47 protein-coding genes (2 of these 47 running past the window's edge) are annotated in these 57,671 nt (G+C 63.4%); 20 read left to right on the forward strand and 27 right to left on the reverse strand.

Going from position 1 to position 57,671, the window contains the following annotated elements:
• On the forward strand, positions 1-396 hold the 3' portion of the coding sequence (gene dacB / locus NTD88_RS15085) for a D-alanyl-D-alanine carboxypeptidase/D-alanyl-D-alanine-endopeptidase (RefSeq protein ID WP_095155711.1). The gene continues 1,053 nt to the left of window position 1, outside the view; 396 of the gene's 1,449 nt are visible here — the last part of the coding sequence; the start codon falls outside the window, past its left edge; its stop codon occupies positions 394-396.
• An 11-nt stretch (positions 397-407) separates the two neighbouring features.
• Here dacB and NTD88_RS15090 read toward each other — a convergent pair whose 3' ends face one another.
• Together NTD88_RS15090 and rlmKL are read right to left on the reverse strand one after the other, a co-directional pair.
• The gene (locus NTD88_RS15090) at positions 408-2,798 is read right to left on the reverse strand and encodes a diguanylate cyclase (RefSeq protein WP_262154772.1); all 2,391 of its coding nucleotides are present in this window, start codon (positions 2,796-2,798) and stop codon (positions 408-410) included.
• A gap of 98 nt (positions 2,799-2,896) precedes the next feature.
• On the reverse strand, positions 2,897-5,089 hold the full coding sequence (rlmKL, locus tag NTD88_RS15095; RefSeq protein ID WP_095155710.1) for a bifunctional 23S rRNA (guanine(2069)-N(7))-methyltransferase RlmK/23S rRNA (guanine(2445)-N(2))-methyltransferase RlmL: 2,193 nt from the start codon (positions 5,087-5,089) through the stop codon (positions 2,897-2,899).
• A gap of 537 nt (positions 5,090-5,626) precedes the next feature.
• On the opposite strand from rlmKL, the gene rmf reads away from it, so the two are divergent.
• Entirely contained in the window at positions 5,627-5,842 is a 216-nt protein-coding gene (gene rmf / locus NTD88_RS15100) for a ribosome modulation factor (RefSeq protein WP_010223328.1), read from the forward strand.
• 93 nt (positions 5,843-5,935) lie between these two features.
• Here rmf and NTD88_RS15105 read toward each other — a convergent pair whose 3' ends face one another.
• Entirely contained in the window at positions 5,936-6,961 is a 1,026-nt protein-coding gene (locus tag NTD88_RS15105) for a quinone-dependent dihydroorotate dehydrogenase (protein ID WP_095155709.1), read from the reverse strand.
• Between the two features lie 156 nt (positions 6,962-7,117).
• On the opposite strand from NTD88_RS15105, the gene NTD88_RS15110 reads away from it, so the two are divergent.
• The 5 genes from NTD88_RS15110 to cobA all read left to right on the forward strand — a co-directional run bounded on the left by NTD88_RS15110 (position 7,118) and on the right by cobA (position 12,766).
• Entirely contained in the window at positions 7,118-8,329 is a 1,212-nt protein-coding gene (locus NTD88_RS15110) for a CmpA/NrtA family ABC transporter substrate-binding protein (protein WP_095155708.1), read from the forward strand.
• Between the two features lie 13 nt (positions 8,330-8,342).
• Positions 8,343-8,918, forward strand: coding sequence for an ANTAR domain-containing response regulator (locus tag NTD88_RS15115; protein WP_095155707.1), 576 nt, complete (start codon positions 8,343-8,345; stop codon positions 8,916-8,918).
• Positions 8,919-9,102: 184 nt separating this feature from the next.
• On the forward strand, positions 9,103-10,314 hold the full coding sequence (locus tag NTD88_RS15120; RefSeq protein ID WP_095155706.1) for a nitrate/nitrite transporter: 1,212 nt from the start codon (positions 9,103-9,105) through the stop codon (positions 10,312-10,314).
• 9 nt (positions 10,315-10,323) lie between these two features.
• Positions 10,324-11,994 carry a bifunctional protein-serine/threonine kinase/phosphatase gene (locus tag NTD88_RS15125; protein ID WP_262130937.1) on the forward strand — a complete coding sequence of 557 codons (1,671 nt, stop codon included), beginning with the start codon at positions 10,324-10,326 and terminating at the stop codon, positions 11,992-11,994.
• A 28-nt stretch (positions 11,995-12,022) separates the two neighbouring features.
• Complete coding sequence (gene cobA / locus NTD88_RS15130; protein WP_262154773.1) at positions 12,023-12,766, forward strand: uroporphyrinogen-III C-methyltransferase; 744 nt, start codon at positions 12,023-12,025, stop codon at positions 12,764-12,766.
• Positions 12,767-12,831: 65 nt separating this feature from the next.
• Here cobA and NTD88_RS15135 read toward each other — a convergent pair whose 3' ends face one another.
• The 9 genes from NTD88_RS15135 to ppsA all read right to left on the reverse strand — a co-directional run bounded on the left by NTD88_RS15135 (position 12,832) and on the right by ppsA (position 21,411).
• Positions 12,832-13,869 (reverse strand): OmpA family protein, encoded by a 1,038-nt coding sequence (locus NTD88_RS15135; RefSeq protein WP_262130939.1) that lies wholly within the window; start codon positions 13,867-13,869, stop codon positions 12,832-12,834.
• A gap of 108 nt (positions 13,870-13,977) precedes the next feature.
• Positions 13,978-14,568 (reverse strand): RNA polymerase sigma factor SigX, encoded by a 591-nt coding sequence (gene sigX, locus NTD88_RS15140; RefSeq protein ID WP_175653824.1) that lies wholly within the window; start codon positions 14,566-14,568, stop codon positions 13,978-13,980.
• Between the two features lie 88 nt (positions 14,569-14,656).
• On the reverse strand, positions 14,657-15,481 hold the full coding sequence (locus NTD88_RS15145; protein WP_095155701.1) for a mechanosensitive ion channel family protein: 825 nt from the start codon (positions 15,479-15,481) through the stop codon (positions 14,657-14,659).
• Positions 15,482-15,483: 2 nt separating this feature from the next.
• The gene (locus tag NTD88_RS15150) at positions 15,484-15,732 is read right to left on the reverse strand and encodes a CrfX protein (protein WP_095155700.1); all 249 of its coding nucleotides are present in this window, start codon (positions 15,730-15,732) and stop codon (positions 15,484-15,486) included.
• A 101-nt stretch (positions 15,733-15,833) separates the two neighbouring features.
• Positions 15,834-16,829, reverse strand: coding sequence for a zinc transporter ZntB (locus NTD88_RS15155; RefSeq protein WP_095155699.1), 996 nt, complete (start codon positions 16,827-16,829; stop codon positions 15,834-15,836).
• Between the two features lie 28 nt (positions 16,830-16,857).
• Entirely contained in the window at positions 16,858-17,346 is a 489-nt protein-coding gene (rraA, locus tag NTD88_RS15160; protein ID WP_262154774.1) for a ribonuclease E activity regulator RraA, read from the reverse strand.
• A 235-nt stretch (positions 17,347-17,581) separates the two neighbouring features.
• Positions 17,582-17,881 (reverse strand): Rieske (2Fe-2S) protein, encoded by a 300-nt coding sequence (locus tag NTD88_RS15165; protein ID WP_262154775.1) that lies wholly within the window; start codon positions 17,879-17,881, stop codon positions 17,582-17,584.
• A 52-nt stretch (positions 17,882-17,933) separates the two neighbouring features.
• Positions 17,934-18,926 (reverse strand): alpha/beta fold hydrolase, encoded by a 993-nt coding sequence (locus NTD88_RS15170; RefSeq protein WP_262154776.1) that lies wholly within the window; start codon positions 18,924-18,926, stop codon positions 17,934-17,936.
• A 109-nt stretch (positions 18,927-19,035) separates the two neighbouring features.
• On the reverse strand, positions 19,036-21,411 hold the full coding sequence (gene ppsA, locus NTD88_RS15175; protein ID WP_262154777.1) for a phosphoenolpyruvate synthase: 2,376 nt from the start codon (positions 21,409-21,411) through the stop codon (positions 19,036-19,038).
• A gap of 176 nt (positions 21,412-21,587) precedes the next feature.
• On the opposite strand from ppsA, the gene NTD88_RS15180 reads away from it, so the two are divergent.
• Positions 21,588-22,406: a pyruvate, water dikinase regulatory protein gene (locus NTD88_RS15180; protein ID WP_095155729.1), complete on the forward strand. Its 819-nt coding sequence runs from the start codon at positions 21,588-21,590 to the stop codon at positions 22,404-22,406.
• A gap of 9 nt (positions 22,407-22,415) precedes the next feature.
• Here the strand turns inward: NTD88_RS15180 and NTD88_RS15185 are convergent, their stop codons facing one another.
• On the reverse strand, positions 22,416-22,655 hold the full coding sequence (locus tag NTD88_RS15185) for a hypothetical protein (RefSeq protein WP_262154778.1): 240 nt from the start codon (positions 22,653-22,655) through the stop codon (positions 22,416-22,418).
• Between the two features lie 17 nt (positions 22,656-22,672).
• On the opposite strand from NTD88_RS15185, the gene NTD88_RS15190 reads away from it, so the two are divergent.
• Positions 22,673-23,596 carry an HNH endonuclease gene (locus NTD88_RS15190; RefSeq protein ID WP_262154779.1) on the forward strand — a complete coding sequence of 308 codons (924 nt, stop codon included), beginning with the start codon at positions 22,673-22,675 and terminating at the stop codon, positions 23,594-23,596.
• A 153-nt stretch (positions 23,597-23,749) separates the two neighbouring features.
• Here the strand turns inward: NTD88_RS15190 and NTD88_RS15195 are convergent, their stop codons facing one another.
• From NTD88_RS15195 to NTD88_RS15205, 3 genes are all read right to left on the reverse strand, one after another.
• The gene (locus tag NTD88_RS15195; RefSeq protein ID WP_262154780.1) at positions 23,750-24,655 is read right to left on the reverse strand and encodes an Eco29kI family restriction endonuclease; all 906 of its coding nucleotides are present in this window, start codon (positions 24,653-24,655) and stop codon (positions 23,750-23,752) included.
• A gap of 9 nt (positions 24,656-24,664) precedes the next feature.
• Positions 24,665-25,879, reverse strand: a complete 1,215-nt coding sequence (locus NTD88_RS15200; RefSeq protein ID WP_262154781.1) for a DNA cytosine methyltransferase — start codon at positions 25,877-25,879, stop codon at positions 24,665-24,667.
• Between the two features lie 518 nt (positions 25,880-26,397).
• The gene (locus tag NTD88_RS15205; protein WP_262154782.1) at positions 26,398-31,263 is read right to left on the reverse strand and encodes an NAD-glutamate dehydrogenase; all 4,866 of its coding nucleotides are present in this window, start codon (positions 31,261-31,263) and stop codon (positions 26,398-26,400) included.
• A gap of 341 nt (positions 31,264-31,604) precedes the next feature.
• Here NTD88_RS15205 and NTD88_RS15210 point away from each other — a divergent pair, with 341 nt between their 5' ends.
• The 10 genes from NTD88_RS15210 to NTD88_RS15255 all read left to right on the forward strand — a co-directional run bounded on the left by NTD88_RS15210 (position 31,605) and on the right by NTD88_RS15255 (position 44,553).
• Positions 31,605-31,955: a hypothetical protein gene (locus NTD88_RS15210; protein ID WP_095155693.1), complete on the forward strand. Its 351-nt coding sequence runs from the start codon at positions 31,605-31,607 to the stop codon at positions 31,953-31,955.
• A gap of 161 nt (positions 31,956-32,116) precedes the next feature.
• Positions 32,117-33,076 carry an AAA family ATPase gene (locus NTD88_RS15215; RefSeq protein ID WP_095155692.1) on the forward strand — a complete coding sequence of 320 codons (960 nt, stop codon included), beginning with the start codon at positions 32,117-32,119 and terminating at the stop codon, positions 33,074-33,076.
• A gap of 4 nt (positions 33,077-33,080) precedes the next feature.
• Complete coding sequence (locus NTD88_RS15220) at positions 33,081-34,025, forward strand: DUF58 domain-containing protein (RefSeq protein ID WP_262154784.1); 945 nt, start codon at positions 33,081-33,083, stop codon at positions 34,023-34,025.
• Positions 34,022-34,516 (forward strand): DUF4381 domain-containing protein, encoded by a 495-nt coding sequence (locus tag NTD88_RS15225; RefSeq protein WP_095155690.1) that lies wholly within the window; start codon positions 34,022-34,024, stop codon positions 34,514-34,516. Before NTD88_RS15220 ends, NTD88_RS15225 begins: the two co-directional genes overlap by 4 nt.
• On the forward strand, positions 34,509-35,597 hold the full coding sequence (locus NTD88_RS15230; RefSeq protein ID WP_175653837.1) for a vWA domain-containing protein: 1,089 nt from the start codon (positions 34,509-34,511) through the stop codon (positions 35,595-35,597). Before NTD88_RS15225 ends, NTD88_RS15230 begins: the two co-directional genes overlap by 8 nt.
• Positions 35,594-37,318: a VWA domain-containing protein gene (locus NTD88_RS15235; RefSeq protein ID WP_262154785.1), complete on the forward strand. Its 1,725-nt coding sequence runs from the start codon at positions 35,594-35,596 to the stop codon at positions 37,316-37,318. Before NTD88_RS15230 ends, NTD88_RS15235 begins: the two co-directional genes overlap by 4 nt.
• Positions 37,315-38,934: a BatD family protein gene (locus NTD88_RS15240; RefSeq protein WP_095155687.1), complete on the forward strand. Its 1,620-nt coding sequence runs from the start codon at positions 37,315-37,317 to the stop codon at positions 38,932-38,934. The genes NTD88_RS15235 and NTD88_RS15240 overlap by 4 nt, the downstream gene beginning before the upstream one ends.
• A gap of 149 nt (positions 38,935-39,083) precedes the next feature.
• Entirely contained in the window at positions 39,084-40,325 is a 1,242-nt protein-coding gene (locus NTD88_RS15245) for an exonuclease SbcCD subunit D C-terminal domain-containing protein (RefSeq protein WP_262154786.1), read from the forward strand.
• A complete protein-coding gene (locus tag NTD88_RS15250) occupies positions 40,322-43,969 on the forward strand; it encodes an AAA family ATPase (RefSeq protein WP_262154787.1) in 3,648 nt (1,215 codons plus the stop codon). The genes NTD88_RS15245 and NTD88_RS15250 overlap by 4 nt, the downstream gene beginning before the upstream one ends.
• A complete protein-coding gene (locus NTD88_RS15255; RefSeq protein ID WP_262154788.1) occupies positions 43,966-44,553 on the forward strand; it encodes a glutathione S-transferase in 588 nt (195 codons plus the stop codon). The genes NTD88_RS15250 and NTD88_RS15255 overlap by 4 nt, the downstream gene beginning before the upstream one ends.
• Before the next feature lie 149 nt (positions 44,554-44,702).
• On the opposite strand, the gene NTD88_RS15260 is transcribed toward NTD88_RS15255, so the two are convergent.
• From NTD88_RS15260 to NTD88_RS15310, 11 genes are all read right to left on the reverse strand, one after another.
• Positions 44,703-44,882: a hypothetical protein gene (locus tag NTD88_RS15260; protein WP_262130950.1), complete on the reverse strand. Its 180-nt coding sequence runs from the start codon at positions 44,880-44,882 to the stop codon at positions 44,703-44,705.
• A 121-nt stretch (positions 44,883-45,003) separates the two neighbouring features.
• Positions 45,004-46,122 (reverse strand): lactonase family protein, encoded by a 1,119-nt coding sequence (locus NTD88_RS15265; protein ID WP_262154789.1) that lies wholly within the window; start codon positions 46,120-46,122, stop codon positions 45,004-45,006.
• Positions 46,091-46,402: a DUF5629 family protein gene (locus NTD88_RS15270; RefSeq protein ID WP_262130952.1), complete on the reverse strand. Its 312-nt coding sequence runs from the start codon at positions 46,400-46,402 to the stop codon at positions 46,091-46,093. Before NTD88_RS15270 ends, NTD88_RS15265 begins: the two co-directional genes overlap by 32 nt.
• Positions 46,403-46,501: 99 nt before the next feature.
• The gene (locus tag NTD88_RS15275; RefSeq protein ID WP_095155727.1) at positions 46,502-48,877 is read right to left on the reverse strand and encodes an efflux RND transporter permease subunit; all 2,376 of its coding nucleotides are present in this window, start codon (positions 48,875-48,877) and stop codon (positions 46,502-46,504) included.
• A 20-nt stretch (positions 48,878-48,897) separates the two neighbouring features.
• Complete coding sequence (locus NTD88_RS15280; protein WP_262154790.1) at positions 48,898-49,944, reverse strand: WD40/YVTN/BNR-like repeat-containing protein; 1,047 nt, start codon at positions 49,942-49,944, stop codon at positions 48,898-48,900.
• 241 nt (positions 49,945-50,185) lie between these two features.
• Entirely contained in the window at positions 50,186-52,843 is a 2,658-nt protein-coding gene (gene pepN / locus NTD88_RS15285; RefSeq protein WP_262154791.1) for an aminopeptidase N, read from the reverse strand.
• A 13-nt stretch (positions 52,844-52,856) separates the two neighbouring features.
• The gene (locus NTD88_RS15290; RefSeq protein ID WP_262154792.1) at positions 52,857-53,687 is read right to left on the reverse strand and encodes a DUF2797 domain-containing protein; all 831 of its coding nucleotides are present in this window, start codon (positions 53,685-53,687) and stop codon (positions 52,857-52,859) included.
• A complete protein-coding gene (locus NTD88_RS15295; RefSeq protein WP_095155678.1) occupies positions 53,684-53,944 on the reverse strand; it encodes a YeaC family protein in 261 nt (86 codons plus the stop codon). Before NTD88_RS15295 ends, NTD88_RS15290 begins: the two co-directional genes overlap by 4 nt.
• A gap of 13 nt (positions 53,945-53,957) precedes the next feature.
• A complete protein-coding gene (locus tag NTD88_RS15300) occupies positions 53,958-54,842 on the reverse strand; it encodes a rhomboid family intramembrane serine protease (protein WP_262154793.1) in 885 nt (294 codons plus the stop codon).
• Positions 54,839-55,810: a metallophosphoesterase gene (locus NTD88_RS15305; protein ID WP_262154794.1), complete on the reverse strand. Its 972-nt coding sequence runs from the start codon at positions 55,808-55,810 to the stop codon at positions 54,839-54,841. The genes NTD88_RS15300 and NTD88_RS15305 overlap by 4 nt, the downstream gene beginning before the upstream one ends.
• Positions 55,810-56,700 (reverse strand): NAD(+) kinase, encoded by an 891-nt coding sequence (locus NTD88_RS15310; RefSeq protein ID WP_095155675.1) that lies wholly within the window; start codon positions 56,698-56,700, stop codon positions 55,810-55,812. The genes NTD88_RS15305 and NTD88_RS15310 overlap by 1 nt, the downstream gene beginning before the upstream one ends.
• 102 nt (positions 56,701-56,802) lie before the next feature.
• Between NTD88_RS15310 and NTD88_RS15315 the strand changes: the two genes are divergently transcribed.
• Positions 56,803-57,671: the 5' portion of a DUF1853 family protein gene (locus NTD88_RS15315; protein ID WP_262154795.1), read on the forward strand. The gene runs 94 nt beyond the window's last position; the window shows 869 of its 963 coding nt (coding positions 1-869); it begins with the start codon at positions 56,803-56,805; its stop codon lies off the right edge, out of view.

The following is a 57,671-nucleotide window of genomic DNA, read 5'->3' on the forward strand; positions in this document are numbered from 1 at the left end:
GCGAAGAAAGGCATCACCGCTTCGCACCTGGTAATGGAGAACGGCTCCGGCCTGTCCCGTGCCGAACGGGTCAGCGCGCGGGAAATGGCCACGCTGCTGCAAGCCGCCTGGAAAAGTCCGTACGCCGCCGAGTTCATCAGCTCGTTGCCGCTGACCGGCATGGACGGCACCATGCGCAAGCGCCTCAAGCGCACCGCCATGGCTGGCGAAGCACACATCAAGACCGGCACCCTGAACACCGTGCGTGCCATCTCCGGCTTCAGCCGCGACAGCAACGGCACCACCTGGGCAGTCACGGCGATCCTCAACGATCCACGTCCGTGGGGCGCTTCAGCGGTGCTCGACCAGATCCTGCTGGACCTTTACAAGCAGCCGAAAGTGGCCGGCACCGAGTAAATACGCCGGGGTCAGAACTGTTCGGCTTCGACCCTGTCGCGGCCGCCCTGCTTGGCCAGGTAGACCCCGGAATCGGCACGCAGCAACAAGGCATCGGCGCCCTCACCGGGGCGCCAGCCCGCCACACCGAAGCTGGCGGTGACCCGGCCGACGCCGTCCACCGGCACGCTGCGCAGCCCCTGCCACAACTCCAGCGCCAGTGAGTGCGCCTGGGCGGCATTGCTACCCGGGCAAAGCACCATGAACTCCTCCCCTCCCAGCCGACAGAACACGTCGGTACGCCGCAAACGGTGGCTGATGCGCTGACACAGGTTTTGCAGCACGTGATCGCCGATGGCATGGCCGTACTGGTCGTTGATGTGCTTGAAGTGGTCGATATCCAGCATGATCACCGCCAGGTCCTGGCCACCGCGCTGGGCCCGCTCCAGCTCGGTCTTCAGGCGTTCCTGGAAGTAGCGGCGGTTGTGGATGCCGGTCAGCGAGTCGGTGACCGACAACGCGCGCAGCTCTTCCTCGACCCGCTTCAGGTCGGAGATATCCGTGAGGTAGCCGTGCCACAAGGTGCCACCATCCGGCAGCGACTCCGGCGTCGCCTCACCGCGAACCCAGCGCAGTCCGGCCTTGGGCAACTGCACCCGGTACTCCTCGCGCCAAGGCGTCAGTTGCTCGGCGGATTCGCGAATGGAATCACGGACCCTGCCCAGGTCATCCGGGTGGACGCGCTCGAACACCGCAGTGGCGTCCTGACGCAGCAGCATCAGGTCGACTTCATAGATATCGCGCAAGCCTTCGCTGGCGTAACTGAAGCAGGAGCTGCCATCAGGATCGAGACGGAACTGGTAGATCCCGCCGGGAACCTGCGCGGTGAGGTTTTCCAGCAACTTGTCCCGGGCCTCGAGGGCTTCGTGCACGCGCTTGCGCTCGGTGATATCGATGCAGATCGCAAGATGGCCAACCCACAACCCGTATTCGTCCAGCACTGCGGTCACCAGCATGTTCGCCGACAAGTGCGTGCCGTCCTTGCGTCGCAACGTCCACTCGCCGGGTTCTTCGTCGATGTCCGGGACACTGTCCACCAGCATCGCCTGGCTGCTGCTGATCTCGCGTCCGAAGCGCAGGCTCATCAACCGCGCGCGCTCCTGCACCTCCTGCGGCAACAGCAGGTGTTCCAGGGTCAGTTTGCCCACCGCCTCTTCGCTGCTGTAGCCAAGCATGCGCTCGGCGCCGGCATTGAAGGTGCTGATCTGTCCATGCAGGTCAGTGGCGATGATCGCCACCTGGGTCGCGGCCTCCAGCACGCTGCGCAACTGGTTGTGGGTATTGCGCAGGCTCTCTTCGCTGATACGCAGTTCTGCGGTGCGCTGCTCCACCAGGGTGAGGGCGCGCTGGCGCTGACTGAACAGGCTGAACAACAGGGCGCTGAGCAACAGGCTCAACAACCCGCCGAGAAACGCCACCGCCGTGGCCGACGAGCGATCGCCGTCGAGGAACACCTTGCTGGGGAACATGTTGAGTTGGTAGGAACGGTCGCCAAGGTGGAGCACCTGACGCATCTCCAGCGGCGAGTCGCCCACGGTATTGCCCGACTGGAACAGCGCCTCGGGCTCACCCTCGGCGGAGAGGTCGAGGATCCGCACCACCAGGTTGTCGTCCTCGGCGCTGGGCAAGCCGTCGGCCATCAACTGGCGCATGCTCAGCACCGCCATTACATAACCCTTTGGCGCGGGGTCGGGCTGTTGCGGTGCGAACACCGGCGCCACCATGAGCATGCCGCGGGCGTAGGCCGGATCGACGCCAATCAGGTCGTACGGCGCCGACACCGCGATCGATCCGGGCGTCGAGGCGCGGATCAAGGCGTCGCGACGCACCGACTGCGACAGCAGGTCGAAACCCAAGGGCGGCGGCAGTTGGCTGAGGGTCTGACTGAACAGCACCGGGTAATACACCGGACGCACCTGAGAGGGTTGCAGCACGCCGCCCTCACCGAGTTCGCGGATGCTGAAATCGCGGCCGAGCAACTCCCGGGTCTGCCGCTCGAAATCGGCGCGCTGCGCCTGGCTGACCCGCGGTGCCCAGGAATAGGCCTGGGAGCGGTGCAGCAAAGGCCTCACGTAACCGTCGAATTCGTCGCGGGTGATTTCCTGGGCGTAGACGAAGAAACGCCGCAGGCTGTCGAGGCGTTGCGTCTGGTCTTGCAGGCGCTCTTCGATGCGGCTGAAGCGTTCATTGGCGAGGAGTTCGAAGCGTTGCGCCAGTTGCTGCTGGTAGAGCTGCCAGGCGGCCAGTGCGAGCATGGCGGTCAACAGGCCGCCGACCACCAGCGCCACCACGGCGACCAGCCACGCGGACACCTCTTCGCTGATGAAGCCGAGCATCTTCGGGCGCAGGGTTGGGATCGACATGGTCATGACTCACAACATCGGCCCACGACGGCACTCAGGGCTCTCTTCAATAATAGCCAGTAGCCACGATCTTGAGAGTCCCGAATGCGTCATTTACTTCACCGTGCCTGGATGCGCCAGGCGCGGTGGATCTTGGTGTTGCGGGCGAAGTCTGGATCGATGGTCTGGGCGCTGATTTCCTCGATCGCGTAGCGCTCCTGCAGGTGCTCATCGAGCTGGAACTTGCGGAAGTTGTTCGAGAAGTACAGCACGCCGCCCGGCGCCAGGCGGGCTACCGCCAGGTCGAGCAGTTCGACGTGGTCACGCTGCACGTCGAACACCCCTTCCATGCGCTTGGAGTTGGAGAAGGTCGGCGGGTCGATGAAGATCAGGTCGTATTGCTCACGGTTGGCTTGCAGCCAGGCCATGACATCGCCCTGCTCCAGACGGTTCTTGTCCGAGTAGCCATTGAGCGACAGGTTGCGCCGTGCCCAGTCCAGGTAGGTTTTCGACAGGTCGACGCTGGTGGTGCTGCGCGCGCCGCCCTTGGCCGCGTGCACGCTGGCAGTGGCGGTGTAGCAGAACAGGTTGAGGAAGCGCTTGCCCGCAGCTTCGCGCTGGATACGCATGCGCATCGGACGGTGGTCGAGGAACAGACCGGTGTCCAGGTAGTCGGTGAGGTTCACCAGCAGTTTGACGCCGCCTTCACTGACCTCGGTGAACTGGCCCTGGGTGTTCTGCCGTTCGTACTGGCGGGTGCCGCTCTGACGCTCGCGGCGCTTGAGGATCACCTTGCTCTGATCAACGCCGAGGGTCTGCGGGATTGCCGCCAGCGCGTCGAACAGACGGGCCTGGGCCTTTTCCGGATCGACCGAACGCGGCGCGGCGTATTCCTGCACGTGGACCCAGCCCTGGTACAGGTCGACCGCCAGCGAGTACTCGGGCATGTCGGCGTCGTAGACGCGGTAGCAGGTGATGTGTTCGCGACGCGCCCACTTGCCCAGTTGCTTGAGGTTCTTCTGCAGGCGGTTGGCGAACATCTGCCCGCCTTCGCTCAGGCGTGCGGTCTCATTCGCCGGAGCCACCGCCGGACGCTCTTCATCCGGGTTGCGCTCGGCCGAACGGCGCTCGCCGGTCACGAACTGGTCGGGCTCGACCTTGATCAGCAGCAGCTTGCACGGCAAGGCGCCGTTCCAGAAGGCGTACTGCTTGTGGCTGCGGATGCCCATGCGCTTGCCCAGGTCCGGCGCGCCGGTGAACACCGCCGCTTCCCAGCCAAGGCAGGCCTGGCGCAGACGCTCGCCGAGGTTCTGGTAGAGGTAGAGCAGGCTGGCTTCGTCGCCCAGGCGTTCGCCGTAAGGCGGGTTGCTGATCACCAGGCCTTTCTGGTTCTGGTCCGGGCGCGGCTCGAAGGTGCCGACTTCGCCCTGGTAGATCTTCACCCAGTCGCTCAGGCCGGCGCGCTCGACGTTGTTGCGGCCCGGCTGGATCAGGCGCGGGTCGGCTTCGTAGCCGCGAATCCACAGCGGTGGACGGGCCAGACCGGCTTCGGCGCGGGCCTTGGCTTCGTCATGCACCTTGCGCCACAGCGCCGGGACGTGACCGAGCCAGGAGGTGAAGCCCCAGCGCTCGCGCTTGAGGTTGGGGGCGATATCCGCGGCGATCATCGCCGCTTCCACCAGGAACGTACCGACACCGCACATCGGGTCAGCCAGCGCGCCGCCTTCGGCAGCGATCCGCGGCCAGCCGGCGCGGATCAGTACCGCGGCGGCGAGGTTTTCCTTGAGCGGCGCGGCACCCTGCTGCAGGCGGTAACCGCGCTGGTGCAGGCTGTGGCCGGACAGGTCGAGGGAGAGGATCGCTTCACCGCGCTCAAGGCGCAGGTGGACACGCAGATCGGGGTTGAGCTTGTCGATCGACGGCCGCTCGCCCTGGGCGTTGCGCAGTTTGTCGACGATGGCGTCCTTGACCTTCAAGGCGCCGAAGTGAGTGTTGTCGATGCCCGAGCCATGACCGCTGAACTCCACGGCCAGGGTGCCGGCGGCGTCCAGGTGCTCTTGCCAGTCCACTTCGTTGACACCGTCGTACAGGTCGTCGGCGTTCTTCATGTTGAAGCGCTTGAGCACCAGCAGGACGCGGTTGGCCAGGCGCGACCAGACGCACAGGCGGTAGGCGGTTTCCATGTCGGCCGAGCCGCGCAGCGCCGAGGTGTGCTCGCGCACATCTTCAAGGCCCAGGCCGCGTGCTTCATCGGCGAGCAGGCCTTCAAGGCCTTTGGGACAGGTAAGGTAAAGTTCGAAACGGTCCGACATGAGTCATCCAGCCTTGGGCATAGTGAAGGAGCGAGCGCATCGCCCTTCGAAGTTTGATCGGGCGCCTTCGGCAAGCACCCGAGTGGCACGCGTTGACGTACCGGGCCACCCGGCGAGCCCTTCTTGCGGAAGGCAAAAAGGCTTTGATCGCCGGGCAGAATGAAAAATTCGATGGCAAAAGGTTACAAAAGTGACCCTTCGTCGTTTTTACCCACCGGTGACGAGAATGGTTCCCGACGGTGGCAATTTGATCTACAGGTCAGGCAAACCCTGATGATAGCTGGCTTTGCCCCAATTCCCGCCTTGAATCAATTTTTTACTTATCCTCTCACCCATGGAAAAGTTACGTGCTTATGACAAATTGTTCGTTCACACGTCCATCCCCATTGGTTAGAACTCAACTCAGGTTGTCACCGCAACGGGACAACACTTCAAGCTCGCCACGCCGGCAGCGAGCGCAAAACCGGCAGAAAGAATCTGCCCGACCTCACACGAGGTCGACGGGACATTACAGTCAACAAATGAGGGCAGTACCCTATGAGAAGACTTAAGCGTGATCCGTTGGAAAGAGCATTTTCACGTGGCTACCAATACGGGGTCACCGGCAAATCCCGCGAGCTTTGCCCCTTTACCCTACCGTCCGTACGCCAGGCATGGATCAATGGCTGGCGTGAGGGACGAGGTGACAACTGGGATGGCATGACCGGCACCGCAGGTATCCATAGACTCAACGAACTTCACGCCGTTGGCTGAACGAGGAGCTGAACCGAGTTACCATGCGCGCCCCATCCGGGCGGCGGGCTGAGGCCCAGGGGCCCCTTGACGGGGCCCTTTTTTATGCCCGTTTCAGCGCCCCGGCATCGCGGCGATGGCGTCCACGGCCTCGCGAATCAGCGCCGGTCCCTTGTAGATGAAACCCGAATAGATCTGCACCAGGCTCGCACCCGCCGCGATCTTCTCCGCGGCATGACGGCCTTCGGTAATCCCACCCGCAGCAATGATCGGCATCTTGCCCGCCAGTTCACCGGCCAGCACCTGGACCGTGTGGGTGCTCTTGTCCCGCACCGGCGCGCCCGACAGGCCGCCCGCCTCGTCCGCATGCTGCAGACCTTCGACGCCTTCACGGCTGAGGGTGGTGTTGGTCGCGATTACCGCGTCCATGCCCGACTCCAGCAGGGCCGACGCCACCAGTGCGGTTTCTTCGTCAGTCATGTCCGGGGCGATCTTGATCGCCAGCGGCACACGCTTGCCATGGGTCAAGGCCAATTCTTCACGGCGCACAGCCAAAGCATCCAGCAACTGCTTGAGCGAATCGCCGAACTGCAGGCTGCGCAGACCCGGGGTGTTGGGCGAGCTGACATTGACGGTGACGTAGCTGGAATGGTTGTAGACCTTGTCCAGGCAGATCAGGTAGTCGTCTACCGCGCGCTCGACCGGGGTGTCGAAGTTCTTGCCGATATTGATGCCGAGCACGCCGCGGTAATTGGACGCACGCACGCGGTTGAGCAGGTTGTCCACGCCGAGGTTGTTGAAGCCCATGCGGTTGATGATCGCCTCGGCCTCGGGCAGACGGAACAGTCGTGGTTTCGGGTTGCCCGGTTGCGGACGCGGGGTCACGGTACCGATCTCGACGAAACCGAAGCCCAGTTGACCGAAGCCGTCGATGGCCGCGCCGTTCTTGTCCAGCCCCGCCGCCAGACCCACCGGGTTGGCGAACTCCAGGCCCAGGACCTTTACCGGCAAGCGCGCCGGCGCCTTGGTCAACAGCCCGTTGAGGCCCAGACGGCCACCGGCACCGATCAGGTCCAGCGACAGGTCATGGGAGGTTTCCGGGGACAGTTTGAACAACAGCTGGCGGGCCAGGTTATACATGGGCGGGCTTGGCTCAAGGTGTGGAGAGGCGGCGATTATAGCCAGCCCCGGGTTGCGGCGACAGGGCCTTGGCATATGCGTTGCTTGACTCCACCCACAGGGCCGCCGCGCAACCCGCGCCGGCCGCCGCTTTATCTGCCGGGCGATCCCACCGCGATGAATGACATTCCCTCCTCCCCCCTGGCCTGGCTGCATGGCAGCGATGCCCCGGAAAAGACCAGCCTGAATATCGGCTTCATGGCCCTGAGCGACTGCGCTTCGCTGGTGGTCGCCGCGACCCAGGGCTTCGCCCAGCCCCACGGCCTGACCTTGAACCTCAAACGCCAAAGTTCCTGGGCCGGCCTGCGCGACGGCCTGCTCAGTGGCGAACTGGATGCCGCGCACTGCCTGTATGGCCTGACCTACGCCGTGCACCTGGGCATTGGCGGTGTCGGCGCCACACCGATGGCGGTGCTGATGGGCCTGAACCATAACGGCCAGAGCATCAACCTGTCGCCCGCCCTGCAAGCGCAAGGTGTGGGCAATCCCGAGGCACTCGAACGCCGCGTGCACCAAAGTCAGGCAAAACTCACCTTCGCACAGACGTTTCCCACCGGCACGCACGCCATGTGGCTGTATTACTGGCTCGCCAGCCAGGGCATTCATCCATTGCATGACGTCAACAGCGTGGTAGTCCCGCCGGCGCAAATGCTCACCCACCTGCGCGCCGGGCGCATCGACGGTTTCTGCGTCGGCGAGCCGTGGTCGGCCAATGCGGTGAACCAGGGCATGGGCTTCACCCTGGCGACCAGCCAGTCGATCTGGCCCGATCACCCGGAAAAAGTCCTCGGCACCACCCGCGCGTTCGTCGAGCAGTACCCCAACACCGCGCGGGCGCTGGTGTCGTCGATCCTCGCGGCGAGCCGCTTTATCGAAGAAAGCCCGGAAAACCGCCACGCCACCGCGCAATTACTGAGCGCCGACAACTACCTCGACACCCCGCTGAGCGATATCGAACCGCGCATGCAGGGCGACTACGCGGACGGCCTCGGCAACAATTGGCACGACGCCCACGGCCTGAGCCTGCACAACAATGGCCTGGCCAACTTCCCGTACCTGTCCGACGCCATGTGGTTCATGACCCAGTTCCGCCGCTGGGGCCTGCTGCGCGAAGACCCGGACTACCTCGGCGTCGCCAGCCAGGTGCAGCAACTGAGCCTGTACCGTGATGCCGCCGCCAGCATGGGTGTCGAGTGTCCGTCGGCGTCGATGCGCAGCAGCCAGTTGATCGATGGAACGGTCTGGGACGGCTCCGACCCACGGGGCTATGCCCACGGATTCCGCCTGCACGCCCTGGCCGACCAGCCAGCGGCGCAGGCCGGTCGCTGAGAGGGCCGCCCAGATGCTGCGAATCCTGTTGATCGATGACACCGAAAAGAAAGTCGGCCGGCTCAAGGCCGCCCTTGTCGAAGCCGGCTTCGAGGTCATCGAAGAATCCGGCCTGACCATTGACCTGCCGGCACGCGTCGAAACGGTGCGGCCGGACGTGATCCTGATCGATACCGAGTCACCGGGGCGTGACGTCATGGACCAGGTGGTGCTGGTCAGCCGCGACCTGCCGCGACCGATCGTGATGTTTACCGACGAGCACGACCCGAGCGTGATGCGCCAGGCGATCCAGGCCGGAGTCAGCGCCTACATCGTCGAAGGCATCCACGCCCGCCGCCTGCAGCCGATTCTCGACGTGGCCATGGCCCGCTTCGAGAGCGACCAGGCGCTCAAGGCCCAGCTTCACGCCCGCGACCAGCAACTGGCCGAGCGCAAGCGCATCGAACTGGCCAAAGGGCTGCTGATGAAAATGAAGGACTGCAACGAGGAAGAGGCCTACACCCTGATGCGGCGCCAGGCCATGAGCAAACAGCAGAAGCTGATTCAGGTGGCGGAGCAGATCATTGCGATGAATGACTTGCTGGGTTGACCTGTGGGCCTTGGGGTCCGCAGATCAACCCAAGTAGAAGAAACTGGCCCACCTCTTGCTTTGATCCACCCCGGTAGCCAACGGCGGTTGCCCCCAAACATTCGACAAAGACGTCGCTCTCCCCCTCGCCCCCAACGCGAGCCGGGAAGCGGCGTTTTTTTGTTTCAGCCCCGTGAGGTGTCCCATGAATACAAGCTTCTGGAAATCCGGGCATGTCCCGACCCTGTTTGCCGCGTTCCTGTATTTCGACCTGAGCTTCATGGTCTGGTACCTGCTCGGACCGCTGGCGGTGCAGATTGCCGCCGACCTGCAACTGACCACGCAACAGCGCGGGCTGATGGTCGCCACGCCGATTCTCGCCGGTGCAGTGTTGCGCTTCGTCATGGGCGTGCTGGTGGATCGCCTGTCGCCGAAGACCGCCGGGCTGATCGGCCAGGTGATCGTCATCGTCGCGCTGTTCTGCGCCTGGAAGCTGGGCATCCACAGCTACGGCGACGCCCTGCTGCTCGGGGTGTTCCTCGGGGTTGCCGGGGCCTCTTTCGCGGTGTCGCTGCCGCTGGCTTCGCAGTGGTATCCGCCACAGCACCAGGGCAAGGCCATGGGCATTGCCGGCGCGGGCAACTCCGGCACCGTGTTCGCCGCACTGCTGGCGCCGGTGCTGGCCGCCAGCTTCGGCTGGAACAACGTGTTCGGCTTCGCCGTGCTGCCACTGCTGCTGACCCTGGTGCTATTCGCCCTGCTGGCGCGCAACGCTCCGCAACGGCCCAAGCCCAAGGCCGTGGCCGATTACCTCAAGGCCCTCGGCGACCGCGACAGCTGGTGGTTCATGTTCTTCTACAGCGTGACCTTCGGCGGCTTCATCGGCCTGGCCAGCGCCCTGCCCGGCTATTTCAACGACCAGTACGGGCTCGACCCGGTCAAGGCCGGCTACTACACCGCTGCCTGCGTCTTCGCCGGCAGCCTGATGCGCCCGCTGGGCGGCGCCCTGGCCGACCGTTTCGGCGGCATTCGCACCCTGCTGGCGATGTACAGCGTGGCGGCTGTCTGCATCGCGGCGGTGGGTTTCAACCTGCCCAGCTCGGTGGCGGCGCTGGCGTTGTTCGTCTCCGCCATGCTCGGCCTCGGTGCCGGCAACGGCGCGGTGTTCCAACTGGTGCCGCAGCGCTTCCGCCAGGAAATCGGCGTGATGACCGGGCTGATCGGCATGGCCGGCGGCATCGGCGGCTTCCTGCTGGCGGCGGGCCTGGGGACCATCAAGCAGTACAGCGGTGACTATCAGTTGGGCCTGTGGCTGTTCGCCAGCCTCGGCGTACTGGCGTGGTTCGGCCTGCATGGCGTGAAACGCCGCTGGCGCACCACCTGGGGCTCGGCCGCCGTCACCGCGGCGCGGGTCTGAGCCGAGGCCATGGCCCTGCAACTGAGCATCGCCCAGGCCAGCGCCAGCGGTCCGCGAGAGGAAAACCAGGACGCCACGCGACTGGTCACCCCCGCGGCAGAGCTGGCCGCCAGCAAGGGCTACCTGTTCGCCCTCGCCGACGGTGTCAGCCAGTGCGCCGACGGCGGGCTGGCGGCCCGGGCCAGCCTGCAATCGCTGGCGCTGGACTACTACGCCACGCCGCCCACCTGGGGCGTGGCACAAGCGCTGGACCGCCTGCTGCTGGCGCAGAACCGTTGGCTGCGCGCCAACGGTGGCGGCCAGCCGCTGCTGACCACCCTGAGTGCGCTGGTGCTGCGCGGCCAGCGTTTCACCCTCGCCCATGTCGGCGACTGCCGGGTCTACCGCTGGCACGCCGACCACTTGCAGCGCATCAGCCAGGACCATGTCTGGGACCAGCCAGGCATGCAGCACGTGCTCAAGCGCGCGCTGGGACTGGATGAGCACCTGCTGGTGGACTACCTGGAAGGCGAACTGCGCTGCCACGAAAGTTTCGTGATGCTGAGCGACGGGGTCTGGAGCACGCTCAACGAACAGCAGATCGGCGCAGTGCTGCGCGAAGCCGCTGATCTGGAAGAAGCCTGCAACACGCTGGTGCGCATGGCCCACCTGGCCGGCAGCCAGGACAACGCCAGCGCTGTGCTGGTGCGGGTCGAACAACTCGGCGCAAACAGCCTCGGCGACACCCTGGCGCAGTTGCAGCAATGGCCGCTGCCGCCCGCTTTACGCCCTGGCCAGACATTTGAAGGCTGGCAGGTGGAATGCGTGCTCGGCCAAAGCCGCCAGTCGCTGCTGTACCGGGTTCGCGACCGCCAGCAGCAACCCTGGCTGCTCAAGACCCTGCCCGCCAACCGCGACCAGGATGTCGCGGCACAGCAGGGCTTGCTGATGGAGGAATGGTTTCTGCGCCGGGTCGCCGGGCGCAGCTTTCCCGAGGTACACCCCGGTAGCCAGCGTCAGCACCTGTATTACCTGATGCGCGAATACCCCGGCCTGACTCTGGCGCAGCACGTCGAACAACAGGGGTTACTGGCCCTGCCGCAGTGGCTGGACATCGCCCGGCAAACCCTGCGCGCTGTGGGCATGCTGCACCGGCGCAATATTCTTCACCGCGACATCAAGCCGGAGAACCTGCACCTGGGCAATGACGGCCAGGTGCGCCTGCTGGATTTCGGTCTCGCATACTGCCCGGGGCTCTCCGAAGACGGTGCCCACGACCTGCCCGGAACCCCTTCATTCATAGCCCCGGAAGCTTTTCAGGGACACGGCCCTACCGTGCAGCAGGATCTCTATGCGGTAGGCGTAACCCTGTTTTACCTGCTCACCGGCCACTATCCCTACGGCGAGATCGAAGCGTTCCAGCACCCGCGCTTCGGCACACCGGCCAGCGCCGCACGGCTGCGCCCGGACCTGCCGGACTGGCTGGAGCGCAGCCTGGCGCAGGCGCTGAACAGCGACCCTCGGCAACGCTTCGAAACCGCCGAGCAATGGCTATTGCTGCTCGAACAAGGCGAACACCAACCCCAGGCCCTGCGCCCACGTCCGTTGCTGGAGCGCGAGCCGCTGAAAGTCTGGCGCGGCCTGGCGCTGCTGTCGTTGCTGCTCAACCTGATACTGCTGATCAGCCTGCTAAAGGCCTGACAACCCCTGACCTGACGAGGAACCGCTCATGAACGCAAAAATCTGGCTGGTGGGTGCCGGCCCCGGCGACCCGGAGTTGCTGACCCTCAAGGCCGTGCGTGCGCTGCGCGAGGCCGAGGTGGTCATGCTCGATGATCTGGTCAACCCGGCAATCCTCGAGCACTGCCCGCAGGCGCGGGTGATCCGGGTCGGCAAACGCGGCGGCTGCCGCTCCACGCCGCAAGCGTTCATCCAGCGCCTGATGCTGCGTCACGCCCGCCAGGGTCGCTGCGTGGTCAGGCTCAAGGGTGGCGATCCCTGCGTCTTCGGTCGGGGCGGCGAAGAAGCCGCATGGCTGCAGACCCGCGGTGTCGAGGTGGAACTGGTCAATGGCATTACCGCCGGTCTGGCTGGCGCAACCCACTGCGGTATTCCGCTGACCCTGCGCGGGGTCAGTCGCGGCGTTACGCTGGTGACCGCCCACACTCAGGATGACAGCAGCCTGAACTGGCAGGCACTGGCGCAAAGCGGCATGACCCTGGTGGTGTACATGGGCGTGGCCCGGCTGATCGATATCCAGCAAGGGCTGTTGGCGGGTGGTATGAGCAAGGAAACGCCGGTGGCGATGATCGAAAACGCTTCGCTACCGCAGCAACGGGAATGCCGCAGCCAGCTTCAGTGCATGGCAGTAGATGCCGCGGCCTTCGAGCTCAAGAGCCCGGCGATCCTGGTCATCGGCGAGGTTGTGAGTGGCGCGATTGCCAGCCTGGAACTGGAGCGCGAGGCGGGCTGAGGGGTAAATCGCAGGCAAAGAAAAGCCCGGCCTGAGCCGGGCTTTTCAGTAGTGCGTCAGACCAATTACTTGGCTTGAGCTTCTACTTGAGCTTCAACGCGACGGTTGACAGCGCGACCAGCTTCGGTGGCGTTGTCAGCTACCGGACGGGACTCACCGTAGCCAACCGATTGAACGCGGCTCGACTCAACACCGTACTGACCGGTCAGAACCTGCTTGACGGCGCTAGCGCGACGCTCGGACAGTTTCTGGTTGTAAGCGTCAGGACCGACGGAGTCAGTGTGACCTTCAACAGTGGTGGTGGTCGACGGGTACTGCTTCATGAAGTCAGCCAGGTTCTTGATGTCGCCGTAGCTGTTTGGCTTGACGACCGACTTGTCGAAGTCGAACTTGACGTCCAGCTCAACGCGAACGACTTCGGCAACAGCCGGGCAGCCATCAGCGTCAACGGTAACGTTGGCTGGGGTGTCAGGGCACTTGTCGACGTTGTCGCAAACGCCGTCGTTGTCGCTGTCGGAGCAGACGTCAGCAACTGGAGCAGGTGCTGGAGCAGCGGCTGGCTTGGAGCCGCCACCGAAGTTCAGGCCGACACCAACGCTTGGCGCCCACTCGGTGTCGCCCTGGTCGATGTTGTACTGAGCTTCAACGCCAGCACGGGCGTAGAAGTTGTCGGTGAAGTACAGCTTGGCACCAGCGCCCAGGTTGGCGAAGGTGGAGCCGTTACGACCACCGCGGCCGGTCTGGCCGATGCTCTGGTCAGAGAAACCAGCGGATACGTATGGACGCACCAGGTCGCCTGGGTTGTTGAAGTGGTACAGAGCATCCAGGGCGGTGTTCGAACCCTTGATGTTCTTGCCATCTTCGCCACGGGCGTTATGAACTTCGTCATAGCCCAGACGCAGTTCAACGTCGTCGGTCAGGAAGTAACCGATCGAACCACCGAACAGGTTGCCGTCGTTTTTGAAGTCGCGCTGGCTGTCGAAGTATTCTTTCTTGTAGAAGCCTTCGACCTCGACCGCGCCTTGGCCTTGTGCCAGAGCGCCGAGCGAAGTTGCGGCAACAAGAGAACCAATGGCCAAGCCCAAGGTGTTTTTCAATTTCATCCGTTAAATCCCCATCTGGTGATAGTTAAGCAGTCCCACAACTCAGGGGGACAACTCGTCGGCAAGTCTAGCAGAACTCGCCAAACCGTTAGAGAATTTTCCGACAGACTAAGTTTCAACCTGCCCGGAAAATTTCTCTCGTAGCTTGTCCAGCGCACGCTTGTAGCGCATTTTCGTCGCGCTCAAGCCCATATGCATGATGTCGGCAATTTCCTGAAATTCGAGTTCTGCGACAAATCGTAGCACCAGAATTTCACGGTCAATGGGATTCACGTGAATCAACCATCTGTCCAGTCCGCCCTTCTCTTCTGGCTTCGGAGACTTCTCTTCAGAGGCCTCTTCAACCGGATCCAGACTCAAGGCATCCATCAACCGACGCTTACGCCGCTCCTTGCGATACTGGGTAATGCACTCGTTATAGGTAATGCTGTAGAGCCAGGTCTTGAACTTCGATTTACCTTCGAAGTTCTTCAAACCGTAGAGCACCTTCAGCATCACCTCCTGACAGACATCGTCGGCATCGCGATCGTTCCCGAGATAACGTGCACAGACGTTAAAAAGGGTTCGCTGATAGCGCCGCATGAGCTCTTCATAGGCGCGGGTAACATGAAATAGTTCCTCATGCGAACGCGCCACAAGCTCCTCATCGGTGAGCTCGCGGGGGTCGTAACGCATGGGCAACGAGTGGACTTTATTCAAAAAAAATCAGGCCGACAGTCAGGTATTCGTCGCCGCCAGCCCGGAGGGGGCCATTTTGCGGCGGCATACAGTAGCAGGATTTGCCCGGTCAGCGGCTATTGACCCGCTGTTCCAGCAGCGTGCGGTTGGACAGCGAAACCAGCTCGCCGTCATCCGTCAGCACGACTGTCTTGACCGTCCCGATCTCTTCGATCTGCCCTTCGACGTCTCCAATCTGCACCTGCTGGCCCACCTGATAGAGCTCGCGCACGTAGATGCCGGCAAGAATCTGCCCGGCAATTTCACGGCTGCCCAGGCCCATTGCCAGCGCAACGGCCAGACCAACGGTAATCAGACCGATGACGATCACGTGGTTGAGCAGGTCGGTTTTCACTTCGAGCTGGCTGATGGCCACCGAAATGCTGATGACGATCACCAGGCCCTGGGCGATGCGCCCAACGCCCGTGGCGTACTCCAGGCCGATGCCTTCGGCGGCGCCACGCACCAGACCGTTGACCACCTGAGCCAGCAGTACGCCGACCAGCAGCACCAGCGCCCCGCCAAAGACTTTTGGCAGGTACAGGGCAAGCATGTCCAGGGTCGCCGAGACGCGCTCAAGGCCCAGGGACTCGGCAGCCGAGACCAGGAACACCAGCAGGATGAACCAATAGACGATCTTGCCGATCAGGGTCGAAATCGGCACCTGGATACCGACCCGGCTGAGCATCTTGGTCAGGCCGGTGCCGCCCATCAGGCGATCGAGGCCAATTTTGGCAAGCAGTTTGGACAGCAGGGTGTCGAGCAGCTTGGCGACAACGAAGCCAAGCAGAACGACAACCAGCGCGCCAAACAGATTCGGGATGAAGTTCGCGACTTTGGTCCACAACGCGGTCATCGCGGTGACCAGGCTCTGGGTCCAGAGATCAAGTTCCATATTCAATCGGCCTTATCAGCTTTACGGACGGAAGCGGTGCGGCGGACCGGCGCAACATGCGCCGAGCCATTATTGATGGCGATCATCAGCGCCTGGCTCCAGCGGCCAAGCAGGCTGAACAGATCGCCGGCGCCGACCTGACGGTTGGCGGTTTTCAGGACACGCCCGAGGCAGGCATCGTCATCGCGGTCCTGACCGGACGGCGACGCGTTGAGCATGTCTCGCAGGGATTGTTCAAACGGATCGTGCATGGGCACCTCGCGCAATGTCAGTCAAAGACGAGACGCTCGTCCCATGGGTCACATGAACAATTCGTACAGGCATCACGGAGGACATCGACACGTCAGCGCTCTCAGACCCAACGCAGGCGGCGGAACAGCCACCATTGGCCCAAGGCCAGCCCCAGCACCAGAAAACTGGCGAACAGGAAGCCATAGGGGCTCTCGGAGCCGGGAATGCCGCCAACGTTGATGCCCAGCAGCCCGGTAACGAAGCTCATGGGCAGGAAGATGCAGGTGATGATGCCGAAACGGTACATGGTGCGGTTCATGCGTTCGCTCAAACGCCGGTCCTCGCTCTCCAGCACCAGCGCCACCCGCTCGCGGGTCAGCTCCAGCTCTTCCAGATAGCGGGTCAGGCTGTTGTTGAGCTCGTTCCAGTAGTCGGCGTCGTCTTCGACGAACCACGGCCACTTGTTGCGCGCCAGTTGCGCGTAGATTTCCCGCTGCGGCGCAAGGAACCGGCGCAAGCCTGCGGCGCGGCGGCGCATCTGCTGCAAGTCGCCATGTTCCGGGGCATAGCGGTCGTCGGCCTCGAGCTTTTCTTCCTCGATATCGACCTGTTCGGAAAGGTCGGACACCACCGCCTGCACCTTGTCGGTGAGCAACTGGGCAAGGGTCAGCAGCAACTCGGAGGCGGTCTTCGGACCGAGCCCTTCATCCAGTTGTTGCAGCAGTTCGTCGGTAGCCCGCAATGGCCGCAAACGCAGGGAAATCACCCGCTGGGCCTGGGCAAAGATACGCACCGAGACCATGTCCTCAGGCTCGGCGCCGGGATTGAGATTGATGCCGCGCAGGAACAACAGCATTTGCGCGTCGGGCAGCGGCAACAGCCGCGGTCGGGTGTTTTCTTCCAGCAGCAGGTCGCAGGCGAACTGATTCAGGCCGCTGTCCTGGCGCAGCCAGGTCTGGGTTTGCGGATGACCGCGGTCCCAGTGCAGCCAGAGACTCTGCTCCGGCTGCAGGACCAGATCGTCCAGTTCAGTCCGAGCGATGGAACGCGCACCGCCCCTGCCATCGAGAACCAGGGCATGAACCAGCCCCCACTGCGCGTTTTCTTCCTCGAACATCCTTACTCCATCGACCTGTTTTAAGTGGTTACTCGGGCATCTTCAGCGGACTTGGCGAAACGATCACGCCGTTGTTGTCGGCATAGATGTACTCGCCCGGGCGGAAGGTGACGCCGGCGAAGGTCACCGCGACGTTCAGGTCGCCGATGCCACGCTTGTCGGTCTTCATCGGGTGGCTGGCCAGCGCCTGCACGCCCACGTCGGTCTGCGCCAGGACATCCACGTCACGCACGCAGCCGTAGATCACCAGCCCTTCCCAACCATTTTTGGCGGCCTTTTCGGCAAGCATGTCGCCCAGCAGCGCGCGGCGCAGCGAACCGCCGCCGTCGACCACCAGAACCTTGCCCTTGCCGTCGAGATCGACCTGCTCCTTGACCAGCGAGTTGTCCTCGAAGCACTTGATGGTGACGACCTCACCGCCGAACGAATCGCGGCCGCCGAAGTTGCTGAACATCGGCTCCAGCACCTGGACCAGCTCAGGGTAGGCGTCGCACAAATCGGGCGTTACGTAATGCATGAGAAACTCCTGTCATTGATCAAGAAATGGATGTCGGAACTCACACGATCATTGAAACAGACGAAGCCTGGCAATACGGCTTTAGGCTCTGTATGAAAAGCCTTGAGACGAAGGTCAGGCAAGGCGAAAACAGCCGAGGAAGCGGAGTTTACGGGTTGTAAATGAGCATTCCGAGGCTGTTTTCAACGCAGCATCACCGAGTATCAAGGTTTTTCATACAGAGCCTAGACCCAGGCTACACGTCGATTCCAACACGGTCACCCTCATACGCCAATGTGAACATGTTCAACCCCGGACACCCCGGCTGCACCGCTCGCCCCGAAGACAGGCTGAACGCCAGACCGTGACGCGGGCAGCGCAGTTGGTCGCCTTCCAGCGTCGCGGCACTGAGCGGCGCGCCCTGATGCGGGCAACGGCCCTCGATCAGCACCGGCCGATTGTCCACGACCAGCAGCAGGAGCGTCTGGCCGTTGACCCTGAACGTCCTGCGATAACCTTCTTCGAGATTGATCAAACGCTCGAGCGGAACGAACATGGAAAACGCCCAGAAAACATAAAGTGACCAGAAATCCGACAAGCGTCACATCTTAGCCGCTAACCGGCTCCGGAGAAACGCCTGCTTCTTGCCCCGTCATCGCCAGCGGATCGCTCAACCAGCGCTCCACCAGCGGCCAGACCTGCGCCTGCGCGGGTTTGCTAACCAGCATATCCACATGTCCGAAGTTGTCGAACCCGTCTTCCTGGCCCAGCCGCAGAAAACGTTTGTGCTCGCTGCCGATCTGCTCGAACAGCTTGCGGCACGCCCACACCGGATCCTGATGATCACCCGCGCCTGCCACTGCCAGTACCGGCACCTGAACCTCGGCCAGACCAGCCCACCAGTTCCGCTCCTTGTCGCCGAAACGACCGAAAAGACCGAACCAGCGCATGCTTTCGATGGCCAGGCCGATCGGCTCGTCTTCCGGACCACGCTTGAGGCGCGAACCGGACAGATGGGCAAAGCGCTTGAGCAGCACGCGGCCGCCCCACTCCACCGGCGGAATCTTCAGCGGCCAATAGGTACGGCTGACCTGGGTGCCGAAAAACGCCGCGCTGGCGATCAGTTCTTCATTCAAATAGCGCCCACCGAGCGCCGCCGCCAGGGTCGTGCCGCCCAATGAGTGGCCGAGCCAGTGTGCGGGCCGGCCGGTTTGCTCGTTAACGAACGCGGCAATGGCCGGAAGGTCGTAGCTGGCGTAGTCGGCGACACGGTTGTAACGGTAATCGCGGTTGCGTGGCGACAGGCCATGGCCGCGCATTTCCGGAATCCACACATCGAACCCCGCCCGCGCCAGATGAGCGCCCAGGCCAATGCCCTTGGGCGAAAACCAGAAACGCCGGTTGGAAAAACTGCCATGCAGAAGGATGACGGGCGCGCCGCGCACATCGTTCTGATCGGCCATGCCAAGGCGGGTCAACGCCAGCTCGACACTCCGGTCAGGGCTGTTGCCGGCCTTCAGGCGGTACACGTCCTCGCTCAGGTCGCCGCAACGTTCGGCCCTGAGCAAGGCCACGGGAAAAAGACTACTGCTGCTTTGCATAGGGGTTCTTGCACAAAAAAGGGCGCGTCCGTCAATGGACCCGCCCTGGATGAAACCGTTGAAGCGGTCGCTGCCGGACTTGCGCAGACGACCGCTCCAGTACCCGCGATCAGTTCGCGCTCTGACCTTCAGCCAGGAAGAACCAGGTTTCCAGTACCGAGTCCGGGTTCAGCGAGACGCTTTCGATGCCCTGCTCCATCAGCCATTTGGCCAGGTCAGGGTGGTCCGAAGGGCCCTGACCGCAGATGCCGATGTACTTGCCGGCCTTGTTACAGGCCTGGATGGCATTGGACAGCAGCTTCTTGACCGCCGGATTACGCTCATCGAACAGGTGCGCGATGATGCCCGAGTCACGGTCCAGGCCCAGGGTGAGCTGGGTCAGGTCGTTGGAACCGATGGAGAAACCATCGAAGTACTCGAGGAACTCCTCGGCCAGGATGGCGTTGGACGGCAGTTCGCACATCATGATCACGCGCAGACCGTTGACACCACGGCCCAGGCCTTTCTCGGCGAGCAGGTCGACGACCTGGCTGGCTTCGCCCAGGGTACGCACGAACGGCACCATGATCTCGACGTTGGTCAGGCCCATGACATCGCGAACACGCTTGAGCGCACGGCATTCCAGGTCGAAGCAGTCACGGAACGACTCGCTGATGTAACGCGAGGCACCGCGGAAGCCCAGCATCGGGTTCTCTTCTTCCGGCTCGTACAGCTTGCCGCCGATCAGGTTGGCGTATTCGTTGGACTTGAAGTCGGACAGGCGAACGATGACCTTCTTCGGCCAGAACGCTGCGGCCAGGGTGCTGATGCCCTCGACCAGCTTCTCGACGTAGAACTCGACCGGGTCGTTGTAGCCGGCGATGCGCTTGTCGACGCTCTCTTTCAGCTCTTGCGGCAGGCCCGTGTAGTTCAGCAGCGCCTTGGGGTGCACGCCGATCATGCGGTTGATGATGAACTCCAGGCGCGCCAGGCCGACACCGGCGTTGGGCAACTGGGCGAAGTCGAAGGCGCGGTCCGGGTTACCGACGTTCATCATGATCTTGAACGGCAGATCAGGCATGGCGTCGACCGAGTTCTGACGGATGTCGAAGCCTAGTTCACCTTCGAAGATGAAGCCGGTGTCGCCTTCGGCGCAGGAAACGGTGACGCCCTGGCCGTCTTTCAGAACCTGGGTGGCGTTGCCGCAACCGACCACGGCCGGGATACCCAGCTCACGGGCGATGATCGCCGCGTGGCAGGTACGGCCACCGCGGTTGGTGACGATGGCGCTGGCGCGCTTCATGACCGGTTCCCAGTCCGGGTCGGTCATGTCGGAAACCAGCACGTCGCCCGGCTGGACCTTGTCCATCTCGGAAACGTCGTGGATCACGCGAACCTTGCCGGCGCCGATGCGCTGGCCAATGGCACGGCCTTCAACCAGAACGGTGCCCTTTTCCTTCAGCAGGTAGCGTTCCATGACGTTGGCGCTGGAGCGGCTCTTCACGGTTTCAGGACGGGCCTGAACGATGTACAGCTTGCCGTCGTCGCCGTCTTTGGCCCACTCGATGTCCATCGGACGCTGGTAGTGCTTCTCGATGATCATCGCCTGCTTGGCCAGTTCGGCCACTTCGGCATCGCTCAGGCAGAAACGGGCGCGGTCGGCGCGGTCCACGTCGACCACCTTGACCGAACGACCGGCCTTGGCTTCGTCGCCGTAGATCATCTTGATGGCCTTGCTGCCCAGGTTGCGGCGCAGGATGGCCGGGCGACCGGCTTCAAGGGTGTTCTTGTGAACGTAGAACTCGTCCGGGTTGACCGCGCCCTGGACCACGGTTTCACCCAGGCCGTAGGCGCCGGTAATGAAGACCACGTCACGGAAGCCCGATTCGGTGTCGAGGGTGAACATCACGCCCGCCGTTCCGGTTTCCGAACGGACCATGCGCTGCACGCCGGCGGACAGGGCGACCAGCTTGTGGTCGAAGCCCTGGTGCACGCGGTAGGAAATGGCACGGTCGTTGAAGAGGGAAGCGAACACTTCCTTGGCCGCGCGGATCACGTTGTCCACGCCGCGGATGTTCAGGAAGGTTTCTTGCTGGCCGGCGAACGAAGCGTCCGGCAGGTCTTCGGCGGTGGCCGACGAACGCACGGCAACGGCCATGTTGTCGTTGCCCTGGGCCATTTCGGCGAAGGCGGTGCGGATTTCAGCGTCGAGACGCGCCGGGAACTCGGCATCCATGACCCACTGACGAATCTGCGCACCGGTCTTGGCCAGGGCGTTGACGTCATCCACGTCCAGCGCGTCGAGCGCGGCGTGGATCTGATCGTTCAAACCGCTCTGTTCGAGGAAATCACGGTACGCCTGAGACGTAGTGGCAAAGCCGCCGGGGACCGATACACCGGCACCCGCGAGGTTACTGATCATCTCGCCGAGGGATGCGTTCTTGCCCCCCACGTGCTCCACATCATGGACGCCGAGCTTATCGAGGGAAACTACGTACTCTACCAAGGTGATCTCTCCACTAACTGTGTTGGAAAAGCTCAGGACGCCGGCGTACCCCTGTGGGATCGACCGGGCGCTTGTGGCCTGGACCTGGAAAATAAGTGAGAATGCCGACGATCTCGTTCGGCAAACCGAACCTATCATATCCAAGATTCGTCACCAGCTTAAGGCCCATGGCGCAAATGAAACGATCTGCTTTCTTCATTTCCGACGGCACCGGCATCACTGCGGAGACCCTCGGGCAAAGTCTTCTGGCGCAGTTCGAGAACATTCCGTTCAATAAATTCACGCGACCCTACATCGATAGCGTGGAAAAAGCGCGCGTCATGGTACAGCAAATCAACGCCGCCGCTGAGCGTGACGGCATGCGCCCGATCATCTTCGACACCATCGTCAACCAGGACATCCGCGAAATCCTGGCCACCTCGAACGGCTTCATGATCGACATCTTCTCGACCTTCCTGGCCCCGCTGGAGCAGGAGTTGACCGCCCATTCGTCGTACTCGGTGGGCAAATCCCACTCGATCGGCGGCAACTCCAACTACATGGAGCGCATCGAAGCGGTCAACTTCGCCCTCGACAACGACGACGGCGCTCGCACCCACTACTACGACAAGGCCGACCTGATCCTGGTTGGCGTCTCGCGTTGCGGCAAGACCCCGACGTGTCTGTACATGGCCATGCAATTCGGTATTCGCGCGGCGAACTACCCGCTGACCGAAGATGATATGGAGCGCCTGCAACTGCCGACGGCGCTGAAGAATCATCAGCACAAGCTGTTTGGGTTGACGATTGATCCGGATCGGTTGACTGCGATTCGGCATGAGCGGAAGCCGAATAGCCGGTATGCGAGCTTTGCGCAGTGCGAGTTTGAGGTAAGGGAAGTGGAGAATCTGTTCCGGCGGGAGAATATTCCGAATATCAATTCCACGCATTTTTCGGTGGAGGAGATTTCGGCGAAGATTTTGGTGGAGAAGGGGGTGGAAAGGCGGTTTAAGTAAACCGCCGCATCAGTGCAACCAACCGCCCTGCTCGTCCAGGCTGCACTGCCACTTAGAGAACATTGCGCGACAAAGCGCCGCGCCTGTGGGAACTGGCTTGCCAACGATTTCAATGATGAATTCACCATCATAATTCGCGGGCAAAGCGTTGATCGCCGCGCAGTGCCAGAATCCGAAACGTCGAAGGACTGGAAGACACATCACCGAGACTTCGACTGATAGCAATATCAACATAAAAAAGACGTCCATGGACGTCTTTTTTACGCATGAAATCCAACACTTCCCCGCAGAAGGAATGGCACCAAGCCACTATCCGCATTGAATCGTTTACCAATTTTCGCGACGATAGGAAATTTCCTACGCCGATAAATGAAAAAAGGTCTGCGCTCATGGCAATCAAAACAGTATCCAAGGAAGCAAACGCCCTGCCCACTAAAGGCGAGCATCAGCCGAAATCTCAATCCAATCCTGCTTGGACCCGAGACGAGCTGATTCTTGCACTTGACCTCTACCTAAAACATCGTGGATCGCCCCCTAGTAAAAACCATCCCGAGGTTCAAGCCTTGTCTCAGCTACTGGGACAAATTGGCAACACGCTCGGCCTGAATAAAGGGGGCAGCTTCCGTAATGCGAACGGTGTCGACATGAAGCTCGGCAACTTTCGCCGTTGGGACCCTGAATACATCAAGGATGGTAAGAAGGGTTTAGCCAGAGGTAATAAAGACGAGAAACTAGTATGGGATGAATTCGCCGACGCCCCCGCCAGACTCGCCGCCGCAGTGGCAGCCATTAGCCGTACCGTAGGAAGCCTATCTCCCGAGGCCAAAGCATTATCTGGTAGCGACGAGCCGGACATTGTGGAAGCGGAAGAAGGCAAAGTATTGACCCGCCTTCACCGCTATAGAGAGCGCAGCCGCGCACTAGTCAATGCCAAAAAGAAAGATGTATTACAGAAGGAGGGACGACTGCAATGCGAAGCCTGTGCCTTCGATTTCGCACAAGTGTACGGGTCGGCTGGCGACAATATCATCGACGTCCATCACACCAAGCCTGTCCATACCTTAAAGCCCGGCGAAAAAACTAAACTCGCCGAGCTCGCCCTTCTCTGCGCGAACTGCCATCGGGTAATCCACTCAAAGCGCCCATGGTTGAGCGTGGAGCATGTTCAAGCTCTGAGAAAAGAAAAATGAGTCCAGACAGCCCCCTGTTCACGACGGTATCAACGCACCTGCAGGCGGCTTCTAACTTTTCGCGCAAAAATTTTCACGTCGCGCTTCAACTCAAAGCGCCACCGTCACCGCATCTGTCGAAAAATAGCTTATTAGCACGAGCCATGATAAAAATTACGAATTAACTTCATAGTTCCCTGAAGCTTCTTCAATCACAAAGACCTCATCACGCTCATCCTTGAACTCCTCACGGTTCAATTGACGCATTTCTTCCATGAAGCGATCAAACAACTGGTGAATATCAACGTAAGGCGGGTGCAATGCCAGATGCTGATCAATCTCACCGATAATCTGATCACGAGTCTTTTGATCCTTCGTACTTTGATCTGCCCAAGCCCTCCCCGGATGCATGGTATCCCAAGGAGATCGCTTGTTATCCCGCGTCTTGGAACTGTCACCATGCTTACCCAAGCCGAAACAAATCTTTGTCTCAGAGTTCCAGATAGGTTTAAAGAAGTTAATCAAATAGTCTTCAGCAGATTTCTGAAAACCAGACTGAACGATCAAAAAACGGCACTTGAAGTCCTCGATAGCCAACGTTGTTTCAGCCTTCCTAATGCTCTTGGCATGCTCAGCCAATCGGCCTGCAAGCTTAGTCCCCTGAGCAATCGCATTTTTTGCCGACGCATTTTCAGGATCAGCTTTACCAACGTAGATGGGATGATCTGAGTCAACAAGCTTAGCGTAGGGTGCAAAATCACCTTTGTAGTAGATTGCATAAATCCCTGCGCCATAGAAGTTTGGAATGGCCGACAGTTCATGTATAGGTTGAGAGATCAACGTCAGCGCGACTATTCGACCAGCTGTTTGCGGGTCTGAAGGATCAAAAATCGACGAAGGACGCAAGATTGGGTCAAAGCCAGCTGCGACCTCTGTCAAGCGCTCGGCATATCCGCTCAACACCTGCCGTGCTTTGGCAATGCTTCGCGCATTACCCTCAGGCTTCGTCTCCGATAGCTTGTCAGTGATCGTAGACAGTTCCCCGAGCAGTGCCTGAAAATCCGTCGCGTCCTTCGCCATTCTTATTCCTTAGCCAACGTTTCTTAATTGTGTACAAACTGCATCAGCAACATGCTGCGCCAAGCGAACGGGCACAGCGTTACCTAGCTGGCGCATAACCTCCCCCCAAGAACCTTCGAAGACAAATTCATCAGGGAATGTTTGTATGCGAGCGCATTCACGAACGGTGAAGTACCTAATGCTTCCATCAACTCGACGGAGCATATTTTCACCACCAGGCACACCGTGATCACCAGCTTTGAGCGCCTTTGCCGGCTCGTCCAAAGGGCTGCCGGTATGTCCCGGATAGCTTCTAGCACCAGGTTGGAACTTGTGAGCTTGGTACAGCAACGTAGGGTGTTGCTCAGGATCAGGCAAATCACTAATCGCATCTCTCACCGTTTGCCATGGCAAGAGCGTACCTTCGCCCAAATCTCTGAGCGCAGCCATCTTCTTGCTACTTGTGATAGGACACTCAGGACGGAAGCGCTTGGCAACCTTGTGCCGCTCCCAATAGTCGCCTGTCACCCATTGATCCCTCAACAACGCATCGCTGCTGTGAGTCTTGGCCGGGAAGGTCCATGGACGATGAATATCCGCCCTGAATCCCACAAAGAAAACACGCTCACGTTTTTGCGGCACACCATAATCGGCCGCGTTAACCAAGCGTGCTACGACGTGATACTCACTTTGCCCGCCAGCGGTTTTGTGTTGTTCCAGACGGCTCAGATGTTCAAGCCACTCTTCACCAGCACGAGCCACCAAGCCAGGGTACTCAAGCTGCAACTGAATGTAGTTGAAGTAATTGTAGAACGAAGCCCGGGTCAGACCTTTGACATTCTCAAACACAAAAGCTTTGGGCTGAACCTCACGAATAGCCCGAACGGCCTGTGGGAACATGTCTCGCTCGTCTAGGAAGCCTCGATGTTTACCACCCATAGAGAATGGCTGGCAGGGAGGCCCACCAGTAATCAAGTCCAAACCAGCGAACCCCGAAAAGTCGAAGTGCCGAACATCCCCTTCAGTTACATCAGCCCAATGCGCAATCGGCTCTACTCCGTAGCGCTTGTTGATACGCAGGGTTTCGCAAGCATGCTTACTCCACTCGACAACAGCCTCGTGCTGTACACCACACCCGGAAAAACCCATACCCAAGCCGCCAGCTCCGGCGAAAAGCTCGATTGAATGAAGCTGAGGGATTTGCTCGCCTTGTAACGAATGGCGTGGGAAACTCGCTGTTGCCATGTACACCTCCTATCTAGGTGAATGTGGTTGGTGGGCTACGGTTGCAGCCGTAGCCCACCGATTTCAGCGCGCATTCTACCTGAAGCACGCTATCACTGCCTTGGCTTATCGCCCCCCCTATCCCGCACCTGCCCGCCCAACAGAGCCTCCACCAACGCTGGCGAAACCTCCAGCGATTGATATGCCGACCAAGCCCCCTACCCGACATGTTCAAAAGTGCCCCCGCACAGCCGCACCAACACTGATCATCAGGAGAAAATCTCTGCGAAAAAGGAAGGGCTACTGATGCACGGCCTCAGTACGGATGACCAAAACCGATCGAGGTGGTAAAGCGACAGGCCAATCCTAGGTACCATTTCCCAGGTACGCAACGGCGGAAAAGGTCGCGAAACATGATCAAGAAATGACGTACAAGAAAGCCAGACCGAGAGGAGGTTTTTGTAGCGCTATGCAACACCGTCCCCAAACAAAAAGGCCCTGACATCACTGTCAGGGCCTCTTCATTTCACATCAAGCGATCAAGACGGCAAAACCGCCGCCTGCCCGCTCAGCGCCAGATCCACCAACTCCCGGTTCGCCACCGCATACATGGCGTAATCCGTCCCGGTAGCCGCCCGCAGGTCATCCAGCATCGCGCGCCAGCGCTCCACCATCACCCGGTGCTGCTCCATCCACAGCGCCACGCGGGCGTCCATGTCGTCCGGGGCATCGGCCATTTGCAGCACGGAAATGGTGATCGCGCGCTGTTGCAGGTCGATATCGTCGCGGAACGCTTCGCGGGCCAGGGCCTGCCAGTTGTTTTCCACCGGCAGGTTGCTGATTTCCTGCAGGTACCAGGTCAGCTCCAGCGCGCTGCCCACGGCGAAGAACGCCTTGGCCACCTGCGCCGGATCGTGGCCGGTGACGTCCGACGCCTCGATGATCGGCAGCAAGGTGTACAGGTGCGTGGTGCCGGCGACCATGCGGGCCAGCAATTCCGGCACGCCGGCTTCGACGAAGCTCTGGTAGCGGGTCTGCCAGCGGTCGCGGGTCGGGCCTTCGAGCAGTTCGTCGAGTTTCAGGCCCAGCGCGGCGATCTGTGGACCGAAGTGCGCGACGTCACGCCCGGCGTCCTGCTCGTTGCGGCGGCTGCGCAGGAACCAGCGGGTCGCGCGGCGGCCCAGGCGCATCAGTTCGTCCATCAGGGTCAGCTGGACTTCCGCCGGCACCTGGTAATCCAGCGCTTCGATCTGACGGAACCAGTGCGGCAGGTGGAAGATGTCACGCACGATTACATAAGCCCCGGCCACGTTCGCCGGGCTCATGCCGGTGGACTCTTTCAGGCGCTGGACGAAGGTGATGCCCATGTTGTTGACCAGGTCGTTGGCGATCTGGGTGCTGACGATCTCGCGCTTCAGGCGGTGGCGACGCATGGCGTCGGCGAACTTGTGCACCAGCGACGGCGGGAATGCGGTCTCCATGTCGCGGGTCAGGTAGTCGTCATCCGGCACCAGCGACTTGAGCAGGGCTTCCTTGAGGTCGATCTTGCTGTAGGAGATCAGCACCGACAGTTCGGCACGGCTCAGGCCCTGGTTGGCCGCCAGGCGTTCGGCCAGTTGCTCTTCCGACGGCAGGAACTCGATCGCCCGGTCCAGTTTGCCGCGGCTTTCCAGGTCGGCCATCAGGCGCTTGTACTCGGCGATGCGCTCTCTGGCCCGGCGCGCGGCCAGGGACAGGGCCTGGGTCTGTTTGTAGTTGTTGCCCAACACCAGCGCGGCCACTTCGTCGGTCATGCTGCCGAGCAACTGGTTGCGCTGTTTCTCGGTCATGTCGCCGGCCTGCACCACTTCGTTGAGCAGGATCTTGATGTTGACCTCGTGGTCGGAGCAGTCCACGCCACCGGCGTTGTCGATGAAGTCGGTGTTGGTGGCGCCGCCATTCAGGCCGAACTCGACCCGGCCAAGCTGGGTCATGCCCAGGTTGCCGCCCTCGCCCACTACCTTGCAGCGCAGCTCGTTACCGTTGACCCGCAGCGCGTCGTTGGCCTTGTCGCCGACATCGGCGTGGCTTTCGCTGCTGGACTTGACGTAAGTGCCGATACCGCCGTTCCACAGCAGGTCCACCGGCGCTTTGAGCAGTGCGTTGAGCAGCTCGGTCGGGGTCAGCTTGTCGGCTTCGATGGCGAAGCGTTCCTTCATCTGCGGGGTGATGGCGATGCTCTTCGCGCTGCGCGTGAAGATGCCGCCACCCTCGGACATGATGCTGGTGTCGTAGTCGCTCCAGGCCGAACGCGGCAGGTCGAACAGGCGCTTGCGCTCGGCGAAGCTGGTGGCCGGGTCCGGATTCGGGTCGATGAAGATGTGCAGGTGGTTGAAGGCTGCCACCAGTTGCAGGGTCTCGGACATCAGCAAGCCGTTGCCGAACACGTCGCCGGCCATGTCGCCGACGCCGACCACGGTGATGCTGTCTTTTTGCACGTTGATGCCGCGTTCGCGGAAGTGGCGCTGCACGCCGACCCAGGCGCCACGGGCGGTGATGCCCATTTTCTTGTGGTCGTAGCCGGCCGAGCCGCCCGAGGCGAAGGCGTCGCCGAGCCAGAAGCCGTAGTCGATGGCGATGCCGTTGGCGATGTCGGAGAAGGTCGCGGTGCCTTTGTCGGCCGCTACCACCAGGTAGGGATCGTCTTCGTCATGCCGCACCACGTTGGCCGGTGGTACTACGCCGCCGTCCTTGAGGTTGTCGGTGATGTCCAGCAGACCGGAGATGAAGATGCGGTAGCAGGCGATACCTTCAGCGGCGATGTCATCACGGCTGCCGCCCAGCGGCAGGCGACGCGGCAGGAAGCCGCCCTTGGCGCCCACCGGCACGATCACCGAGTTCTTCACCTGCTGGGCTTTTACCAGGCCCAGCACTTCGGTGCGGTAGTCTTCCTCGCGGTCCGACCAGCGCAGGCCGCCCCGCGCGACGTTGCCGAAGCGCAGGTGCACGCCTTCAACCCGCGGCGAGTAGACGAAGATCTCGAAGCGCGGCACCGGTTTTGGCAGTTCGGGGATGAGCTTGGGGTTGAACTTGAAGCTGAAGTAGGACTTGTTCTGACCGTTGGCGTCCGGCTGATAGAAGTTGGTGCGCAGGGTCGCCTTGATCAGGTCCAGGTAGCGCCGCAGGATACGGTCTTCGTTGAGCACCTGGACGTCGTCCAGTGCCGTGAGAATCGCCTGTTCCAGACGCTGCTGCTTGTCTTCGAGGTCTTCGACGGTGAGCTTGCGCGCCAGGTAGAAGCGGGTCTTGAACAGGCGGGTCAGCTCGCGAGCGATATCGGTGTGGTTGTTCAGGGTGCTGGCGATGTAGCCGAGGTCGAAGCCCAGGCGGATCTGCTTGAGGTAGCGGGCGTAGGCACGAAGCAGCGCGACGTCGCGCCACGGCAGGCCGGCGGTCAGCACCAGGCGGTTGAAGGCGTCGTTTTCCGCATCGCCGTTGACGATGTGGACGAAGGCGTCCTGCAGGGTGTCGTTGAGTTGCTGGATATCCAGCTCGACGCCTTCGGCAGTGGTGAAGGCGAAGTCATGAATCCAGAACTCGCGGCCATTGCTGTGGCGCAAGCGATACGGGAACTCGCCCAGCACGCGCAGGCCGAGGTTTTCCAGGATCGGCAGCACGTCGGACAGGGCCAGCGGGGTATCGGCGTGGTACAGCTTGCAGTGCAGCAGCTGTTTACCGGTCTGGGTCAGCGGCTGGTAGAAGCTCATCACCAGCGGCTTGCCCTCGGACAGGTTGAGCAGGTGCTGCATGTCCACCACCGCCGAGTGCGCGGCAAAGCGCTCGCGGTAGCCGGCCGGGAAGCCTTTCGGGAAGTCCGCCAGGACGTTGGTGCCCTGGGCTTCGCCGAAGTTCTCGACGGTCAGCGCGGCGTAGTCGTCCTGCCACGAACGGCAGGCCTGGATCACTTCGTTTTCCAGTTGTTTGGCGTCGATATCGATGCGGTTCTTCGGATCGACCCGCAGGATCAGTTGCACCCGCGCCAGCACCGATTCGGAGAAGAAGGTCCAGAACTCGCAGTCGCTGGCCTTCAGGCGCTCCATCAGGACCTGCTGGATCTTCTGCCGCACTTCGGTGGAGTAGATGTCACGCGGAACGTAGGCCAGGCAGTAGCAGAAGCGACCGTACGGGTCTTTGCGCAGGAACACGCGGATCTTGTTGCGCTCCTGGATCTGCACGATGGACATGACGGTGCTGAACAGCTCGTCCACCGGGGTCTGGAACAGGTCGTCGCGCGGCAGCACTTCGAGGACCTGGGCCAGTTCCTTGCCCAGGTGCGCCTTGGCGTCGAAGCCCGAACGGCGCTCGACTTCGGCGACCTTGCCGCGAATGTACGGAATCTGGTGGACGCTCTCGCCATACACCGACGAGGTGTACAGGCCCATGAAGCGGCATTCCTTGATGACCTTGCCGTCGGCGTCGAGCTGGCGGATCGACACGTAATCCGGGTAAGCCGGACGGTGCACGCGGCTCGGGTGAGCGGCCTTGGCGAAGGACAGCAGCAGCGGTTCGTTCAGGTAGTTGACCGCGTAGTCTTCGATACGCAGGTCTTCGGTGGTCAGGCCGGCGCGCAGCAGGCGGGTCAGGCCGAGGAACGACTGCTCGTCGTAGACCAGTTGGCCGCCCTGGGCATCGCCGTTGACCACGAATTCTTCATAGCCGAGGAAGGTGAAGTGGTTGCCCACCAGCCATTCCAGGAAGCTCTGGATCTCGGATTTCTCGGTTTGCGCCGGGGCATACGGGGTCTGCTCCACCAGCGCCAGCAAGTCGCGGACCTTGGCCTTCATCGGCTCGAAGTCGGCCACGGCGACGCGCACTTCGGCCAGCACCTGGGTCAACTCATGGGTCAGCACGCCGAGTTCGGTGTTGTTGGCGCAGCGGTCGATCTCCAGGTACATCAGCGATTCTTGCAGCACGTCCTCGCCGTGGGTGCCCTTGGGCAGGATTTCCAGCAGTTCGCCCTTGGCCCCACGACGCGTGCTCAGCACCGTGGTCTGCAGGGTGTGGATGCTGTAGCCGCGACGGTTCAGCTCGGTACGCACCGAGTCGACCAGGAACGGCAGGTCATGGTGCAGGACTTCCACGGCGGTGTGGGTCGACTGCCAGCCATGACGCTCGTAATCGGGGTTGTAGACGTTGACCTGAGGTTGGCTGTGATCGAAGCGCTCGATCATGCGCCAGGCAGAGAGGGTGCAACCGACCAGGTCGGACAGGCGCCGCTGGGTCAGTTCGTCCAGAGAGATGATGCCGAAGAACTGCTCGGCGAACAGCGCCACTTGTGGCAGTGCCTGCTCGCTGATGTGCTGGGCCAGGGCCGCTTTCAGTTGATGCTGGAAGTCGGCTTTGCTGGCTGCGGTGAAGAACGCCATCTGTGGTACTCCGCTTGGGCTTTGTTATTGGGTGAAGCGTCGCGCGTGTCCGCTTTATCCCGCATCAACCATAGCCAATGACGGGCAAAGCGCAGAGGAAATCCGAAAGAGCGGGTGCCGGGATGACCGACTGGTCACACCGGGATGGACATCTGCAAAAACCACTGCCACTGAAGCCGGCTGCGTCTTTACGGGTGTCCATCGACAACGCAGCTTAACGACAGCCCACCCGGCCCTGCTTGCGGCGCTGCGACATATTCGGACAACGAGGAGCAACGGAAGATTTATCCCGTGGGCGAACACTGGCACACTCGCGTTTCAATTCCTTTATCGAGCCGCCCATGCAACTGACCGCCCAACTGGCCTTCGCCAACCCTTGCGATGATGAAGAAGACAACCTGGCCACCGTCGGCTGCCAAAGCGACAAGAACCAGTTGTTCATCATCAGCCGCTACCCGCACGAAGACAGAGTGGACCTCATGCTCGACGAAGAAGGCGCCACCGTCCGCGACCTGAAGGTGACACTCAGCGACACCCGCCTGCTGGTCGAGCTGGCGGCCGGGTCTACCGACCTGTTCGAAGACGATGTGCTGGAAATCCGCCTGGAGAGCGCCAGCATCGACGCGGATGAAATCGAACAGGCCCTGCGCGTGATCCTCGACGGCACCGGCACCTTCGTCAGCGAGCGCTGAGTGCAACAGGGCCGGGCAGCGCGCCCGGCCCCTTGCCGCGATCTCCCCCCGAAGAATTTCCCCCGGCACCGTTAGTCGGCGACCCCACGGATGGATTAAAGTATCAACCCCTGCCCGGGGCCGTTCGCCGGCCCCGCGCGTCATTCCAGGAACCGTCGACGATGGAACACCGTGAAGCGCTGGTCGCGCTGCGCACCTTTCTTTCAACCCAGATCCTTGGCCAGGAAAAACTGGTTGAACGCCTGCTGATCGTGCTCCTGGCCGACGGCCACATGCTGGTCGAAGGCGCACCGGGCCTTGCCAAGACCAAGGCCATCAAGCAACTGGCCGACGGGATCGAGGCGCAGTTCCATCGCATCCAGTTCACCCCCGACCTGCTCCCCGCCGACATCACCGGCACCGAAATCTATCGGCCGGAGACCGGCAGCTTCGTGTTCCAGCAGGGGCCGATCTTCCACAACCTGGTGCTCGCCGACGAAATCAACCGGGCCCCGGCCAAGGTGCAATCGGCGCTGCTCGAAGCCATGGCCGAGCGCCAGGTCAGCGTCGGCCGCAGCACCTACGAGCTGTCGCCGCTGTTCCTGGTGATGGCCACGCAAAACCCGATCGAGCAGGAAGGCACCTACCCGCTGCCCGAAGCCCAGCTCGACCGTTTCCTGATGCACGTGAAGATCGGCTTCCCGGACGCCTCGGTGGAGCGACGCATTCTGTCGCAAGCCCGCGGCGAAGCCCTCAACGGCGAAACCAAGCCGGAACGCCGGGTCACCCAGCAGGCGATCTTCGCCGCCCGCAAGGAAATCCTCGGCCTGTACATGGCCGACGCGGTGGAGGAGTACCTGGTGCAACTGGTCATGGCCACCCGCAACGGCGCCAAGTACGACGCCGAGCTGGGTGACTGGATCGCCTACGGCGCCAGCCCGCGCGGCTCGATCGCCCTTGACCGCTGCGCCCGGGCCCACGCCTGGCTGGCCGGGCGCGACTTCGTCAGCCCGGAAGATATCCAGGCGGTGCTGTTCGACGTGCTGCGCCACCGCGTCATTCTTTCTTTCGAAGCCGAGGCCGCCGGTATCGACCAGGACCGGGTGATCCAGCGCGTCCTCGACGTCGTCGCTGTCGCCTGACCCCATGCCCAGCCAACTGTTGAACGCGCCCGGCATCCGCATCAGCCTCGCCGAGCTGATCGAGATGCGTCACCGGGTGCGTGAAGTGCGCCTGTTCTCCGCCCCCGGCCAGCGCAGCCCGCTCGTCGGCCTGCACCACTCGCGCCTGCGCGGGCGCGGTGTGGACTTCGACCAGGTACGGGTCTACCAGGCCGGCGACGACGTGCGCAACATCGACTGGCGCGTCACCGCCCGCACCCAGGAGCCGCACACCAAGCTGTTCCACGAAGAGCGCGAGCGGCCGATCTTCATCCTCGTCGAACAAAGCCGGCGGCTGTTCTTCAGCTCGGGCCTGATGTTCAAGTCGGTGCTCGCCGCCCAGGCTGCGGCGCTGTTCGGCTGGGCCGCGCTGGGCCACAACGACCGGATCGGCGGCCTGGTGTTCGGCGACAACGAGCACTACGAAATCAAACCGCGACGCAGCAAGCAGAGCCTGCTGCAACTGCTCAACCGCCTGGCCCGGGTCAATCAGTCGCTGCACACCGAAGCCGTGACCCAAGGCGACAACCTTGGCACCGCGCTGCGCCGCGCCCGCGAGGTGCTGCGTCCCGGCAGCCTGGCCATCATCATTTGCGACGAGCGGGCGCTGAACCCCAGCGTCGAACAGCAACTGGGCCTGCTGTCGCGGCATTGCGACCTGCTCCTGCTGCCGCTCTCCGACCCGCTCGACCACGCCCTGCCCGCCGCCGGCCTGCTGCGCTTCGCCCAGCGCGGCGCGCAACTGGAGTTGGACACCCTCGATACCAACCTGCGCCAGAGCTACCGTCAACTGAGCGAAGCGCGGATCGCGCGCTGGGAACTGCTCGCGCAGAAACTGCGGGTGGTGTTGATGCCCTTGAGCACCCAGAGCGAAATGATCGAGCAATTGCGCGAATACCTCGACCCCCAACGCGCCGGCAAGCCGCGATGAACCCTCTGGCGCAACTGCAACCGCTGATCGCCCCCGAGCCGATCAGCGCCTGGCCCCCCGCCCCCGGCTGGTGGGCGCTGCTGCTGATCCTGCCGTTGCTGGGCTGGGGCCTCTGGCGGCTGCGCCACTGGCGACCGCGCAAAGCGCCGTTGCCACGCGCCGAGCAACCGCTGGACCCGATCCGCGTCGCCGCCCTGGCCGAACTGGCGCAGTTGCCCAAACCCTACGACGGCGCGCCGGCCGGCGCCTGGCTGCAGCAGATCAACGCGCTGCTCAAGCGCCTGTGCCGCAACCACTACCCGGAAAGCCACAGCCACACCCTCAATGGCCGGCAGTGGCTGGCATTTCTCGACAACCGTTGCCCGGCCGCCGGGCTGACGCGCTGGATGGTGCTGGTGGAAGGCGCCTACAAGCCCGAATGCCGGCTGGACGACAAAGCCATCGCCGGGCTCAACCAGTCCGTCGAAACCTGGATTCGCAAGCATGTTTGAACTGGCCTGGCCCTGGGTCTTCGCCCTGCTCCCGCTGCCCTGGCTGGCACGCCTGGTGCTGCCGGCCGCGGACAGCGGCGAGCCGGTGCTCAAAGTCAGCTTCCTCGACGAGCTGGAAGGCCTGGCCGGGCGCCGCGCGCGGCTGAACCTGCCGACCTGGCGTCAGCAGGCGCCGTTCGTGCTGATCTGGCTGCTGCTGTTGCTGGCCGCCGCCCGCCCGCAATGGCTGGGCGAGCCGCTGCCGGTGGCCGCCAGCGGACGCGATTTGCTGGTGGCGGTGGATGTCTCTGGCTCCATGGACTTCCCCGACATGAGCTGGGAAGGCGAAGACGTCAGCCGCCTGGTGCTGGTCAAACAACTGCTCGGTGACTTTCTCGAACAACGCGAAGGCGACCGCGTCGGGCTGATCCTGTTCGGCAGCCAGGCCTACCTGCAGGCGCCGCTGACGTTCGACCGACGTACCGTGCGCAGCTTCCTCGACGAGGCGCAGATCGGCATCGCCGGCAAGAACACCGCCCTCGGCGACGCCATCGGCCTGGCCGTGAAACGCCTGCGGATGCGCCCGACCGACAGCCGCGTGCTGATCCTGGTCACCGACGGCGCCAACAACGGCGGGCAGATCCACCCGCTAACCGCGGCGCGGCTGGCGGCCCAGGAAAGCATCCGCATCTACACCATCGGCATCGGCGCCAGCGCCGAAGAAAACGGCACCGCTGGCCAACTCGGGCTCAACCCCAGCCTGGACCTGGACGAAGCCTCGCTGCGGGAAATCGCCCAGATCACCCATGGCGAATACTTCCGCGCCCGCGATGGCGCCGAACTCAAGACCATCGGCGAAACCCTCGACCTGCTGGAACCGGTGGAACAACAACCAACCCAGGCGCGCACCGCCGAAGCGCTGTATGCCTGGCCACTGGCGGCGGCATTGCTGCTCAGCCTGGCGTTGGTGCTGCGCGAACGCTGGCCCGACCATCTGGTGCAAAAGCTGCTGCAACGCCTGTTGCGTCGCCCGGACTTTCTCCAGCCGCACCCGGAATGGCGCGAACGGCTGAAACGCCTGCGCCTGCGGAGGCGCCGATGATCGACCTCTGGCCCTACTGGCTACGCCCACTCTGGCTGCTGTTATTGCCCGTGCTCGGCTGGCTGCTGTGGAAACTCTGGCACCGGCAGAAACGCGCCGGCCGCTGGCAGATGATCCTGCCGCCGGCCTTCCACGGCGTACTGCTCGGCGGCGGCAGCGGCCACGACAGCAAACTGCCGTGGATCGCCCTCGGCCTGGCCTGGTTGCTGGGCGTGCTGGCCCTGCTCGGGCCGAGTTGGCAGCGCCTGGAAGAAACCCGCCAGCGCCCCGCCGACCCGCTGGTGATCCTGCTGGAACTGACCCCGTCGATGCTCGCTGAAGACAGCCCACCCTCACGCCTTGAACAGGCGCGGCGGAAAGTCCTCGACCTGCTGAAACACCGCAGCGACAGCCAGACCGCCATCGTCGTCTATGCCGGTAGCGCGCACACGCTGGTGCCGCTGTCGGATGACCTGGGCACCAGCCGCAACCTGCTCGAAGCGCTGGAACCGGGCATCATGCCGCAACCCGGACAACGCGCCGACCTGGCGCTGCGCAAGGGCCTGGCACTGCTGGCCCAGGGCGCCCTCGGCCAGGGCCGGGTGCTGCTGATCGCCTCGTCTCTCAGTGAAGAAGAACGCCAGGGCATCGCCCAGGCGCTCGGGCGCAACGGCCCGGCCCTGCTGATGCTGGGCGTGGGCAGCGCCGAAGGCGCACCGGTGAAACAGGCCAGCGGCGAATTCATCAAGGACGCCGACGGTGCGATCCTGCTGCCGCGACTGGACAGCGCCAGCCTCAAGCCCTTCATCAACGACCTCGGCGGCCGCTACCGGCATGCGCGCATCGACGACCTCGACCTGCGCGGCCTGGGCCTGTTCGACAAACCCCGGGCCCTGAGCAGCGACGGCCAGACCGTGCAGCTCGACAACTGGGCCGACCAGGGTTACTGGTTGCTGCTGCCCCTGTTGCTGCTGGCCGCCTGCGCCGGGCGGCGCGGCTGGCTGTTCTGCCTGCCGCTGTTGCTGTGCCTGCCGCAGCCGGCCCACGCCTTCGAATTCAGTGAGCTGTGGCGCCGCCCCGATCAGCAGGGCCAGCACCTGCTGGAAAAAAAGCGTCCGGCCGAAGCCGCGAAGCACTTCAAAGACCCGCAATGGAAAGGCTGGGCCCTCTACGAAGCCGGTGACTACGCCGGCGCCGCCCGCCAGTTCGCCCTCGACGACAGCGCCAGCGGCCACTACAACCGTGGCAACGCCCTGGCCCGCGGCGGCGAGCTGGAAGCCGCGGTGGATGCCTACGAAGAAGCGCTGGAGCGTCAGCCCGATCTGCAACCGGCGCTGACCAACAAGGCCCTGGTGGAACAACTGCTGCAACAACGCCAGCAGGAACAGCCACCGGAGCAAAAGGAACCCGAGCCGGAAGACACGCAACAGTCCGGCCAGCAGATGCCCGGCGACAGCAACGAGAACAGCCAGCAAAACAGCAACCAGAGCGAAACCGGACAACCCGGCGACGAACCGGAAGAACACCAGGAACCCGGCGAAAGCCAGACTCAGCAGAACAGCAGCGGCGATGACGACGAATCCGTGACCCAGCCGCCGCAGCGCCCTACCGGCAGCAACCTCGACGTCGAACAGCGCCAGGCGCTGGAACAATGGCTGCGGCAGATCCCGGACAACCCGGCGCAACTGCTGCGGCGCAAATTCTGGTACGAACAGCAACAACATCAGGAAACCCATCGATGAGCCGCGTCTGCGCCTTCGTGTTCTGTCTTCTTTTCGGCCCGCTGGTTCAGGCCGCGGAGCTCCATGCCAGCGTCGACCGCGCCCGGCTGAGCACCGCCGAGACCCTGGAACTGACCCTGGAAATCCAGGACGTGACCCAATTCGGCAAGCCGGACCTGACGCCCCTGCAGGCCGACTTCGAAGTCCGCGGCACCCGCCAGCTCAACAGCCTCAACACCCTCGACGGGCAGAACGAGGCCACCACCCGCTGGGTGGTCACGCTGATGCCACGGCGGGCCGGCACCCTGCAAATCCCCCCGCTGCACCTGGGCGAGTTGCACAGCGAAGCCATCGAATTGCAGGTCGAGGCCGCGCAGGACAGCCCGGCGACGATCCTCGCCCCGGTGTTCATCGAAGCCAGCCTCGACCAGAACGACATCTACGTGCAGGCCCAGGCGGTACTGACCCTGCGCATCTACCACTCGGTGTCGCTGTACGACGACAGCAGCCTCAGCCCGTTGCAGATCGACGGGGTGAAGATCGAACCGCTGGGCGAGTCGCGCACCTACGAAAAACTGATCAACGGTATCCGCCACGGCGTCATCGAGATGCGCTACGCGCTCTACCCGCAGCGCAGCGGCGAAGTCACGGTGCCGACCCTGACCTTCAGCGCCACCAGTGCCGGCAGCGACAGCGACAACCCAGGCAACCCCGGCAACAGCCAGGTGCGGGTCAGCTCGCGCGAGTTGCCGTTGCAGGTGCGCCCGATCCCCGCCGACTACCCGGCGGGCCTGGCCTGGTTGCCGGCGCGCAGCCTGACCCTGGAAGAACACTGGAGCCCGGACCCGAGCCAGGGGCCGACGCAGATTGGTGATTCGCTGACCCGAACCATCACGATCAAGGCCGAAGGACTCTCCAGCACCCAATTGACGCCCCTGCCCGGCACCGAAGTGCCGGGGCTGCGGCGCTACCCGGACCAGCCACAACTGCGCAACCAGATCGACGAACGCGGCCTGATCGGCAGCCGCGAAGAACGCGAGGCCCTGGTGCCGACTCACAGCGGCGCACTGGAGTTGCCCAGCCTGGAACTGGTCTGGTGGAACACCCGCGAAAACCATCTGGAGCGCAGCAGCCTGCCCGCGCGCAGCCTCAACGTGCAGGACAACCCGGCGCTGAGCGCGGAAACCCCGAGCGCGACACCGGCAAGCGACGGCCAGCCGCTGTGGCCGTGGCAACTGAGCACGTTGGTGTTGGCGCTGACCACGTTGGCCGGTTTCGCCCTGTGGTGGCGTGCCCGTTCGCAGCCGGCGGTGCTGCGTGCTGCGCAGACCGGGCCGAGCCCGCGCACCCTGCTCGACGACCTCAAGCGCGCCTGCCAGGCCAACGACTCCCACGCCACCCGCCAGGCCCTCGACGCCTGGGCCCGGCAACAACCGCAGACCCTGGCGGACATGGCGGCGCGCTTCGTGCCGCTGTCCGATGCCCTCGACGGTCTCAACAGCGCGCTGTACAGCGAGGCGGGACAGTACTGGCAAGGCGATGAACTGTGGCGGGCGATCAGCACCATTCCCACGGCGGAACAGGCGCAGCCGGCGCAGGGCGAGAATGGCGGGTTGCCGCCGTTGTATCCGAAGTAGGGAATCTGCAGCGCTCTCCAGATCGAGCGTCGCCTATGCGGCGATGAGGCCCTTCAAACATCACCCAAAACCCTGACCCAATCACCGGACCCATCCCACATTCGGGTACCATATCCGGCTTTTAGCCGGCTCCCGTCACAGGATTACCAATGCGTCTGTTTCACACTTCCGACTGGCATCTGGGACAAACCCTGCACGGCCAGGAGCGCGATTTCGAACATGCCTGCTTTCTCGACTGGCTGCTGGGCCAACTGAAGCTGCGCGAGCCCGATGCCCTGCTGATCGCCGGCGATGTCTTCGACACCGTCAACCCGCCGGTCAAGGCGCAGGAACGGCTCTACGACTTCATCGTCAAGGCCCACGAGCAACAGCCGGGGCTGACCATCGTGATGATCGCCGGCAACCACGATTCCGGCTCGCGCATCGAACTCCCCGCAGCCCTGATGCGCCGCCTGCGCACCCACGCGGTAGGCCGGGTGCAGTGGCTGGACGAAGGCCAGCTCGACAGCGAACGTTTGCTGGTGCCGCTGACCAACGCCAAGGGCAAGGTCCTGGCCTGGTGCCTGGCGCTGCCGTTCCTGCGACCAGCAGAAGTCACCGGCCCGCACCTGGGCGAGGACTACCTGCGCGGGATTGGCCAGGTCCATGAAAAGCTCATTGCCGCCGCCCTCGAACGCCGCGACCCGAAGCAGCCGCTGATCGCCATCAGCCACGCGCACATGGCCGGCGGATCGATTTCGGAAGACTCCGAGCGCAGCCTGATCATCGGCAACGCCGAAGCCCTGCCGGCCAGTCTGTTCGGCGCCGAGATCGGCTACGTCGCCCTCGGCCACCTGCACAAGCCGCAAAAGGTCAACGGCGAGGAGCGCATCCGCTACTGCGGGTCGCCGCTGCCGCTGTCGTTCTCGGAAATCAAATACCCGCACCAGATCCTCGAAATCGAGTTCAAGGGCAACAAGTTGCTCAGCGTCGAAAGCCGTCACGTGCCCCGCGCAGTGGCCTTGCAGCGGCTCGGTCCGGCGCCGCTGGCGGAGCTTCTGACGCAACTGAACGAACTGCCGACGGTCGATCTGCTGGACGACCCGCAACGCCAGCCGTGGCTGGAAGTGCGGGTGCAACTGGACGAGCCGCAAGCGGACCTGCGCCAGCAGATCGAAACCGCACTGCAAGGCAAGGCCGTGCGCCTGATCCGCATCGCCGCCGAATATGCAGGTCGCGCCGGAGCCGACGGCGACGACGACACCCGTCTGGTGGAACTGGGCCAGCTCAAGCCCGAAGACCTGTTCGCCCGCGCCTGGGAACAGGCCTATGGCAACGCCGCCGATGAACAGACCCTGGCCGACTTCGCCCTGCTTTTGCAGGACGTTCAGCAAGAGGAGGAGCAGCCATGAAGATTCTTGCCATTCGCCTGAAAAACCTCGCCTCGCTGGCCGGTCCGTTCGAAATCGACTTCACCGCCGAACCCCTGGCCAGCGCCGGCCTGTTCGCCATCACAGGGCCCACCGGCGCCGGCAAGAGCACCCTGCTCGACGCCCTGTGCCTGGCGCTGTTCGGCTCGGTGCCGCGGCTGGACAATATCGGCAGGGAAACCAAGGTCCCCGACGTCGACGGCGAAATCCTCACCAACGACCCGCGCACCCTGCTGCGCCGCGGCACCGGCAGCGGTTTCGCCGAGGTGGACTTCGTCGGCATCGACGGCCGCCGCTACCGTGCCCGCTGGGAAACCAACCGTGCCCGTGACAAGGCCACCGGCAAACTGCAAGGCAGCCGCCAGAGCCTGCACGACCTGGACAGCCAGCAACTGCTGAGCAACCAGAGCAAGCGCGAGTACGAACAACTGATCGAGTCCCGCCTGGGGCTCAACTTCGCCCAGTTCACCCGTGCGGTGATGCTGGCGCAGAGCGAGTTCAGTGCCTTCCTCAAGGCCGACGACAAGGAGCGCAGTGAGCTGCTGGAAAAGCTCACCAACACGGCGATCTACAGCCAGTTGGGGCGGCGCGCCTTTATCAAGGCCAAGGACGCGGCCGACAGCTACAAAGCCCTGGAGCTTGAAGCCAGCGGCGTACTGCCGATGAACGCGGAAGAGCGCACGGCCCTCGATGAACGCCTCGGCGAAGCCCAACAGCAACTCAAGGCCGAACAGGCGCAACTGCGCCAGCTCGAACAGCAACGCACCTGGCTCAACGAGCTGCACGCCTTGCAGGCGCAGCAAAGCGCGGCGGCTGCCGACCTGAGCAACGCCCGCCAGGCGTGGGAACACCTGGCCGGCGAACGGCTGAACCTGAGCCGCCTTGAACAGCTCGCGCCGCAGCGTCATCAGTTCGCCCGACGCCAGGAGTTGCTCAACCAGCTCACGCCGTTGGCCAGCGCGCTGGAACAGCAGCGCCGGCAACAGACCGAACTGGGCAATCGCCAGCAGCAACTGGAACAGGACCTGAACGGCGCCCGCGAAGCCCTCACCCGCGCCCTCGGCGAACAGACCGACAGCGCACCGCGCCTGCGCCAGGCCTTCGACACCCAGCACAACCTCGCCCGCCTGGAGCAGGAGCTGACCCGCGACCGCGCCCTGACGCTGCAAGCGCAGCAAGCGTGCGAAGAAGGCCGCAGCCAACTGGCGAGCCTGATCGAACACCAGCAACGCCACGAGCAGACCCTCGCCAGCATTGCCGGCCAGCTTGAACAAAGCGCCGCGCTGGCAAGCCTGGGCAGCGCCTGGAACGCCTACCGCAGCCAGTTGCAACAGGTGATGCTCACCGCCAACCGCCTGGGCAAGGGCCGCGAAGAACTGCCGACCCTGCGCCAGACCGCCGAAACCCGCGCCCGTCAGTGCGAGGAATTGCGCGCCGAACTGGCCGTGCTGTTCCAGGAAGCCGGCGCCGAACCACAGGCCCTGGCCGAACAGATCGGCCTGCTCGGCACCCTGCTGCAGGACAACCGCAAGCTGCAACGCGGCTTCGAGGAACTGGCGCGGCTGTGGGGTCGTCAGCAGGACGTCGAGCAGCGCCTGCTGGCCCTGCGCGAACGCCAGTCCGGCGCCCAGCAAGAGCGCGCGCAACTGATCGCCGCCGGCTTGCAGGGCAAGCAGGAACTGGAAGCCGCGCAGCAAGCGCTGACCCTCACCCGCCAGTTGCTGGAGCGCCAGCGCCTGGCTCGCAACGCCAGCGTTGAAGAACTGCGCACGCAGTTGCAGGACGAGCAACCCTGCCCGGTCTGCGGCAGCCTGGAACACCCCTACCATCAGCCGGAAGCGCTGCTGGAAAACCTCGCCCGCCACGACGAAAGCGAAGAGGCCAACGCCCAGAAGGCGGTCACCGAACTCACCCAGAAGCTGGACGAATTGCGCTCCCAGCTCGGCGGCGTCAACGGCCAGCTCAAGGAGTACCTGCACCAGCAGGAGCAACTGAACACCCAGCTCCAGGCCCTGGCCCCGGAACTCGAAGCCCAGCCGCTCTACCCGCAACTGGCGGAACAGAACAGCGCCTCCCGCAGCCAGTGGCTCGACCTGCAACTGCGCCGACTGAACGACGACATCGCCCGCGACGAACAGCGCCAGAACGCCCTGCTGACCCTGCAACAGGACGCCGCCCGCCTGCAGCAACAGCTTCAGGCCGCCAACGACGCCAGTCAGCAGGCCACCCAGCAACTGAACCAGCAACAAGACGCCCTGCACGCCGACGAACAGCGCCTGCAACAGGAACTGGCCCACTTCGAACCGCTGCTGCCGGCGGATATCTTCGCCGCGCTGCGGGACAAGCCAGCGGAAACCTTCCTGACCCTCGACCAGCAACTGAACACCCGCCAGCAACTGCTCGACCAACAGAAAGACGAACAGCAGGAACTGAACGAGCGCCTCAAGCAGCGCGAAGCCCTTGAACTCAAGCAACAGGCCCGTCAGCAGGAACAGGACAAGCTGCAACAGCAGCTCGTCGCCAGCGAGGCCCTGCAACAACAGGCCCGCGACGCCCTGACCGCGCTGATTGGCGAACATGCCGATGCCGAAGGCTGGCAGCGTCATCTGGAACAGGCCGTGGAGCAGGCGCGCAACGCCGAAGCCGGGGTCAACCAGCACTTGCAGGAGGCCCGCACCCAGGCCGCGGCCATCGCCAGCGAACTCAAGGCCCGCGAAGAGCAGCACACTCATCTGGAGCAGGAAAAGCAGCAACTGGACGCCGCCATCGCGCAATGGCGCGAGGCGCACCCGGAGCTGGACGAACAAGGCCTGGACGCCCTGCTCGGCATGGACGACGAACAGGTCGCCAGCCTGCGCCAGCGCCTGCAAATCGCGGAAAAAGCCATCGAACAGGCCGGCGTGCGGGTGCAGGAACGTGACGAGCGCCTGCAACAGCATCAGGCGCTGAACCTGACCGAACAACTGCCGCAAGCGCTGGAACTGGCACTGCAAAGTAGCCAGCAGCAACTGGACCAGCACGAACACCACTGCGCCGAACTTCGCGCGCAGCAGGCCGAAGACCAGCGCCGTCAGCAGGCCAGCCAGGCTCTCGCCGAACGCATCGCCCAGGCCCGCGGGGAATGGCAGCGCTGGGCGCGGCTGAGCGAGCTGATCGGTTCGGCCAGCGGCGACACCTTCCGCAAGATCGCCCAGGGCTACAACCTCGACCTGCTGGTGCACCACGCCAACCAGCAATTGCGCCAACTGGTCCGGCGCTACCGCCTCAAGCGCGGCGGCAGCCAGCTCGGCCTGCTGGTGCAGGATACCGAGATGGGCGACGAACTGCGCTCGGTGCACTCGCTGTCCGGCGGCGAGACCTTCCTGGTTTCGCTGGCCCTGGCGCTGGGCCTGGCGTCCATGGCCTCCAGCACCTTGCGCATCGAATCGCTGTTCATCGACGAAGGCTTCGGCAGCCTCGACCCGGAATCCCTGCAACTGGCCATGGACGCCCTCGACGGCTTGCAGGCCCAGGGCCGCAAGGTCGGGGTGATTTCCCATGTGCAGGAAATGCATGAGCGGATCGGCGTGCAGATCCAGGTCCGCCGCCAGGGCAACGGCCTGAGCACCCTGGAGGTGGACGGATGATCCTTTACTCGTTCCGCCGCTGCCCCTACGCCATGCGCGCGCGACTGGCGCTGCGCTACGCCGGGGTGGCGGTGCGCGTCGAGGAAGTCAGCCTGAAAGCCAAGCCCGCCGAAATGCTGGCGCTGTCGCCCAAAGGCACCGTGCCGGTGCTCAGCGTCGACGGGCGGGTACTGGAAGAAAGCCTGGACATCATGCGCTGGGCCCTGGCGCAGAACGATCCACAGGACTGGCTGCTCAAGGACGGTCCATCAGCGGCGATCGAACAGTTGATCGTCCGCAATGACAGCGAGTTCAAGGTGCACCTGAACCACTACAAATACGCCGAGCGCTACCCGGAGCAATCCCGGGAGCACTATCGGCGGCAGGCGGAAGTGATTCTTGCGGATCTGGAACAGCGCTTGAGCGAGCGACCTTACCTGCTGGCAGACCACCCGAGCCTGGCGGACGCCGCCTTGCTGCCGTTTATCCGCCAGTTCGCCGGGGTCGAACCGCAGTGGTTCGCCGAGGCGCCCTACCCGCGCTTGCGCGCGTGGTTGCAGGGCTGGCTGGAATCGGAGCTGTTCAAGGCGGTCATGGCGCGGTGATGTTCAGGGCGGCATCGTTGCATGGGTATCTACGCATCTACACATCGCGCAAGCAATCGCAAAGCGTCGGTCACCTCAATCTGTGGGAGCGGATTCATCCGCTCCCACACTTACCTGCGAGATGAGGCCCCTCAAGACCACCACAAACCTCAATGACTGACCTTGTGATCCAACGCCGCATAGAAATTGGCACTCTGCCGCAGATAGTCAGCCGTATAGCTCGGCGTCGCCGATTTACGCTGATTGATTTCAACATGGGCATGGGCGGCCTGGACCACGGACGCGGAAATGGCTGAAGCGGCAATCACAGGGAAAAGATTGAAATTCATGGCAAGGCTCTCAAAGTCGGTAGTGTGAAGAGGCCGTCTGGGGCCGTGGTTCAAAACTACGCCGCTACCGCCGCGAGAAAAAATTCATTGCGCCAGTAACCGATATCGATGCCATTGATAGTCAGTCGATGAACTTCAGGTCCGACGGCGCCGCCTGTTTGAACCGCTGCACCACCTCCCCCAGCAGTCCACTGACCGTATCGCGGCGGATCACCACGATGGTGTCGCTCTTCTGGTTGGCCACCAGTACAAAGCGCTGCCCCGGGTCGAGGCTGAACTCCCGCGGATGATCGCCTTCCACCGAACGCCGTTGCAGCAAGGTCAGCCGCCCACCATCGGGATCGATGGCAAACACCAGCAGTTCATTGACGCTGCCGCGGTTGCTGACATAGAGAAAACGCCCATCCGCCGAACCGTGCAGCGCGCCGCCGGCCTTTGCCGCGGGGTCATCGCTGTCGGTCAGCGCTGCGGTGTCGATCAGCCTGAGATGGCCGTCGTGATACTCGAACGTCGCCACCTGCGCGCTCATTTCCAGGGTCAGCCAGGCGTGTTTGCCATCCTTGCTGAACAGCAGATGCCGCGGCCCGCTGCCGGGCGGCAGCGCCACCGAATCGAACGCGCTCAGCGGCTGCGCGGCATTGCCGTCATAGCGGTAGCTGAAGACCCGGTCCGCGCCGAGGTCGCTGGCGAACAGGTAGCGGCCGTCCGGCGATGACACCAGCGAATGAACATGGGGCGCAGCCTGGCGTTCGGGATTGACCTGGCTGGCGGCGTGACGCAGTCGCTGCACCGCCGCGCCCAGCCGGCCGTCCGCCTTGACCGGCAGGACACTGAGGCTGCCGCCTTCCGGGGTCGAACCGCCATAGTTGGCGACGAACAGAAAACGCCCGTCGTGACTGAGGCTGGAATGGGTCGGCTCGCCGCCCTGGCTGCCAACCTGGTTGAGCGGCGCAAGGTGATGGGCCGAATCGAGGCTGAACGCCGACACCTCGCCCGCCGCCTGCTCGTTGACCGCGAACAGGTGGTGGCGGTCGGCGGACAGCGTCAGCCATGACGGGTTGCTCGCCGGCTGCACCTGCAGCGGCGTCGCGTCGAGCTGGCCGCTGGCGCCGTCGAAACGGTAGCGGTAAATACCTTCGCTGGCGCCGTCGGTGTAGCTGCCCACCAGCACTTCATGCCCGTGGGCCGTCGCGGTCAGCAACATGGCACTAGCGATCAGCCGGTTCAGCAGTGCTTTCATCGTCGCCCTCATCGGCTTCGTCGCCCTCGTCATCTTCCGAGGCCCGCAGCGCGCTCAGGCACACCAGGCGGTGCTCGCCGCTGTCACCGACGATCAGCCAGTCCTCGCCCTCGGCACGGGCGGCGGCGATCTGCTCGGGGGTGAAGGTCCAGCGCTTGAGTGCGCGGCCGTCCATGCACTCGATGCGCAGGCTGCTGTCGTCGTAGGTGAAGTCAAAGGCATGCAGGCCGTCGATCAGCAACATGTCGCAGGCTTGCAGGGCTTGGGAAAGGGTGGTCATTACGCAACTGCCATGAATGGGGAAAGGCGCAATGATAGCCCAAATGCACCGCGGGCCAGACGTTGTGGCGTCTGGCCCGCGGTTTCACTCAGGCGTGGATCAGTGAGCGAAGATCGATTTGCTCTGCTGTCCGGCCATTTTCTCCGGCTTGATCAGGAACCGCGCCAGCGCTGGCAGCAGCCACAGGGCGCCGAACATGTTCCACAGCAGCATGAAGGTCAGCATCAGGCCCATGTCGGCCTGGAACTTGATGGCCGAGAAGATCCAGGTGCACACGCCGATCGCCAGGCACAGGCCGGTGAACAGCACGGCCTTGCCGGTGGAACGCAGGGTCTGGTAGTACGCCTCCTGCAATGGCAGGCCCGCCCGCAGGAAACTTTCCAGGCGGCTGTAGATGTAGATCCCGTAGTCCACGCCGATACCCACGCCCAGCGCCACCACCGGCAGGGTGGCGACCTTGACGCCGATGCCCATGAAGGCCATCAGCGCGTTGCCCAGCACCGAGGTCAGCACCAGCGGCAGGACGATGCACAAGGTAGCGGCGAAGGAGCGGAAGGTGATCATGCACATCACCGCAACGCAGATGTACACCAGGATCAGGATGGTCAGTTCGGCGGACTTGATCACCTCGTTGGTGGCCGCTTCGATACCGGCGTTACCCGCCGCCAGGAGGAACTCCAGGCCTTCCTGGTTATGCGTGTCGGCGAAGGCCTTGACCGCCGCGACCACGCCATCAAGGGTTTCCGCCTTGTGGTCGTTGAGGAATACCAGCACCGGCGCCAGCGAGCAGTCGCCGTTGTACAGGCCATCGGCGCGGGATACCGAGGTGTTCAGCACTTCCGGGTTACGCGACAGGCTTTCCCATTTCAGGTTGCCCTCGTTCATGCCCTTGATCATCTGCTTGGACACGGTCACCAGGGAGATCGCCGACTGCACGCCCGGGGTGTTTTCCATGGTCCACATCAGTTCGTCGATCGGCGCCATGGTCTTGTACACCGAGCACTGCTCCGTCGGCGTCTTGACCATCACCACCAGCACGTCGGAGCTGGTCGAGTAGTTGTCGATGATGAAGGCGTTGTCTTTGTTGTAGCGCGAGTCCGGACGCAGTTCCGGCGCGCCCTGGTCGAGGTCGCCGATCTTCAGGTTCTGGCTGTACCAGAGGCCGCCGCCAAAGGCGACCAGCGCCAGGAGCACCGACACCCGCGCCACTTTCGGGCTGGCGAAGTTGGACAGCAGGCGCCAGAACGGGTGCTCGCAGGTCGCATCGCGCTTGCTGCGCTCGATGGCCTTCTTGCTGATGCCGACATAGGAAATCGCCACCGGCAGCAGGATCAGGTTGGTGAAGACGATCACCGCCACGCCGATGGACGCGCCGATGGCCAGCTCGCGGATCACCCCGATATCGATGATCAGCAGGGTGATGAAGCCCACGGCGTCGGCCAAAATGGCGATCATCCCCGGCAGGAACAGTTGCCGGAACGTGCGTCGCGCTGCGGTCAGGGCGTTGTCGGCGTCACTGGATTGCAGGGCGATGCCGTTGATCTTCTGCACCCCATGGGAAATGCCGATGGCGAAGATCAGGAACGGCACCAGCATCGAATACGGATCGAGCCCGAAACCCACCACGTGCATCAATCCGAGCTGCCAGACCACCGCCACCAGGGTGGTGGTGAGCACGGCGATGGTGCTGCGGATACACCAGGTGAACCAGTACAGCAGGACCCAGGTGATGCCCAACGCGATGGCGAAGAACGCCGCGACCATCATCAGGCCATCGATCAGGTCGCCAACTTTCTTGGCGAAACCGACGATGTGAATCTTCACATTCGGGTTCTGCGCTTCGTACTTGTCGCGGATCTTCTCTTCCAGTTCGTGGGAGAACTTCTGGTAGTCCAGCTTGATCTGCCGCCCCTGGTCCTGCGGGTCGGGATAGGACTCTTGCAGCGGAATATCGACGATGCTGGATTTGAAGTTGTTCGCCACCAGACGGCCGATCTGGCCGGACTTGAGGACGTTGTTGCGCAGCGCGTCGAGGCTTTCCGGCGAACCGTTGTAGGTGTTGGGGATCACTTCGCCGCCGGAGAAGCCTTCTTCGGTCACCTCGGTCCAGCGCACCGCGGGGCTCCACAGCGACTTCAGCGCCGAGCGGTCAACGCCGGGGATGTAGAAGACTTCGTCATGGATTTGCCGCAGCGTCTCCATGTAGTCCTTGTCGAAGATATCGCCGTTGACCGCCTCCACCGAGATACGCACGGTGTTGCCGAGGTTGGCCAGGTCATTGCGGTGCTCGAGCATGTTCTGGATGAACGGGTGCTCCAGCGGAATCATTTTTTCGAAGCTGGTGGACGGGCGGATCAGCGTGGCCTGCCAGAACAGGAAGATGCTGACCAGCAGGCAGATACCAATCACCACCGGACGGTTGTTGAAGATCAGGCGCTCGAGCAAGGTCGGCTTGTCCTGATGGTGTTGGCTCATGGTGAACGACTCCCGACTGGTCATGGTTGCGCCCTCTCGGCACCGGTGGCGGCGGCGAAGTGTGCGCCGCCCTGCCCCACCAGGATCAGATTGCCGTCAGGCAGGCCGCTGGCTCCTGCCAGCGCGAGGCGGTCGGCGCGGTTGAAGACGCTGAAGGTGACGCCATCGTCGCTGCTGCGCAGGACCGTCCCCCCATTGCCCACAAGTACCAGACTGCCATCATCGAGAAGCGTAGCGCTTGAGAGGCCGAATTCGAGCGTCCCGCGTGTGGCTTTCAAGCTGATCTGCTGCCAGGTGTCACCAAAATCGCTGGAGCGGTAAAGGTTTCCGCGCAAACCATAGGCCAGCAGGGTCTGCGGCTGAGCGGTGCTGATCACACCGAAGAACGAGCCCTCGTAGGGGCTTTCGACTTTCTGCCAGGTCTGCCCGACGTCGCCGGAGCGGAACATGGTGCCCTGCTCGCCGACGATGAACAGGCCGGCATCCTTGATCTGGGCGATGCCGTTCAGGTGCAGGCCGTCGGGGTTGTCCAGGCGCTCGCTGATGTCCTGCCAGTGCTGGCCGCCGTCGGTGGTTTCGAGAATCGCGCCGTAGGCGCCAATGGCCACGCCGTGCTGGGTGTCCTGGAACCAGACGTCCAGCAGCGGGGCTTCGCGGGAAAGGTCTTCGAACTGCTTGGTCCAGGTCGCGCCGCCATCGGTGCTGGCGAGGATCTGCGCGTCATGGCCGACCGCCCAGCCATGCTTGTCATCGACAAAGGTGACGGCAGTGAGCAATTGACGGGAAGGCACCTTGGCCTGGGTCCAGGTCGTGCCCTGGTCATCGGAGAACAGAATGTGGCCGCGGTCGCCGACCATCACCAGCCGTGAACCGGCCTTGGCCACGTCCAGCAGCAGACTCTTGTCAGCCTTGGCCGAAACCGTGGACCAGACCTCAGCCTCTGGCGTTGCCGCCTCGACGCTGTTGGTCCATATGCCCATTGCCAGCAGCAAGGCCGCACTGGCGGCCAGTGCCCATGGGCGCGCGCGGAGCGCGTTGCCAGTACCCGTCATCACAGGCTCTGTCATAGATCTGTCCCCCGATTATTGTTATTTGGGTCAATCCATTTGCAGGTACTGCGAAAAACCGTGTTCCAGAGCCCTGCAATAGCTGATGGCCATCCTATCGGGGATTGCGAAGGGCTGACAACGAACGGGACGTTATCTTTTGTTAAGCGCCTTATCGCGAGCAAGCTCGCTCCTACAGGGATTGACGCTGTCCTTGTAGGAGCGAGCTCGTCGGGACGCCGAACCGTCGCGCTGGGTCGGATCAGGCCAGGCTCTTGCTCACCACTTCAAACACATCACTGGACAACTGCCCGGAATCACGGATGCGCTCCAGCTCGCCCTTCATCAGCGCCTGACGCGCCGCGTCGTATTTGCGCCAGCGGGTCAGCGGCGCCAGTTGCCGCGAGGCGATCTGCGGGTTGAGGGCGTTGAGTTCGATGACGATGTCGGCCAGGAAGCGATAGCCGGAACCGTCCGCGGCATGGAAGTTCACCAAGTTCTGCCCGGCGAAGGCTCCGATCAGGGCGCGGATCTTGTTCGGGTTCTTCAGGGTGAACGCCGGGTGTTCCATCAGCGCGCGCACCCGCGCCAGACCGCCCGGCATGGTGCTGCCGGCCTGGACGCTGAACCACTGGTCCATCACCAGCGGGTTGTCCTTGAAGTGGTCGGCGAAGGACGCCAGCGCCTTGGCCCGCTCGGCCTCGAACGGCGAGTTGACCAGCACCGCCAGCGCGGTCAGGCGCTCGGTCATGTTGTCGCAGGCGTCGAACTGTTCCAGGGTCGCTTCCAGCACCTGCGGCTTGCCGCTGAGCATCAGATACGACAGGACGATGTTCTGCAGGCTGCGGCGGGCGAAGTGCTCGGCTTCGGCAACATACGGCGTCTCGCGGGAGACGGCGCGGTTGGCCTGGTAGCGCGACCACAGCGCCTCGAACAGGTGTTCGGCCAGTTGCTGACGAGCAAAATCGCGGGCGGCGTGGATTGCATCGACGTCGGCGACTTCGCTGATTTCGGTGAGGTAGGCCTCGCTCGGCAGCGAGAGCATCTCGGCAACCATGGCCTGGTCGAGCTGGTCATTGCCCAGCACGCTGCCCAGGGCGGTGACCAGACGCTGGTCGAGCACCAGCGCGGCGCCTTGCTGGTGCTGCGCGATCAGTTCCTGCAGGACTTGCACCGACAGTTGCTGGCCCGCTTCCCAGCGGTTGAAGCCGTCGCTGTCGTGCTGCATGAGGAACATCAACTGATCGCGGTCGTACGGGAAGCTCAGCTTGACCGGCGCGCTGAAGCCGCGCAGCAGCGACGGCAGCGGCTTGGCCGCGATACCGACGAAGGTGAAGGTCTGCTCGGCCTCGGTCACCGACAGCACGCGGGAAGTGCCGGCAGCGGCCGCCTCGCCGCTCAGGCGCAGCGGCAGGTCGTTGCCTTCGGCGTCGAGCAGGCCCAGTTCCACCGGGATCACGAACGGCTTTTTCTCGACCTTGTCCGGGGTTTCCGGGCAGCTCTGGCGGAAGGTCAGGCTGTAGGTCCGCGCGGCGGCGTCATACGATTCGCTGACCGCCAGGCGTGGCGTGCCGGCCTGGCTGTACCAGCGCTTGAACTGGGTCAGGTCGACGCCGTTGGCATCTTCCATGGCCTTGATGAAGTCGTCGCAAGTCACCGCCTGGCCATCGTGACGCTCGAAATACAGGTCACTGCCCTTGCGGAAGCCCTCGGCGCCCAGCAGGGTGCGGACCATGCGCACCACTTCCGAACCCTTCTCGTAGACGGTCAGGGTGTAGAAGTTGGAAATCTCGATGAAGCTGTCGGGGCGCACGGCGTGGGCCATCGGGCCAGCGTCTTCGGCGAACTGGTGGGTACGCAGGTAGGCCACGTCTTCAATGCGCTTGACCGTGCGCGAGTTGACGTCGGCGCTGAACTCGGCGTCGCGGAACACCGTGAAGCCTTCCTTGAGCGAGAGCTGGAACCAGTCGCGGCAGGTGACGCGGTTGCCCGACCAGTTATGGAAGTATTCGTGGGCCACCACCGCTTCGACCCGCTGGTGCGCGGCGTCGGTGGCGGTTTCGGCGCGGGCCAGCACGCAACTGGAGTTGAAGATGTTCAGGCCCTTGTTTTCCATGGCGCCCATGTTGAAGTCGTTGACCGCGACGATCATGAAGATGTCCAGGTCGTACTCGCGACCGTACACCTCTTCGTCCCAGCGCATGGACTTCTTCAGGCTGGTCATGGCGTGCTGGCACTTGTCGATGTTTTCCGGCTCGACATAAATGCGCAGGGTCACGTCACGCCCGGACTGGCGGGTGAACTTGTCTTCGACACACCACAAATCGCCCGCCACCAGGGCGAACAGGTACGCGGGTTTCTTGAACGGGTCTTCCCAGGTCGCCCAGTGCCGGCCGTCTTCCTGCGGGCCGCTGCCCACCGGGTTACCGTTGGACAGCAGGACCGGATAGCGGTGCTGCTCGGCGATCACCGTGGTGGTGAACACGCTCATCACATCCGGGCGGTCGAGGTAGTAGGTGATCTTGCGGAAGCCTTCGGCTTCGCACTGGGTGCAGAACATGCCGCTGGACTTGTACAGGCCTTCCAGCGCGGTGTTGCTTTCCGGGTGGATGCGCACGCTGGTGTCGAGGGTGAACTGTTCGGCGCCCGGTTGCAGGGTCAGGTGGCTGTCGCTGAGTTCATAGTCGGCGGCGGTCAGTTCGCGGTCATCGAGAACCACGCTCAGCAGCTCCAGTTGCTGGCCGTCCAGCACCAGCGGCGGCAGACCCGCGCCACGCGCCGGGTTGCGGCGCATGACCAACTGCGCATGGACCAGCGTGTGGTCCTCGAACAGCTCGAAGGTCAGGTGGGTTTCGTCGATCAGGTACTCGGGCGCCTGATAGTCCTTGAGGTAGATCACTTGCGGCTGTTCGGTACGCATGTGGCGGTCCTTTTTACTGATGCACGGCCAGTTGATAGGCCGTGTACTTGCGAATGTTGATCACGCCGGTGTCGAAAATCAGGTACTGGCCCTTGATGCCCAGCAGCGTGCCTTCGGCCACCGGGTTCTTGTCCAGGTTGAAACTGACGATCTTGCTCGGGTAGGCCTCGACCGGATAACGGATTTCCAGCGGCTGGCCATCGTGCAGCGGCTGGATGGCGTGCAGGCCGAAGCGCTCCTGCAAGGCCTTCAGGCCCTCGGCGCAACTGGCGAAGATCTGCTCGCGCACCGCCACCAGGTCCACCGCCTCGGCGTCACCCTTGAGCAGCGCGCGCCAGTTGGTGCGGTCGGCCACCTGGCTGCGCAGCAGGTCTTCCACCAGGCCGGACTGCTGGCGCGTGGCGACCCGCAGGATCGGCAGCGCCTGGCTGGCGCCCTGGTCGAGCCAGCGGGTCGGCAGTTGGGTGGCGCGGGTGATGCCGACCTTGATGCCCGATGAGTTGGCCAGGTACACCACGTGGTCGGTCATGCAGAACTGCTCGCCCCAGGACGGCTCGCGGCAGGTGCCGGCGTCGTAGTGGCAGCGCTCCGGGCTCATGATGCAGACGTCGCACTGCGCCAGTTTGGTCATGCATGGGTAGCAATAGCCCTGGCTGAAGCTGGTCTTGGTCTTGCGTCCGCAATGGCTGCAGTGGATGGCGCCCAGGTATTCGAGGCGCACGGTCTGGCCGAGCATGGGGTTGACCGGAACTTCCACGTCATCGAGGCGGAAAGCGTATTGCACGACCGGCGTCTCGAGACGCGCGGTCATTTTGCGAATGGAACCACGGCCGACTTCGATCAATGGATCGCATCCGACTTGAACAGGATGTTCGGCACGGTGATGGACTTCGACGCGCATTCCTGCGGGCCCATGTAGCCGGTGCGCTGCTCTTCGGGCAGGTTCTGGATTTCCCAGGCGATGACCGCCTGCAACGACAGCTCGCGCTGCTCGGCGGTGAGCTTGCGGCCATCGGACCATTTGCCGATTTCCACGGCCAGCTTCAGGCTCTCGTAGATTTCCGGGGTGATGTTTTCGATCATTTGCGCAAAAGTGGACATAGCGTCTCCCAAATCAAGCGGTCAGTTTACGCCGGGCCAGCGCCCCGCCCAAGAGCCCGCTCAGGCATCCGACCAACAACCCACCCACGTGGGCGGCGTTGGCGATCTGGCCGAAACCGAGCAGGGTAATGAATCCGGTCAGGCACAGCAGCAACCAGATCAGCATCATCGCCACCGTGCCTCGGGGCAGGCGGAACGTCGCGTCGGGGGCCAGCCACTGATACAGCCAGACATGCCCGAGCAAGCCATACAGCACGCCCGACAACCCGCCGAACAGGCTCGCGCCTTCGAACAGGTATTGCGCCGCGTTGGACACCAGGCCGAACAACAGGGTGAGGCCGAGCAAGACCCAGCGCCCTTGTCGCTGCTCGACGCGCCGGCCCAGTTCCAGATACCAGAGGCCGTTCATCGCCAGGTGGAGAATGCTGAAATGCACCAGCATCGGGGTGATCAGGCGCCACCACTGGCCGGCCTGAAGGCTGACGTCCAGCGGGGTGAAGTAGATGAAGTCGCCATTGACATGGAAGTCGAGGAAGGTCAGCCAGCGCAGGCTCGCGAGGTTGTCGCCCAGTCCGGTGACGACGGCCACCAGCACGCTCAGCAGCAGCACCGCGGCGGTGGCCTTGCTGTTGCGCAGTTGCTCGACGAAACCAGGGCGCGGCGGTCTGGCGGGCGGCGTCGGCAATGGCTCGGCGCGCTGCACTTCGCCATTGGGGTCGCCTTCGGGGTAGTGCTGGTACAGCGTGCGGATCTGCTCGGCCATGGGCTCCGCGACCCACAACACCTGCTCGTCGCCTTCGACGGAAACCCGGTGCCACACCTGAAGGCGCTGCAGCATCTCGACGAAACCGCTCAGGTCGATGTTCAACGGCAGACGCAGCACCTGAACCACATTCATTGGCTGGCCTCCGGCCGTTCCACGTCGACCCAGACGAACTTGCGCGGGTCGATCCGGGTTTCATCGTCCAGCCGGTACGCCACCAGCTTTCCGTACAACACGGCACTGTAGTCGAGGCAGGCCAGGTTGGCGCGGATCGGCGCCGGCTTGCCGCTGCGCCAGTAATGCCCGACGAACAGCATCGGCTCGTCCTCGGCGTAGCGCAGCAAGGCGTTTTTCTGGCTGCGGCTGAGCGGCGCGCTAGCGACCGCATCCGGTAGCGCATCGGGCTGGAACACGATATCGCCGTAGGTTTGCGGGTCTTCTTCCCAGAACTTGGTGCGGAAGAACGCCCGCGTCAGGCCATCGCCACCGGTCAGGGTCAGGCCGTCCGGCAGGCGCATGTCGGTGCCGCGCAGCAGGCGGTTGCACACCAGGTGGGCGAAGCTGTCGGGCTCCGCCGAGGCCTGGACGAAGGCCTGATCGATCACGCCAGCCGGGTGTTGCTGGCGCAGGGCGTCGATCAGGCGAGCGTCCCAGCATGCATGCACCAGGCGGAAACGCCCGGCATCGATGAACAGCGGCAACTGGTAGAACCAGCCGAGGAAGTCGTGCCAGTCACCGGGATGGTGGTCGAACTGCGTCAGGGTTTCATCGATCAGCCGGGCATGGCGCGGCGTGTGCTCGCGAACCCAGGTTTTGCCGGTGCCGGGCGCCGCCGGGGTGGTCCAGCCGAGGGCGTTGTATTCATGGTTGCCCATGATGCAATGGGCCTGCCCGGCCTCGACCATGTCGTGGACGATGTGCAGGGCCTCGCGGATTCGCGGGCCGCGGTCGATGATGTCGCCGAGAAACAGTGCCTGACGCTGGGCATGCCGCCACACGCCGCCCAGCCGCTTGTAGCCGAGCGCGTCGAGCAAGCGTTCGAGGGTGTGGGCACATCCGTGTACATCGCCGATCAGGTCGAAACTGCGCGCTGGATCGAGCATCAGTCGCCTCCACCACCCAGACGGCTGCCCCAGCCGAGCTTGGTCCGGCAGACCTCGTAATAGTTGTGGTCCAGCGGATGGATCAGGCGCAGTTTCTGCGGTTTCTTGTTCACCGTGATGGTGTCGCCGGGGGCACAGGTGAAGTGGTTCTGGCCGTCACAGGAGACTTGCGGATAGATCTGCAGGTCCTGGGAGACAACGATTTTCAGCTCGCTGTTGCCATCCACCACGATCGGCCGCCCGGACAAGGTGTGCGGGTACATCGGCACGATGACGATAGCGTCGAGCTTGGGGTGCATGATCGGCCCGCCCGCCGACAGCGCGTAGGCGGTGGAACCGGTGGGGGTGGCGACGATCAGGCCGTCGGCCTTCTGGCTGCAGACGAACTGGCCGTCGATGTAGATCTCGAATTCGATCATCCGGGTCGATTTGCCCGGGTGCAGGACCACGTCGTTGAGCGCATCGCCCTGGCCGATGGCCTCGCCGTGACGGCGCACTTCGGCCTGGAGCAGGAAGCGGTTCTCGACCAGGTAATGACCGTCAAGGACTTCGGCGACCTTCACTTCCAGCTCATCGGGCCGGATATCGGTGAGGAAGCCCAGGCTGCCGCGGTTGATCCCCAGCACCGGAATATTGTGTCGCGCCAGAGCACGCGCGGCGCCGAGCAGGCTGCCGTCGCCGCCGACGACGATGACCAGGTCGCAGACCTCGCCCAGCAGCTTGCGCGAAGACGTCTGCAGGCCGTGGCCCGGCAGGACTTCGGCGATGGTGTCCTCGAGAATGACGTGCAGGTGCCGGTTCAGCAGGAATTTTTTCAGGCGGCGAATGGTATCGAGCACCTGGGAGCTGCCGAGGCGACCGATGATACCGATATTGCGAAATTGCTCCATGGGGCTCCTGCAAGGCTCTGCGGCGGTAAAAGGGCACGGCGGCCAAAGGCCCGATTATGGGCGAAAGCGCCGGCCAGCGGCAAACGGGGCTATGCTCGCTGGATGAATCCGTTCGCCGCCCTGCACGACCTGCCCCGCCACCTGCGCCAGCCTGCGGTCCGCGACCTGGCCTGGGCGCTGCTGTCGCCGCCGCTGCTGGAAACCGCGCCTTGGCCGCAGCGCCATCCCCTCAGCGGCAGCGACTGGCGCGAAGACCCGGACGGCCTGCGCGACTGGCTGCTGCGCCTCGACCTCGATCCAGCGCCGCTGCTGGCCTGGCTGGCGCGCTCGGTCAGCCGGCGGCTGGGGCTGTATTACGAGCGGCTCTGGCAGTTCGCCCTGACCCAGGCGCCCGGCGTGGAGTTGCTGGCCGCCAACCTGCCGATCCGCCAGGGTGGGCACACCCTCGGTGAACTGGACATCCTGCTGCGCGACCGCGAAGGCGTGCATCACCTTGAACTGGCGATCAAGTTCTACCTCGGCCCCGGCAACGGCGACGGCGTCGACCCGGCGCACTGGCTCGGCCCCGGCTGCCACGACCGACTGGACCGCAAACTGAGCCACCTGGCCGAACACCAACTGCCGATCTCGGCCCGCGCGGAAAGCCGCGACGCCCTCGCGAGTCTTGGCCTGGATCAGGTGCAGGCGCGCTTGTGGCTGGGCGGTTACTTCCTCTATCCCTGGCCCGCCCACGCCGACTCTCCCCACGGCGCGCACCCGCAGCACCTGCGCGGACGCTGGCTGCATCAGCGTGACTGGCCGGCATTCCACGCCAGCCACGCCGACGGGCGCTGGCAACTGCTGCCCCGCCAGGCATGGCTGGGGCCGGCCCGGGTTGCGACGGAAGAACTGTGGAGCGAGGAGCGCCTCCAGCTCTGGCTCGCGGCCCTTGACCCATTGGCCCAAGCCCAGTTGCTGGTGCGCCTGGAGCC

Origin of the sequence: Pseudomonas sp. 20P_3.2_Bac5 (assembly GCF_025466035.1) — a bacterium.
Taxonomy (GTDB): domain Bacteria; phylum Pseudomonadota; class Gammaproteobacteria; order Pseudomonadales; family Pseudomonadaceae; genus Aquipseudomonas.

Bases quoted from the DNA above. Each gene is read 5' to 3' on its own strand.
- NTD88_RS15260 (WP_262130950.1), bottom strand. From the start codon at position 44,882: ATGAATTTCAATCTTTTCCCTGTGATTGCCGCTTCAGCCATTTCCGCG.
- NTD88_RS15145 (WP_095155701.1), bottom strand. From the start codon at position 15,481: ATGGAACTTGATCTCTGGACCCAGAGCCTGGTCACCGCGATGACCGCG.
- NTD88_RS15235 (WP_262154785.1), top strand. From the start codon at position 35,594: ATGATCGACCTCTGGCCCTACTGGCTACGCCCACTCTGGCTGCTGTTA.
- cobA (WP_262154773.1), top strand. From the start codon at position 12,023: ATGAACGCAAAAATCTGGCTGGTGGGTGCCGGCCCCGGCGACCCGGAG.
- NTD88_RS15295 (WP_095155678.1), bottom strand. From the start codon at position 53,944: ATGTCCACTTTTGCGCAAATGATCGAAAACATCACCCCGGAAATCTAC.
- rmf (WP_010223328.1), top strand. From the start codon at position 5,627: ATGAGAAGACTTAAGCGTGATCCGTTGGAAAGAGCATTTTCACGTGGC.
- NTD88_RS15300 (WP_262154793.1), bottom strand. From the start codon at position 54,842: ATGAATGTGGTTCAGGTGCTGCGTCTGCCGTTGAACATCGACCTGAGC.
- NTD88_RS15105 (WP_095155709.1), bottom strand. From the start codon at position 6,961: ATGTATAACCTGGCCCGCCAGCTGTTGTTCAAACTGTCCCCGGAAACC.
- NTD88_RS15125 (WP_262130937.1), top strand. From the start codon at position 10,324: ATGGCCCTGCAACTGAGCATCGCCCAGGCCAGCGCCAGCGGTCCGCGA.
- NTD88_RS15185 (WP_262154778.1), bottom strand. From the start codon at position 22,655: ATGGACGTCTTTTTTATGTTGATATTGCTATCAGTCGAAGTCTCGGTG.
- NTD88_RS15165 (WP_262154775.1), bottom strand. From the start codon at position 17,881: ATGTTCGTTCCGCTCGAGCGTTTGATCAATCTCGAAGAAGGTTATCGC.
- NTD88_RS15265 (WP_262154789.1), bottom strand. From the start codon at position 46,122: ATGAAAGCACTGCTGAACCGGCTGATCGCTAGTGCCATGTTGCTGACC.
- rraA (WP_262154774.1), bottom strand. From the start codon at position 17,346: ATGCATTACGTAACGCCCGATTTGTGCGACGCCTACCCTGAGCTGGTC.
- NTD88_RS15270 (WP_262130952.1), bottom strand. From the start codon at position 46,402: ATGACCACCCTTTCCCAAGCCCTGCAAGCCTGCGACATGTTGCTGATC.
- NTD88_RS15225 (WP_095155690.1), top strand. From the start codon at position 34,022: ATGAACCCTCTGGCGCAACTGCAACCGCTGATCGCCCCCGAGCCGATC.
- NTD88_RS15245 (WP_262154786.1), top strand. From the start codon at position 39,084: ATGCGTCTGTTTCACACTTCCGACTGGCATCTGGGACAAACCCTGCAC.
- NTD88_RS15220 (WP_262154784.1), top strand. From the start codon at position 33,081: ATGCCCAGCCAACTGTTGAACGCGCCCGGCATCCGCATCAGCCTCGCC.
- NTD88_RS15205 (WP_262154782.1), bottom strand. From the start codon at position 31,263: ATGGCGTTCTTCACCGCAGCCAGCAAAGCCGACTTCCAGCATCAACTG.
- NTD88_RS15090 (WP_262154772.1), bottom strand. From the start codon at position 2,798: ATGTCGATCCCAACCCTGCGCCCGAAGATGCTCGGCTTCATCAGCGAA.
- NTD88_RS15195 (WP_262154780.1), bottom strand. From the start codon at position 24,655: ATGGCGAAGGACGCGACGGATTTTCAGGCACTGCTCGGGGAACTGTCT.
- NTD88_RS15255 (WP_262154788.1), top strand. From the start codon at position 43,966: ATGATCCTTTACTCGTTCCGCCGCTGCCCCTACGCCATGCGCGCGCGA.
- NTD88_RS15310 (WP_095155675.1), bottom strand. From the start codon at position 56,700: ATGGAGCAATTTCGCAATATCGGTATCATCGGTCGCCTCGGCAGCTCC.
- NTD88_RS15180 (WP_095155729.1), top strand. From the start codon at position 21,588: ATGAAACGATCTGCTTTCTTCATTTCCGACGGCACCGGCATCACTGCG.
- NTD88_RS15120 (WP_095155706.1), top strand. From the start codon at position 9,103: ATGAATACAAGCTTCTGGAAATCCGGGCATGTCCCGACCCTGTTTGCC.
- NTD88_RS15115 (WP_095155707.1), top strand. From the start codon at position 8,343: ATGCTGCGAATCCTGTTGATCGATGACACCGAAAAGAAAGTCGGCCGG.
- NTD88_RS15210 (WP_095155693.1), top strand. From the start codon at position 31,605: ATGCAACTGACCGCCCAACTGGCCTTCGCCAACCCTTGCGATGATGAA.
- NTD88_RS15135 (WP_262130939.1), bottom strand. From the start codon at position 13,869: ATGAAATTGAAAAACACCTTGGGCTTGGCCATTGGTTCTCTTGTTGCC.
- NTD88_RS15215 (WP_095155692.1), top strand. From the start codon at position 32,117: ATGGAACACCGTGAAGCGCTGGTCGCGCTGCGCACCTTTCTTTCAACC.
- NTD88_RS15305 (WP_262154794.1), bottom strand. From the start codon at position 55,810: ATGCTCGATCCAGCGCGCAGTTTCGACCTGATCGGCGATGTACACGGA.
- NTD88_RS15240 (WP_095155687.1), top strand. From the start codon at position 37,315: ATGAGCCGCGTCTGCGCCTTCGTGTTCTGTCTTCTTTTCGGCCCGCTG.
- NTD88_RS15250 (WP_262154787.1), top strand. From the start codon at position 40,322: ATGAAGATTCTTGCCATTCGCCTGAAAAACCTCGCCTCGCTGGCCGGT.
- NTD88_RS15230 (WP_175653837.1), top strand. From the start codon at position 34,509: ATGTTTGAACTGGCCTGGCCCTGGGTCTTCGCCCTGCTCCCGCTGCCC.
- NTD88_RS15280 (WP_262154790.1), bottom strand. From the start codon at position 49,944: ATGACAGAGCCTGTGATGACGGGTACTGGCAACGCGCTCCGCGCGCGC.
- NTD88_RS15110 (WP_095155708.1), top strand. From the start codon at position 7,118: ATGAATGACATTCCCTCCTCCCCCCTGGCCTGGCTGCATGGCAGCGAT.
- NTD88_RS15190 (WP_262154779.1), top strand. From the start codon at position 22,673: ATGAAATCCAACACTTCCCCGCAGAAGGAATGGCACCAAGCCACTATC.
- rlmKL (WP_095155710.1), bottom strand. From the start codon at position 5,089: ATGTCGGACCGTTTCGAACTTTACCTTACCTGTCCCAAAGGCCTTGAA.
- NTD88_RS15150 (WP_095155700.1), bottom strand. From the start codon at position 15,732: ATGCACGATCCGTTTGAACAATCCCTGCGAGACATGCTCAACGCGTCG.
- NTD88_RS15155 (WP_095155699.1), bottom strand. From the start codon at position 16,829: ATGTTCGAGGAAGAAAACGCGCAGTGGGGGCTGGTTCATGCCCTGGTT.
- pepN (WP_262154791.1), bottom strand. From the start codon at position 52,843: ATGCGTACCGAACAGCCGCAAGTGATCTACCTCAAGGACTATCAGGCG.
- NTD88_RS15170 (WP_262154776.1), bottom strand. From the start codon at position 18,926: ATGCAAAGCAGCAGTAGTCTTTTTCCCGTGGCCTTGCTCAGGGCCGAA.
- NTD88_RS15200 (WP_262154781.1), bottom strand. From the start codon at position 25,879: ATGGCAACAGCGAGTTTCCCACGCCATTCGTTACAAGGCGAGCAAATC.
- NTD88_RS15275 (WP_095155727.1), bottom strand. From the start codon at position 48,877: ATGAGCCAACACCATCAGGACAAGCCGACCTTGCTCGAGCGCCTGATC.